The 57,671-nt window shown below is 51.4% G+C and carries 52 protein-coding genes and 10 tRNA genes (2 of these 62 cut by a window edge); 34 read left to right on the plus strand and 28 right to left on the minus strand.

What is annotated here, in order from left to right:
• The 6 genes from punR to K0J45_RS10300 form a co-directional block, all read left to right on the plus strand.
• Positions 1-247: the final stretch of a DNA-binding transcriptional activator PunR gene (gene punR, locus K0J45_RS10275; protein ID WP_011865811.1), read on the plus strand. 656 nt of this gene lie to the left of the window's left edge; the window shows 247 of its 903 coding nt (coding positions 657-903); the start codon falls outside the window, past its left edge; the stop codon is at positions 245-247.
• 239 nt (positions 248-486) lie between these two features.
• Positions 487-1,146 carry a Bax inhibitor-1/YccA family protein gene (locus tag K0J45_RS10280; protein WP_011865812.1) on the plus strand — a complete coding sequence of 220 codons (660 nt, stop codon included), beginning with the start codon at positions 487-489 and terminating at the stop codon, positions 1,144-1,146.
• Between the two features lie 184 nt (positions 1,147-1,330).
• Positions 1,331-1,720, plus strand: a complete 390-nt coding sequence (tusD, locus tag K0J45_RS10285) for a sulfurtransferase complex subunit TusD (RefSeq protein WP_220042496.1) — start codon at positions 1,331-1,333, stop codon at positions 1,718-1,720.
• Positions 1,721-1,756: 36 nt separating this feature from the next.
• Positions 1,757-2,113, plus strand: a complete 357-nt coding sequence (tusC, locus tag K0J45_RS10290; protein ID WP_220045274.1) for a sulfurtransferase complex subunit TusC — start codon at positions 1,757-1,759, stop codon at positions 2,111-2,113.
• Positions 2,113-2,394: a sulfurtransferase complex subunit TusB gene (gene tusB / locus K0J45_RS10295; protein ID WP_220042497.1), complete on the plus strand. Its 282-nt coding sequence runs from the start codon at positions 2,113-2,115 to the stop codon at positions 2,392-2,394. Before tusC ends, tusB begins: the two co-directional genes overlap by 1 nt.
• 8 nt (positions 2,395-2,402) lie before the next feature.
• Positions 2,403-2,726 carry a TusE/DsrC/DsvC family sulfur relay protein gene (locus tag K0J45_RS10300; RefSeq protein ID WP_434086964.1) on the plus strand — a complete coding sequence of 108 codons (324 nt, stop codon included), beginning with the start codon at positions 2,403-2,405 and terminating at the stop codon, positions 2,724-2,726.
• A 222-nt stretch (positions 2,727-2,948) separates the two neighbouring features.
• On the opposite strand, the gene serS is transcribed toward K0J45_RS10300, so the two are convergent.
• The 6 genes from serS to lrp form a co-directional block, all read right to left on the minus strand.
• Complete coding sequence (gene serS, locus K0J45_RS10305) at positions 2,949-4,235, minus strand: serine--tRNA ligase (protein ID WP_011865818.1); 1,287 nt, start codon at positions 4,233-4,235, stop codon at positions 2,949-2,951.
• Positions 4,236-4,254: 19 nt separating this feature from the next.
• Positions 4,255-4,629, minus strand: coding sequence for a fluoride efflux transporter CrcB (crcB, locus tag K0J45_RS10310; protein WP_011865819.1), 375 nt, complete (start codon positions 4,627-4,629; stop codon positions 4,255-4,257).
• Complete coding sequence (locus K0J45_RS10315) at positions 4,622-5,953, minus strand: replication-associated recombination protein A (protein WP_220042499.1); 1,332 nt, start codon at positions 5,951-5,953, stop codon at positions 4,622-4,624. Before K0J45_RS10315 ends, crcB begins: the two co-directional genes overlap by 8 nt.
• Positions 5,954-6,011: 58 nt before the next feature.
• Complete coding sequence (gene lolA / locus K0J45_RS10320; protein ID WP_220042500.1) at positions 6,012-6,638, minus strand: outer membrane lipoprotein periplasmic chaperone LolA; 627 nt, start codon at positions 6,636-6,638, stop codon at positions 6,012-6,014.
• A gap of 145 nt (positions 6,639-6,783) precedes the next feature.
• Positions 6,784-9,297: a DNA translocase FtsK gene (locus K0J45_RS10325; protein WP_220042501.1), complete on the minus strand. Its 2,514-nt coding sequence runs from the start codon at positions 9,295-9,297 to the stop codon at positions 6,784-6,786.
• 182 nt (positions 9,298-9,479) lie between these two features.
• Positions 9,480-9,983, minus strand: coding sequence for a leucine-responsive transcriptional regulator Lrp (lrp, locus tag K0J45_RS10330; protein WP_011865823.1), 504 nt, complete (start codon positions 9,981-9,983; stop codon positions 9,480-9,482).
• A gap of 179 nt (positions 9,984-10,162) precedes the next feature.
• Here lrp and ald point away from each other — a divergent pair, with 179 nt between their 5' ends.
• Together ald and trxB are read left to right on the plus strand one after the other, a co-directional pair.
• The gene (gene ald, locus K0J45_RS10335; RefSeq protein ID WP_011865824.1) at positions 10,163-11,278 is read left to right on the plus strand and encodes an alanine dehydrogenase; all 1,116 of its coding nucleotides are present in this window, start codon (positions 10,163-10,165) and stop codon (positions 11,276-11,278) included.
• A gap of 131 nt (positions 11,279-11,409) precedes the next feature.
• Positions 11,410-12,360, plus strand: a complete 951-nt coding sequence (gene trxB / locus K0J45_RS10340) for a thioredoxin-disulfide reductase (protein WP_011865826.1) — start codon at positions 11,410-11,412, stop codon at positions 12,358-12,360.
• A gap of 129 nt (positions 12,361-12,489) precedes the next feature.
• Here the strand turns inward: trxB and rplT are convergent, their stop codons facing one another.
• From rplT to thrS, 4 genes are all read right to left on the minus strand, one after another.
• A complete protein-coding gene (rplT, locus tag K0J45_RS10345; protein ID WP_011865827.1) occupies positions 12,490-12,849 on the minus strand; it encodes a 50S ribosomal protein L20 in 360 nt (119 codons plus the stop codon).
• Positions 12,850-12,867: 18 nt separating this feature from the next.
• Positions 12,868-13,062 (minus strand): 50S ribosomal protein L35, encoded by a 195-nt coding sequence (gene rpmI, locus K0J45_RS10350; protein ID WP_011865828.1) that lies wholly within the window; start codon positions 13,060-13,062, stop codon positions 12,868-12,870.
• A gap of 87 nt (positions 13,063-13,149) precedes the next feature.
• Positions 13,150-13,692: a translation initiation factor IF-3 gene (infC, locus tag K0J45_RS10355; protein WP_041511221.1), complete on the minus strand. Its 543-nt coding sequence runs from the start codon at positions 13,690-13,692 to the stop codon at positions 13,150-13,152.
• A gap of 3 nt (positions 13,693-13,695) precedes the next feature.
• A complete protein-coding gene (thrS, locus tag K0J45_RS10360; RefSeq protein WP_220042502.1) occupies positions 13,696-15,624 on the minus strand; it encodes a threonine--tRNA ligase in 1,929 nt (642 codons plus the stop codon).
• 314 nt (positions 15,625-15,938) lie between these two features.
• Between thrS and K0J45_RS10365 the strand changes: the two genes are divergently transcribed.
• The 3 genes from K0J45_RS10365 (at position 15,939) to K0J45_RS10375 (ending at position 17,309) form a co-directional block, all read left to right on the plus strand.
• The gene (locus K0J45_RS10365; RefSeq protein WP_041511219.1) at positions 15,939-16,214 is read left to right on the plus strand and encodes a hypothetical protein; all 276 of its coding nucleotides are present in this window, start codon (positions 15,939-15,941) and stop codon (positions 16,212-16,214) included.
• A gap of 151 nt (positions 16,215-16,365) precedes the next feature.
• Positions 16,366-17,112, plus strand: coding sequence for an SDR family oxidoreductase (locus tag K0J45_RS10370; RefSeq protein WP_220042503.1), 747 nt, complete (start codon positions 16,366-16,368; stop codon positions 17,110-17,112).
• Positions 17,109-17,309: a CPXCG motif-containing cysteine-rich protein gene (locus K0J45_RS10375; RefSeq protein ID WP_011865833.1), complete on the plus strand. Its 201-nt coding sequence runs from the start codon at positions 17,109-17,111 to the stop codon at positions 17,307-17,309. The genes K0J45_RS10370 and K0J45_RS10375 overlap by 4 nt, the downstream gene beginning before the upstream one ends.
• Before the next feature lie 191 nt (positions 17,310-17,500).
• On the opposite strand, the gene K0J45_RS10380 is transcribed toward K0J45_RS10375, so the two are convergent.
• On the minus strand, positions 17,501-18,112 hold the full coding sequence (locus tag K0J45_RS10380) for a riboflavin synthase subunit alpha (protein WP_220042504.1): 612 nt from the start codon (positions 18,110-18,112) through the stop codon (positions 17,501-17,503).
• A 28-nt stretch (positions 18,113-18,140) separates the two neighbouring features.
• On the opposite strand from K0J45_RS10380, the gene K0J45_RS10385 reads away from it, so the two are divergent.
• The 3 genes from K0J45_RS10385 (at position 18,141) to K0J45_RS10395 (ending at position 19,930) form a co-directional block, all read left to right on the plus strand.
• On the plus strand, positions 18,141-19,526 hold the full coding sequence (locus K0J45_RS10385) for an MATE family efflux transporter (RefSeq protein WP_220042505.1): 1,386 nt from the start codon (positions 18,141-18,143) through the stop codon (positions 19,524-19,526).
• Positions 19,527-19,756: 230 nt separating this feature from the next.
• Positions 19,757-19,833 (plus strand) — tRNA-Val (locus K0J45_RS10390).
• Positions 19,834-19,853: 20 nt separating this feature from the next.
• Positions 19,854-19,930: transfer RNA gene (locus K0J45_RS10395), tRNA-Val, on the plus strand.
• 61 nt (positions 19,931-19,991) lie between these two features.
• On the opposite strand, the gene K0J45_RS10400 is transcribed toward K0J45_RS10395, so the two are convergent.
• Positions 19,992-20,435 carry a DUF3718 domain-containing protein gene (locus K0J45_RS10400; RefSeq protein ID WP_220042506.1) on the minus strand — a complete coding sequence of 148 codons (444 nt, stop codon included), beginning with the start codon at positions 20,433-20,435 and terminating at the stop codon, positions 19,992-19,994.
• Between the two features lie 293 nt (positions 20,436-20,728).
• Here K0J45_RS10400 and K0J45_RS10405 point away from each other — a divergent pair, with 293 nt between their 5' ends.
• Entirely contained in the window at positions 20,729-23,431 is a 2,703-nt protein-coding gene (locus tag K0J45_RS10405; protein ID WP_220042507.1) for a bifunctional acetate--CoA ligase family protein/GNAT family N-acetyltransferase, read from the plus strand.
• 153 nt (positions 23,432-23,584) lie between these two features.
• On the opposite strand, the gene K0J45_RS10410 is transcribed toward K0J45_RS10405, so the two are convergent.
• The 4 genes from K0J45_RS10410 to K0J45_RS10425 all read right to left on the minus strand — a co-directional run bounded on the left by K0J45_RS10410 (position 23,585) and on the right by K0J45_RS10425 (position 28,479).
• The gene (locus tag K0J45_RS10410) at positions 23,585-24,613 is read right to left on the minus strand and encodes a GGDEF domain-containing protein (protein WP_220042508.1); all 1,029 of its coding nucleotides are present in this window, start codon (positions 24,611-24,613) and stop codon (positions 23,585-23,587) included.
• A gap of 149 nt (positions 24,614-24,762) precedes the next feature.
• Complete coding sequence (locus K0J45_RS10415) at positions 24,763-26,391, minus strand: phosphoethanolamine transferase (RefSeq protein ID WP_220042509.1); 1,629 nt, start codon at positions 26,389-26,391, stop codon at positions 24,763-24,765.
• A 525-nt stretch (positions 26,392-26,916) separates the two neighbouring features.
• On the minus strand, positions 26,917-27,330 hold the full coding sequence (locus tag K0J45_RS10420) for a MarR family winged helix-turn-helix transcriptional regulator (RefSeq protein WP_220042510.1): 414 nt from the start codon (positions 27,328-27,330) through the stop codon (positions 26,917-26,919).
• Between the two features lie 42 nt (positions 27,331-27,372).
• The gene (locus K0J45_RS10425; RefSeq protein ID WP_220042511.1) at positions 27,373-28,479 is read right to left on the minus strand and encodes a cation diffusion facilitator family transporter; all 1,107 of its coding nucleotides are present in this window, start codon (positions 28,477-28,479) and stop codon (positions 27,373-27,375) included.
• Between the two features lie 425 nt (positions 28,480-28,904).
• Between K0J45_RS10425 and eco the strand changes: the two genes are divergently transcribed.
• The gene (eco, locus tag K0J45_RS10430; RefSeq protein WP_220042512.1) at positions 28,905-29,462 is read left to right on the plus strand and encodes a serine protease inhibitor ecotin; all 558 of its coding nucleotides are present in this window, start codon (positions 28,905-28,907) and stop codon (positions 29,460-29,462) included.
• Positions 29,463-29,566: 104 nt separating this feature from the next.
• Here eco and K0J45_RS10435 read toward each other — a convergent pair whose 3' ends face one another.
• Genes K0J45_RS10435 through zwf form a run of 4 tightly spaced genes read right to left on the minus strand, consistent with a single transcriptional unit; the run spans position 29,567 to position 34,249 of the window.
• Positions 29,567-30,208 carry a bifunctional 4-hydroxy-2-oxoglutarate aldolase/2-dehydro-3-deoxy-phosphogluconate aldolase gene (locus K0J45_RS10435; RefSeq protein ID WP_220042513.1) on the minus strand — a complete coding sequence of 214 codons (642 nt, stop codon included), beginning with the start codon at positions 30,206-30,208 and terminating at the stop codon, positions 29,567-29,569.
• A 21-nt stretch (positions 30,209-30,229) separates the two neighbouring features.
• Positions 30,230-32,056: a phosphogluconate dehydratase gene (gene edd, locus K0J45_RS10440; protein WP_220042514.1), complete on the minus strand. Its 1,827-nt coding sequence runs from the start codon at positions 32,054-32,056 to the stop codon at positions 30,230-30,232.
• Between the two features lie 9 nt (positions 32,057-32,065).
• Positions 32,066-32,764 carry a 6-phosphogluconolactonase gene (pgl, locus tag K0J45_RS10445; protein WP_220042515.1) on the minus strand — a complete coding sequence of 233 codons (699 nt, stop codon included), beginning with the start codon at positions 32,762-32,764 and terminating at the stop codon, positions 32,066-32,068.
• A gap of 12 nt (positions 32,765-32,776) precedes the next feature.
• Positions 32,777-34,249, minus strand: a complete 1,473-nt coding sequence (gene zwf / locus K0J45_RS10450; protein WP_011865846.1) for a glucose-6-phosphate dehydrogenase — start codon at positions 34,247-34,249, stop codon at positions 32,777-32,779.
• A 308-nt stretch (positions 34,250-34,557) separates the two neighbouring features.
• On the opposite strand from zwf, the gene K0J45_RS10455 reads away from it, so the two are divergent.
• The gene (locus K0J45_RS10455; protein WP_011865847.1) at positions 34,558-35,412 is read left to right on the plus strand and encodes a MurR/RpiR family transcriptional regulator; all 855 of its coding nucleotides are present in this window, start codon (positions 34,558-34,560) and stop codon (positions 35,410-35,412) included.
• Positions 35,413-35,595: 183 nt separating this feature from the next.
• The gene (pyk, locus tag K0J45_RS10460; RefSeq protein ID WP_144204241.1) at positions 35,596-37,035 is read left to right on the plus strand and encodes a pyruvate kinase; all 1,440 of its coding nucleotides are present in this window, start codon (positions 35,596-35,598) and stop codon (positions 37,033-37,035) included.
• Positions 37,036-37,176: 141 nt separating this feature from the next.
• Here pyk and K0J45_RS10465 read toward each other — a convergent pair whose 3' ends face one another.
• Together K0J45_RS10465 and psrA are read right to left on the minus strand one after the other, a co-directional pair.
• Positions 37,177-39,453, minus strand: a complete 2,277-nt coding sequence (locus K0J45_RS10465) for an acyl-CoA dehydrogenase (RefSeq protein ID WP_220042516.1) — start codon at positions 39,451-39,453, stop codon at positions 37,177-37,179.
• Positions 39,454-39,461: 8 nt separating this feature from the next.
• Positions 39,462-40,100 (minus strand): TetR family transcriptional repressor PsrA, encoded by a 639-nt coding sequence (psrA, locus tag K0J45_RS10470; RefSeq protein WP_011865850.1) that lies wholly within the window; start codon positions 40,098-40,100, stop codon positions 39,462-39,464.
• Positions 40,101-40,319: 219 nt separating this feature from the next.
• Here psrA and K0J45_RS10475 point away from each other — a divergent pair, with 219 nt between their 5' ends.
• A complete protein-coding gene (locus tag K0J45_RS10475; protein WP_220042517.1) occupies positions 40,320-42,224 on the plus strand; it encodes a M2 family metallopeptidase in 1,905 nt (634 codons plus the stop codon).
• 154 nt (positions 42,225-42,378) lie between these two features.
• Here the strand turns inward: K0J45_RS10475 and smrA are convergent, their stop codons facing one another.
• A complete protein-coding gene (gene smrA / locus K0J45_RS10480) occupies positions 42,379-42,969 on the minus strand; it encodes a DNA endonuclease SmrA (protein ID WP_220042518.1) in 591 nt (196 codons plus the stop codon).
• A gap of 488 nt (positions 42,970-43,457) precedes the next feature.
• Here smrA and K0J45_RS10485 point away from each other — a divergent pair, with 488 nt between their 5' ends.
• Entirely contained in the window at positions 43,458-44,024 is a 567-nt protein-coding gene (locus K0J45_RS10485) for a YybH family protein (RefSeq protein ID WP_011865853.1), read from the plus strand.
• Complete coding sequence (locus K0J45_RS10490; RefSeq protein ID WP_220042519.1) at positions 44,017-44,496, plus strand: YchJ family protein; 480 nt, start codon at positions 44,017-44,019, stop codon at positions 44,494-44,496. The genes K0J45_RS10485 and K0J45_RS10490 overlap by 8 nt, the downstream gene beginning before the upstream one ends.
• Before the next feature lie 148 nt (positions 44,497-44,644).
• Here K0J45_RS10490 and K0J45_RS10495 read toward each other — a convergent pair whose 3' ends face one another.
• The 3 genes from K0J45_RS10495 to K0J45_RS10505 form a co-directional block, all read right to left on the minus strand.
• Positions 44,645-46,834: a putative bifunctional diguanylate cyclase/phosphodiesterase gene (locus tag K0J45_RS10495; RefSeq protein ID WP_220042520.1), complete on the minus strand. Its 2,190-nt coding sequence runs from the start codon at positions 46,832-46,834 to the stop codon at positions 44,645-44,647.
• Positions 46,835-46,993: 159 nt separating this feature from the next.
• Positions 46,994-47,281 (minus strand): DUF406 family protein, encoded by a 288-nt coding sequence (locus K0J45_RS10500; RefSeq protein ID WP_220042521.1) that lies wholly within the window; start codon positions 47,279-47,281, stop codon positions 46,994-46,996.
• 72 nt (positions 47,282-47,353) lie between these two features.
• Entirely contained in the window at positions 47,354-47,842 is a 489-nt protein-coding gene (locus tag K0J45_RS10505) for a VC2046/SO_2500 family protein (protein WP_220042522.1), read from the minus strand.
• Positions 47,843-47,967: 125 nt separating this feature from the next.
• Here K0J45_RS10505 and K0J45_RS10510 point away from each other — a divergent pair.
• The 4 genes from K0J45_RS10510 to K0J45_RS10525 all read left to right on the plus strand — a co-directional run bounded on the left by K0J45_RS10510 (position 47,968) and on the right by K0J45_RS10525 (position 49,638).
• Positions 47,968-48,052, plus strand: a tRNA-Tyr gene (locus K0J45_RS10510).
• Between the two features lie 31 nt (positions 48,053-48,083).
• Positions 48,084-48,168 (plus strand) — tRNA-Tyr (locus K0J45_RS10515).
• 40 nt (positions 48,169-48,208) lie between these two features.
• A tRNA-Tyr gene (locus tag K0J45_RS10520) sits at positions 48,209-48,293 on the plus strand.
• Positions 48,294-48,576: 283 nt separating this feature from the next.
• Entirely contained in the window at positions 48,577-49,638 is a 1,062-nt protein-coding gene (locus K0J45_RS10525; protein ID WP_220042523.1) for a PLP-dependent cysteine synthase family protein, read from the plus strand.
• Positions 49,639-49,779: 141 nt separating this feature from the next.
• Here the strand turns inward: K0J45_RS10525 and queE are convergent, their stop codons facing one another.
• Complete coding sequence (gene queE, locus K0J45_RS10530) at positions 49,780-50,448, minus strand: 7-carboxy-7-deazaguanine synthase QueE (protein WP_011865859.1); 669 nt, start codon at positions 50,446-50,448, stop codon at positions 49,780-49,782.
• A 184-nt stretch (positions 50,449-50,632) separates the two neighbouring features.
• Between queE and queC the strand changes: the two genes are divergently transcribed.
• Positions 50,633-51,316 (plus strand): 7-cyano-7-deazaguanine synthase QueC, encoded by a 684-nt coding sequence (queC, locus tag K0J45_RS10535; protein ID WP_220042524.1) that lies wholly within the window; start codon positions 50,633-50,635, stop codon positions 51,314-51,316.
• Entirely contained in the window at positions 51,310-51,894 is a 585-nt protein-coding gene (gene rrtA, locus K0J45_RS10540; RefSeq protein WP_220042525.1) for a rhombosortase, read from the plus strand. The genes queC and rrtA overlap by 7 nt, the downstream gene beginning before the upstream one ends.
• Positions 51,895-52,038: 144 nt before the next feature.
• Here the strand turns inward: rrtA and uvrB are convergent, their stop codons facing one another.
• The gene (gene uvrB, locus K0J45_RS10545; RefSeq protein ID WP_144204253.1) at positions 52,039-54,057 is read right to left on the minus strand and encodes an excinuclease ABC subunit UvrB; all 2,019 of its coding nucleotides are present in this window, start codon (positions 54,055-54,057) and stop codon (positions 52,039-52,041) included.
• A gap of 744 nt (positions 54,058-54,801) precedes the next feature.
• Here uvrB and K0J45_RS10550 point away from each other — a divergent pair.
• The 7 genes from K0J45_RS10550 to rsxA form a co-directional block, all read left to right on the plus strand.
• Positions 54,802-54,877, plus strand: a tRNA-Asn gene (locus K0J45_RS10550).
• Positions 54,878-54,917: 40 nt separating this feature from the next.
• A tRNA-Asn gene (locus tag K0J45_RS10555) sits at positions 54,918-54,993 on the plus strand.
• Between the two features lie 26 nt (positions 54,994-55,019).
• Positions 55,020-55,095: transfer RNA gene (locus K0J45_RS10560), tRNA-Asn, on the plus strand.
• Positions 55,096-55,119: 24 nt separating this feature from the next.
• Positions 55,120-55,195, plus strand: a tRNA-Asn gene (locus K0J45_RS10565).
• A gap of 24 nt (positions 55,196-55,219) precedes the next feature.
• A tRNA-Asn gene (locus K0J45_RS10570) sits at positions 55,220-55,295 on the plus strand.
• 116 nt (positions 55,296-55,411) lie between these two features.
• Complete coding sequence (locus K0J45_RS10575; RefSeq protein ID WP_220042526.1) at positions 55,412-57,340, plus strand: EAL domain-containing protein; 1,929 nt, start codon at positions 55,412-55,414, stop codon at positions 57,338-57,340.
• Between the two features lie 83 nt (positions 57,341-57,423).
• A protein-coding gene (gene rsxA, locus K0J45_RS10580; protein ID WP_011865864.1) for an electron transport complex subunit RsxA crosses the window boundary here: on the plus strand, positions 57,424-57,671 show its 5' end (the start). 331 nt of this gene lie beyond the right edge of the window; 248 of the gene's 579 nt are visible here — the first part of the coding sequence; its start codon is at positions 57,424-57,426; its stop codon lies beyond the right edge, outside the window.

Here is a 57,671-nt window from a genome sequence, read left to right on the forward strand (position 1 = left end):
AGTCGTACCAGACTGGATCCGCGCCATCAACTGTTTCCGCGAAGGCCTTGGCATAGGTTACATGCCTAAACACTTCGCCACTCCGTTTGTGCAAGCCGGCGCACTGATAGAGAAAGAGCTGGAACGCCCTAAGGCACCAAGCCCCTGTTGCCTGGCCTGGAACGACGCCAACATGTCCCCCGCCATGGCCTGGGTATTGGATTATCTCGGCGATAGCGAAAAACTGCAGCGAGACTGGTTTAACTAAATCTCTTTAAATCAGTCACGTTTAATGAGTTATGTTTAGTTACGCGCTCTTAACTGAACGCATTAAATTTACCTGGCTTAATTAACCGCTTATCGAGCAGATGGGCTTTCGCCCTCCCCTTGCCTCGGTTATGATAATAGCCTTGCAAAACAAGTTAAATCCGGTTCATGAAATGGAACTCTTGCAACCGATTTGACTCAAATAAACCATCAAGTTAGTGATAGTCACTGGAGATAAAGATGACGCAAGAAACACTATATGCAAGCCATGCTTCGACACAAGAAGTGAATAAGCTGCTTAAAAATACCTATCTGCTGCTCTCGATGACACTGGGCTTTTCTGCGCTCTGTGCGGGACTGGCCATGGTGTTGCAAATCAGTCCTCTCATGTCTATCGGTCTGTCGATCGGTGGTTTCATTTTGTTGTTTGTCACCCTGAGAAAAGCCGAGTCGGCTGCGGGTCTGTTCTGGGTATTCGCCTTTACTGGAATGGAAGGTGCCTCTTTAGGTTACATGCTTAACCATTATGCCGGCATGGCCAACGGTCCTCAGCTGATCATGCAGGCCTTAGGCCTGACTGCCGTGGTGTTCGTTACCCTGAGTGGCTATGCCATCACCACCAAGAAAGATTTCTCTTTCATGCGCGGCTTCCTGCTGGCTGGTTTGGTCATTGCCATCGTTGCCGGCATCGCCAACATCTTCATCGGTAGCGGCGCGGTGTTCATGGCCCTCAACGCGGGTATCGCCCTGTTGATGACAGGCTTTATCCTGTTCGACACCAGCCGCATCGTCAATGGCGGTGAGACCAACTACATACGCGCTACCGTGTCGCTGTACTTGGACTTCCTCAACCTGTTTATCTCTATTTTGCACCTGCTGGGTGCTGGTAGCGACGATTAAGCAAGCTAAGCTTAGAAAGCCCGCCCACATCGGCGGGCTTTTTTATGCCCTTTCTGTGACTAATTAGCCTTTTAATTGGGCAAAACTACCGCCGTATCCACCTGACATTTGGGATCGATTTAAAAAACAGATAGAATAGCGGCTCAAAGCCGAGCTCTTACGGCGCAATATTAAGTTAGGGTTAATGAGTAAGCTCATCATTCAAGTCAATCAGGCTGGTTACGGCCAGGGTAGCAGCTATCAGGCGCTGCAATTTACTAAGGCGGCTATCGACGCCGGCCATGAGGTGATTAAGGTCTTTTTCTATCAAGACGGCGTATTATCGACCAATCATCTGCAGTCCCCCGCCTCCGATGAATTTGCCCTCTATCAGGCCTGGCGAGAGCTTGGACAGACACATCAGGTACCCTTGGTCAATTGCGTATCGGCGGCGCTGCGCCGCGGCGTGTTATCTGCGGCCGAATCGGCAGAAAACCAGTTGCAACACTGGAACCTCGAGCCCCCCTTTCAGATGGGCGGCCTTGGCGAACTCGTGACCGGTATAGAGCAAGCCGATCGCGTGATCTGTTTTTAAACGCCAAATGTTAAGCATTCGCTTTTTGGAAAAATGATGAAAAAGATCGCCATTATTTTCAGACACGCGCCCCATGGCAGTGCCAAAGGTCGGGAAGGACTGGATTTTGCGCTGCTCAGCGCCAGTTTCGAGCAAGAGGTCAGCCTCATCTTCGTCGATGAAGGCGTACTTAATCTTTTGCCGCAACAGACGCCGGAAGCCATAGGGGCCAAAGATTTCCTGGCAGCCTTCAAGGCGCTCCCTTTGTATGATATCGAGTGCGTCTATGCCTGTCGGCAGAGTCTGGCAGACTATCAACTGGATGAATCGGCCCTGGCCATCCCGCTGGAGGTCAAAAACCCAGCCGATATAGGTGAGCTGCTGACCCAAGCCGATGAGGTCTTTGTCTACTGATGATACTACATATCGTTCAATACTCGGCGACTCAGGATAACGCCCTTGCCACCTGCCTTCGCTACATTCAGCCCCAAGACACCCTCTTGTTGCTCGGCGATGGCGTAAACGCTCTGCTGCTACAAAAATGGCAACAAGCCTTGGCTGACACCGAGATCTGCCTGCTTGAGCAAGATGTTGAAGCCAGAGGCCTGCAAGCAAGGTTAGGCCAATACCAGCAGCTAAGTCAGGCGGAATTTGTCCAATACTCGTTAACTCACGCTAAGGTGATCACTTGGTAAATTTTATTATGTATGGCGATAGTCAGGTTCCCACGGATCCACAGGGCTATTTGAAAAATGTCAGTGACTGGAATGAAGAACTTGCAGTACTTATCGCCACCGAAGAAGATATCACCCTAACGCCAGCGCACTGGGAAGTGGTGCATTTCGTACGCGATTTCTACATGGAATTTAAAACAAGCCCGGCCATTCGTGTATTGGTCAAGGCCATCGGCCAGAAACTCGGCGCCGAAAAGGGCAATTCCAAGTATCTCTATACCCTCTTCCCCCTCGGCCCGGCTAAACAGGCTACCAAGATTGCTGGCCTGCCAAAGCCTGCAAAATGCATCTAAGCGAGCGACTAAAAACCTGTCTCGTCGACTAGCCTTAAAGATAAAAAAACCTTCGCGATGGCGAAGGTTTTTTTGTGGTTAGAGATTTTTCACCACTAACATAATCGCTTTCCCAAATGTTGCTAACATTACTGCGACGAAGATACAGATAATGACGACATAGGTCAGCCACTGAAAATAGCGCCCACCGTTATCCATGTTTCACACTATCTCTTTATCGCGTTAGCCTATTTGAGTCAGGCCGCCCATGTATGGACGTAGCGCCTCAGGTACTGTGATTGAACCATCGGCATTCTGATAGTTTTCCAGCACTGCCACTAAGGTACGGCCGACTGCAAGACCTGAACCGTTCAGTGTGTGCAGCAATGCCGGCTTCTTGGCAGATTTGGCCTTGTAGCGCGCTTGCATGCGACGGGCCTGGAAATCCTGCATGTTGCTGCAAGATGAGATCTCGCGGTAGGTGTTCTGCGCCGGCAGCCAGACTTCTATATCGAAGGTCTTCGCCGCGCCAAAGCCCATATCACCAGTACAGAGCACTACGGTGCGATATGGCAGGCCTAGGCGTTGCAGCACAGTTTCGGCGTGCTGAGTCAGGCTTTCGAGCGCGGCCATAGAGTCTTCAGGCTTCACCAGCTGCACCAACTCTACCTTGTCGAACTGGTGCTGACGAATCAGACCACGAGTATCACGGCCGTATGAGCCGGCTTCGCTGCGGAAACAAGCCGTGTGAGCCGTCATCTTAATCGGCAACTCATCTTCATCGATAATGGTATCGCGAGCCAGGTTAGTCAGCGGCACCTCGGCGGTCGGGATTAGGCTTAGGCCCTGACCTTCTTCGGTAGCAGGCTTGGTGTGGAACAGATCTTCACCAAACTTAGGCAGCTGACCGGTACCAAGCAGGCTGTCTTCGTTAACCAGCAGCGGCACATAGGTTTCAGTGTAACCATGCTCGGTGGTGTGCAGATCCAGCATGAACTGAGTTAGCGCACGGTGCATGCGGGCGATCTGCCCCTTCATCACGATGAAACGAGAACCGGTGATCTTAACGGCACTCTTGAAATCAAGACCAGCGTGTTGCTCACCCAGATCCACATGATCTTTCACATCGAAATCAAACTGCTTAGGCTCACCCCAGCGGCGGATCTCGACGTTGTCGTTTTCGTCCGCACCAATAGGCGCCGACTCGTCCGGCAGGTTAGGCACGCTCATGGCGATAGCATTCAGTTCTTCAAGCAGCTGCTTTAACTCGGCTTCTTTACTGCTAAGCTCGGCGCCAAGATCGCCGACTTTGGCCATGATAGGTGCAACATCTTCGCCCTTTGCCTTAGCCTGACCGATAGACTTGGAGATCGCATTACGGGACGCTTGCAGCTCTTCTGTCGCCACCTGTAGTGACTTACGCTTTTCCTCTAACTTGCTGAGACGATCCACATCCAGGATAAAACCACGGGTGGCGAGACGCTCGGCGGTCGCTTCTAATTCAGTACGTAAAAATTTGGGATCTAACATGTTTTTAGTTTCTTAATAGTTAAATGCGAGAAAAAACCAACTGCTGTCCTAAGTAAACCATGAATAAACATAGACATAGGTTCAGAGCGATATTTGTAAATGCTTTCAACCAGGCGCCCTGCTGCATCAATAACAGGGTTTCGTTCGAAAAAGTTGAAAACGTAGTAAGTGCTCCTAATAACCCAACACCTACTAATGCTTTGATTTCAGGACTGACCTGACTCGCTTCACCTAGGGCATAGATCACGCCCATCAGGAAGGAGCCGATCACATTGACCATGAGTGTACCAAAAGGAAAAGAAGAGCCAAACACCTGAATCATGAATATTGAAATAAGATAACGAAATACCGCGCCGATGGAACCACCCAGGGCCACAAAAATGAGATTATTCATAGCGTTTCACCTCACTTGCCCTGTCCATTTCGGCCAAGGTGGCCAGCTTGGTCTTGATACGTTTCTCGAACCCATGCTCGCTAGGGTAGTAGAACTGCGTGCCTGCAAGCGGCTCGGGGAAATAGCACTCACCACTGGCGTAATGATTGGGCTCATCATGGGCGTAGCGATAACCTTCGCCAAGGCCGATATCGGCCATCAACTGAGTTGGGGCGTTGCGCAGATGATTAGGCACCGGCTGACCGCCAGTCTCCCGCGCCAGCTGGCGCGCCGCCTTGAAGGCGGTATAGACGGCGTTACTCTTGGGCGCGCAGGCGAGATAGACAACGGCCTGGGCGATAGCACGCTCCCCTTCGGCCGGTCCCACCCGATGGAAACATTCCCAGGCATTGACCGCCACCGACATGGCCACAGGATCGGCGTTACCTATATCTTCCGAGGCGATGGCCAGCAGGCGACGGGCAACGTACAGCGGATCGCAGCCCCCTTCGAGCATGCGGCAATACCAGTAAAGCGCCGCATCCGGCGCCGAGCCCCGAATCGACTTATGCACCGCAGAGATAAGGTCGTAATATTGATCGCCATTCTTATCGAATCCGGCCAGCTGTTGCCCGGCCACCTCGATAAGCATCTGAGCATTAAACTCGCCGCCATCGGGCAGCATGTCGCTCATCAACTCGATAAGGTTTAGGGCCTTACGGGCATCGCCATCACAGAGACTAGCCAACTTCTCAGCAACCTCATCTGGCATCGTCAACTGACGCTTACCCAGACCACGCTCCTCATCTTCAAGCGCCTGACGGACTATCTTGATGATCTCCTCATCTTGCAGCCGCTTGATCAGATAGACCCTGGCGCGGGATAACAGCGCGTTATTGATCTCAAACGAGGGGTTTTCCGTGGTTGCACCGATAAAAATCACAGTGCCATCTTCGATAAAAGGCAAGAAGGCATCTTGCTGGCTCTTGTTGAACCTGTGCACCTCATCGACAAACAGTAAGGTGCGCTGCCCGCGTGACTGGGCCACACTCTTGGCGTGCTCGATGGCGGCGCGGATCTCTTTCACCCCTGAGGTGACCGCAGAGATGCGCTCGACATGAGCATTGGCGTAATGGGCAACCAACTCGGCGAGTGTGGTCTTGCCGGTACCCGGCGGTCCCCAGAACATCATGGAGTGAGCCCTGCCGGCCTCGAGGGCCTGACGCAGCGGCTTACCCTCACCTAACAGGTGATCTTGCCCTATATATTGCGACAATTTTTCCGGCCGCATTCTTGCGGCAAGCGGGCGGAAATCTGGCGCGAAATCGAAACTTAAGCTAGACACAAATGGCCTTATCTAATGACTTATTCAAATGGCATATTCTAATAGCTAATTCAAAGGCTTAATCCAATGCCTTGAGGCGCTGATCGTCAATATCGACGCCTTCGGGGACGGTAAACTGAAACAGCTTAGCATCGGCGTCTTTCAAAGGCGCCTGGGCTGACAGATTGAAGACGCTGAGGTTACCTTGCTGATCTGTCAGCTTCATCACCTCGAGTTGCTCATCCTTAAAGCAGACCTCAACACTAGTCACGCTGGCATCGACGGCCTTAGGGGTGATCTGATAACAATCATCCTGACGCTTTACCTGATAGGCTTGCCAGGTCGCTTCGTCGCGATGTACCAAGAGCGCGATCGGCGAGGCATCGATGGCCTGATTGAAATCTAACACGGACACCTCTTCGGCGAAGGGATTGTAGATCCACACGTCGCGGCCATCGGCGACAATCAGGGATTCATCCGGCTGGGTCAGATGCCAATAAAACTGGTTAGGTACCGCCAGGGCGAAGGTGCCCGTGCCCTGCTGGATCACCTTGTTGTTAACGTCGGTTACCTGCTGGCTAAAATTGGCCTTGAGGTTATCCAGCTTGGCAAGCTTATCCTTTAGGGCTGCCGAATCATCGGCGTAACTCGATGCCGCCACGACTAGAGGCAAGGCACAGACTAATTGAGATAAGGGTTTTAGCATTTCAAATCCTTTCATATAAAAGCGCTCGCTATTCACTCGGGTTACTGTCCCTATAAACTCAGGAGTTTAAAGTCCTGACTTATAACTCTCTACCTTTTATCAGAGAGTGTCTCACGAGTTTGCCACGAGAAATATTAAAGAGAGCTTAATAATCTTTCGGCGGCGGAGGCGCCAGCACCTCACGGTTACCGTTATGACCTTGAGAGCTGACGACGCCCTGCATCTCCATCTGTTCTATGATGCGAGCGGCGCGGTTATAGCCAATCTTAAACTTACGCTGCACGCTGGAGATAGAACCACGACGGGTCTCGGTAACAAAGGCCACCGCCTCATCGTAGAGAGAGTCCATCTCTTCATCATTCTCCGCGGCTTCACCCGGCAGCAGCACCTGCTCCCCTTCAGCCGAGCCCTGCAAGATCTCATCAATATATTGCGGCTTGCCGCGACTGTGCCAGTCGGCCACCACAGCATGGACTTCATGGTCATCGATAAAGGCGCCGTGAACGCGGATAGGCACACTGGTCCCAGGCGGCAGATAGAGCATGTCACCCATCCCCAGCAGCGTTTCAGCACCTTGCTGATCTAAGATGGTGCGCGAATCGATACGAGACGATACCTGAAATGCCATACGGGTTGGGATGTTGGCCTTAATCAGACCCGTGATCACATCGACCGATGGACGCTGGGTCGCCAAAATAAGGTGGATACCGGCGGCGCGGGCCTTCTGGGCGATACGGGCGATCAACTCTTCCACCTTCTTACCGACGATCATCATCATGTCGGCAAATTCATCGACGATCACCACGATAGACGGCAGTTTATCCAGCTCAGGCGCCTGCTCTTCCATGCTATCTTGTGAGCGCCACAGGGGATCTGTGATCACCTCACCGCGCTCCTTGGCTTCCTTGATCTTGGCGTTATAGCCCTTGAGGTTACGCACCCCTAATGCAGACATTAGCTTATAACGACGCTCCATCTCGCCTACACACCAGCGCAGGGAGTTAGCCGCCTCTTTCATGTCGGTGACCACCTCACAGAGTAGATGTGGAATGCCTTCATACACAGAGAGTTCCAGCATCTTAGGGTCGATCATGATGAAGCGTACATCATCCGGCCCAGACTTATAGAGCAAGCTGGTGATCATCACGTTGACCCCCACAGACTTACCCGAACCTGTGGTACCGGCCACCAGAAGGTGTGGCATCTTACCAAGATCCACCACCACAGGCTCGCCCGAGATATCCTGCCCCAGCACCATGCTAAGATGAGACTTGCTATGCTCAAAGGCTTCGCTGCCCAGCACGTCACGCATAAACACGGTTTCGCGGAACTTATTAGGGATCTCCAGACCCACATAGGCCTTACCCGGGATCACCTCGACCACTCGAACGCTCTCGGCTAGCAGCGAGCGCGCGAGGTCTTTCGACAGGTTAGTGATCTTAGACGCTTTGACGCCTGGCGCGAGCTCAAGCTCGAAACGGGTCACCACAGGACCAGGGAAGACCCCGACCACCTTGGCCACAATGTTAAAGTCGGCAAGCTTGACCTCGACCAGACGCGCCACCTGATCCAGCTCTTCCTGACTGATTGGGTTTGTCTTACGGTTTGGCACATCGAGCAGTGAAATATCCGGCAGCGGCGTAACAGGCTTCTTCGGTTGAGCCTCTTCCCCACCAGGCAGGACGACTATGCCATCGACAATTTTCGCCTGCTCGACCTTCTGATTTTTAGGCAGCTTCTTGGGTAGCACGGCGCCGGTTGAATGCTTAGTATCGAAATCTATGGAGACTTCATCATCCTGAGCACTAAAGCTCAGAGCAGGGTCTTGCGCTTCTACCTCGGCAGCGGTTTTTGCCGTTGGCAGGCTAAAGCTTGGCTCCTTAACCCGGCCGCGAGAAGAAGCTTCTTGAGCCTCATCCTCGTCATATTCATCCTGTTCGTCCTCATAGGCGTCCTCTTCGGCCTTAGCCAAAGCTTTCTGACGACGAGACTCCTTAAACCGGTCAAATACCGACATGAACCCCTTGGTATCATCGGTTTCGGGCGCGCTGGAGAACTTCTCTGGAATATGTTTTAGCTGCCTAATGCACCAGATGGTGGCAAAACCGACCATTTCGACCACGGTTAACCAGCTGATGCCGGTCAGCAAGGTAAAGCCGGCGCCGACGAAACAGAGCAGCAGCAAGGTGGTGCCCAGCTGATTAAAATAAGGCAACATGGCATCGGCGATCACATCACCGGATACACCGCCTGCCGAGAACTCGTAGATGTCGTTGGCATTCATGCTGGCAAGGGACGCAAGGCTGAAGGTGATCAACAAGAAACCAATCAGCCTTAGCCCTACCGAAAAATAATCTATCTCCAACAGGCGATGAATACGTTTGAACAACAGCCAGCCGGTGACCGCCACTATGATAGGAATTAGGTAGGCGGTGTAACCGAAGAAATAGAAGAGCACATCGGCAAGCCATGCTCCCACGGCGCCGGTAACGTTTTTAATCTCACCTTCGAAATTAGACTGACTCCATCCAGGATCAGACGAATGAAAGCTGCTCAGTGCAAGCAGAATATAGGTGGCGACCATGCAGCAGAGGATGAGTCCGCCTTCAAGCAGACGCTGCAGACCGCTGAGTGTTTTGACACTATTTCCCTTAGACAAAAGACAACCCACAAAGCAAAAACGAAAAGGTGAGCCTAAGATATCAAAATAATTCGTGCTATGCAGCGTTTTACCTGCCTATACAGCACAATAGCAAGGCAAAAGGCCTTCATTGGTGAAAAACTATTCGAGGTGAAAAAAAAGGAGCCTTTACGGCTCCTTTTTTACGACATAAATCGTTTTTAAGACTCAAGCGTTACATTGATTGCAACTCTATTGGTCTGCTTGACTTCTTCCATCACAACGTAGGTACGAGTATCAGAAACAGCGGGCAACTTAAGTAGAGTTTCACCTAACAAGCGACGATAGGCAGACATGTCAGAAACACGGGTCTTCAATAAATAGTCGAAGTCGCCAGAAACCAGATGACATTCTTGAATATCATCGAGCAGCTGTACGGCACGATTAAACTTATCAAATACTTCTGCAGTATCGCGATTTAGCGTGATTTCTACGAACACAAGTAATGAGGCCCCAAGATAATGGGGATTTACTAGCGCAGTATATCCATTGATGTAACCTTGCTTTTCGAGTCTTTTAACTCTCTCTAAACAGGGAGTGGGGCTCAGCCCTACACGCTTTGACAACTCCACATTGGAAATGCGGCCGTCGATTTGCAACTCGTTAAGGATGTTACGATCGATCCGATCTAAGTCTTTTATAGGACTCTTTTTATTATTAACCATATTTTTAACCTTGCTTTATCACTAAAACAACATTTACTGCTACGTATGTCAAAAGTTCAGCAGCATTAACTGCCGAAGTGATACTATACTAGATTTCCCTGAAACAATCACGTTCAGGACCTATAAAATAACAATTCAACCCAGAATAAATGGGTTTTTATTCAATTTGAGGCTCGAAGATGATAATTGGTGTACCTAAAGAAATCAAAAACCACGAATATCGCGTTGGTATGGTGCCGTCAAGTGTCCGCGAATTGACCCTAAAAGGTCATGAAGTATTTGTAGAGAAGAATGCAGGTGTTGGGATCGGTTTTAGCGACCAAGACTATGTCGATGTAGGCGCGTCAATCTTAGACACTGCAGCTGAAGTTTTTGCGAAAGCAGAAATGATCGTTAAGGTAAAAGAACCTCAAGCGGTCGAGCGTGCCATGTTGCGTGAAGATCAGTTGCTGTTCACTTATCTTCATCTTGCTCCCGATCTGCCACAAACTGAAGATCTTATTAAGAGCGGTGCCGTCTGTATCGCCTATGAAACAGTAACCGATGCCCGTGGCGGCCTTCCGCTACTGGCGCCAATGTCTGAAGTTGCCGGTCGTATGTCTATCCAGGCTGGTGCCATGGCACTGGAAAAATCAATGGGTGGCCGCGGCATGCTACTTGGCGGCGTACCTGGTGTTGAGCCAGCTAAAGTCGTTATCATCGGCGGCGGTATGGTTGGTACCAACGCAGCGCAGATGGCCGTAGGTCTGGGCGCAGACGTGGTTATCCTAGATCGCAGCATCGATGCGCTGCGTCGTCTGAACGCTCAGTTCGACAACCGCGTTAAGGCGATCTACTCGACTGCCGACGCTATCGAAAAGCACGTACTGGAAGCCGACCTAGTGATCGGTGGCGTACTGGTTCCTGGTGCTGCAGCACCTAAGCTAGTAACCAAAGATCACATCAAGCGTATGAAGCCAGGCAGCGCTATCGTTGACGTCGCCATCGACCAAGGTGGTTGTGTTGAGACTTCTCATGCTACGACTCACCAAGACCCAACTTATATCGTTGATGAAGTAGTACATTACTGTGTGGCTAACATGCCAGGTGCAGTGGCTCGTACTTCTACCTTCGCGCTGAACAACGCGACCCTGCCTTACATCATCAAGTTGGCCGACATGGGTTACCGCGAAGCACTGCGACAAGACAAGCACCTGCTAAACGGCTTGAACGTAATGCATGGTAAGGTAACCTGTAAAGAAGTTGCCGAAGCCCTGAACTTCGAGTTTGTTGATCCAAGCGTACTACTCGCTTAATCAAGTAAAGAGTGTAAACAAAGGGAGCCAATGGCTCCCTTTTTCGATTAGAACAATCTAAAAGATTGCCTTTACCCCTTAGGGGAAATTCCCTACAATCGCTGCAATTCGCTAAAGGCACGGAGAAAAAGATGAGCCAAGCTAGACACTGTAACTTATTAATTTTGGGTTCGGGCCCTGCTGGGTACACCGCCGCTGTTTATGCTGCCAGAGCAAACCTAAAGCCTGTTTTGATCACAGGTATGCAGCAAGGTGGTCAGCTGACGACCACGACCGAAGTTGAAAACTGGCCAGGCGACGCCGACGATCTAACCGGTCCGGCATTGATGGAGCGTATGCAGAAGCATGCCGAGAAATTTGAGACTGAGATCATCTTCGACCACATCAACGAAGTTAACCTGCAAGAGCGCCCTTTCCAACTGAAAGGCGACAGCGGTGAGTACACTTGTGATGCCTTGATCATCTCAACCGGCGCCTCGGCCATGTACCTTGGCCTGGAATCGGAAGAAGCCTTCAAGGGTAAAGGTGTTTCGGCCTGTGCCACCTGTGATGGTTTCTTCTACCGTAACCAGAAGGTTGCGGTGATCGGTGGTGGTAACACGGCGGTTGAAGAAGCGCTTTATCTGAGCAACATCGCATCAGAAGTTCACCTGATCCATCGCCGTGACAGCTTCCGCTCTGAGAAGATCCTGACCAAGCGTCTGATGGACAAAGTTGCGAACGGTAACATAGTTCTGCATCTCGACAGCACACTAGACGAAGTCGTTGGCGACAACATGGGTGTGACCGGCGTGAAGATCAAGAGCACCAAAGATGAAAGCATTACAGAGTTTGATGTCATGGGCGTGTTCGTCGCCATCGGCCACAAGCCAAACACTCAGATGTTTGAAGGTCAGCTAGAGATGAACAATGGCTACATCAAGGTGCAGAGCGGTCTCGGCGGTAACGCTACCCAAACCAGCATTCCTGGTGTATTCGCCGCTGGTGACGTGATGGATCAACATTACCGTCAGGCGATCACCTCTGCGGGCACCGGCTGTATGGCTGCCCTGGATGCAGAGCGTTTCTTAGACGCACAGTAAGCATTACTCATATTGTAAAAGCAGGCCATGTGCCTGCTTTTTTTGTGTTGGAAATCAGCCAAATAAATTTGCGGTGATCGGGCACAAAAAAAGGGACCCTGGGGTCCCTTTCAAAGCAAAGCTCACTAATTACTTAGCTAGAGCTTCTTTTGCCTTTTCAACTAGAGTGGCGAAAACCACTTTGTCGAATACAGCGATGTCTGCCAAAATCTTACGATCGATTTCGATAGACGCCTTTTTCAGACCGTTGATGAAACGGCTGTAAGACAGACCATTTTGACGAGAAGCCGCATTGATACGTGCAATCCACAGTTGACGGAATTGACGTTTCTTCTGACGACGGTCACGGTAAGCATATTGGCCAGCTTTGGTTACTGCTTGCTTAGCAACACGGTAAGTACGTGAGCGAGCTCCGTAATAACCTTTAGCTAGTTTTAATACTTTCTTGTGACGAGCACGAGCGGTTACACCACGCTTAACTCTAGGCATTGTTCTTTACTCCTCTAATTAAGCGTATGGTAGTTGACGTGCAATTGCTGGCACATCAGACTTCGCAACTAAACATTTAGCACGTAAGTGACGTTTACGCTTAGTGCTCTTCTTGGTCAAAATATGACGTAAATGGGCTTGCTTGCGCTTAAAACCGTTAGCGGTTTTCTTAAAACGCTTTTGTACACCCTTGTCTGTTTTCATTTTAGGCATTGCTAAAACTCCGCATTGGGAAATTAATAAAACGCAAGGCGAGCAGAGGCCCTCAGAGAGGTCTCTGCTACTTTTAAATTTGCCTTACTATTTCTTTTTCGGCGCGAGCACCATCACAGCCTGGCGACCTTCCATTTTTGGAAAAGCCTCCACGATTGCTATCTCAGCCAGATCGTCTTTAATACGATTCAAAAGATTCATACCAAGACTCTGGTGAGCCATCTCGCGACCACGGAAACGCAGCGTAACTTTCGCCTTGTCGCCGTCTTCTAGAAAACGCTTCAGGTTGCGTAGTTTTACCTGATAGTCGTTTTCGTCAGTACCGGGACGGAATTTGATTTCCTTCACCTGTATCTGTTTCTGCTTCTTCTTTTGCTCTTTTTGGGCCTTAGCCTTGTCAAAAAGATACTTTCCGTAGTCCATTATGCGACATACAGGCGGCTCAGCGTTTGGGCTGATCTCTACCAGATCTACGCCCGCTTCATCTGCAAGTTCTTGCGCTTCACGAAGACTTACAATGCCGATAGTTTCACCGTCTAATCCATTGAGGCGTACTTCTGATACGCCAACAATGAGTTCGTTAATTCTATTCGCCGCTGCTTTACGCACGTCTGTTTTCTTGATCTTTATGACCTATTCCTCCAACAAATTTAGACTACGGAGCGAAATCTGTTCTTTAACCATGGCAGCAAATTGATCGATTTTGATCTTACCTAGGTCAACACCATCTCTGGTTCGCACCGCGACTTCCCTATTTTCCATCTCTTGATCGCCCACGACCAATAGATAGGGAACACGCCTTAGGGTGTGTTCGCGTATTTTAAAGCCAATCTTTTCATTCCTCAAGTCTTTCGAGGCACGAATCCCCTGATCTTTAAATAATTTGACCACTTCGTCAACATATTCAGACTGTTTGTCAGTAATATTCATCACAACAGCTTGAACCGGCGCCAACCAGGTTGGGAACTTACCTGCGTATTCCTCGATCAGGATCCCTAGGAAACGCTCCAGAGAGCCTAGAATCGCACGGTGGATCATCACAGGCGTTTGACGGCTGTTGTCTTCGGCAACATAAGTCGCGCCTAGACGTCCAGGCAAGGCGTAATCGAGCTGCACTGTACCGCACTGCCATGCCCTGTCTAAGCAGTCATGGAGCGTAAATTCGATCTTAGGACCATAGAAGGCACCTTCGCCCGGCAGGATCTCATACTCGATGTCATTGGCTTTCAGCGCATCCATCAATGCCTGCTCTGCCCTGTCCCACATGGCATCGTCACCGATACGCTTCTCTGGGCGAGTAGAGAGTTTAACCACGATATCGTGGAAACCAAAGGTTGCATAGGTGTCGTAGACCATCTTGATACAGCCACTTACCTCTTGCTGCACCTGCTCTTCGGTACAGAAGATATGGGCATCATCCTGGGTAAAGCCACGAACGCGCATCAAGCCGTGAAGAGAGCCCGACGGCTCGTTACGATGACAACAACCAAACTCGGCCATACGCAGTGGCAGATCGCGGTAAGACTTGAGGCCTTGGTTGAAGATCTGCACGTGACCTGGGCAGTTCATCGGCTTCACCGCGTACTCACGGTTTTCCGAATGCGTAGTGAACATGGCTTCGGAATACTTATCCCAGTGACCACTGCGCTCCCACAATACACGGTCCATCATCAAGGGGCCTTTCACCTCTTGATAGGTGTACTGACCCAGCTTCTGACGAATGAATCTTTCAAGCTCGAGGAACAGGCTCCAACCGTCGTTGTGCCAGAACACCATGCCAGGGGCTTCTTCCTGCATATGGTACAGGTCAAGCTGCTTACCTATCTTACGGTGGTCGCGCTTAGCCGCTTCTTCGAGGCGAGTCAGATGCGCCTTAAGGGCCTTCTTGTCTGCCCAAGCGGTACCATAGATACGCTGCAGCATCTTGTTGTCTGAGTTACCGCGCCAGTAGGCACCAGCAACACTCATCAACTTGAAGTGATGACAGAACTTCATGTTAGGCACATGGGGGCCACGACACATGTCGGTATATTCTTCGTGATGATAGAGCGCAGGCTGGTCATCTTTGCTGATGTTCTCATCCAAGATGGCCACCTTGTAGCTTTCGCCGCGTGACTCGAAGGTGTCACGGGCTTCTTGCCAGCTGACGACGCGCTTCACCACATCATAGTTTGTCTTAGCCAGTGCCAGCATACGCTTTTCTAGCTCGGCTACATCTTCCTCGGTCAGCTTATGGTCGAGATCCACGTCATAGTAGAAACCGTTATCGATCACCGGGCCGATGGCCATCTTGGTTTCAGGCCACATCTGCTTAATGGCGTGACCCAATAGGTGAGCACAAGAGTGACGTAAGATCTCTACCCCTTCATCGTCTTTTGCGGTGAGGATAGCGAGATCGGCATCGGTCTCAATCAAGTCACAAGCATCTTTCAGCTCGCCATTGACGCGACCTGCGATACAGGCTTTTGCGAGACCAGGACCTATGTCCGCGGCGACATCTAGGGTAGAAACGGCGTTAGCAAACTCGCGCTTGCTGCCATCGGGAAGTGTAATTACAGGCATGTATAATCCTTATCCAGTGGTGACCCCTACGTAGGGCCACTTGGTCATATTGAGAAAAATTTAAGCAACTGAAGCGCAAAACATTACCGGAGTTTTGATCTACTTCAACGCAGGCCTGACATTCTAGGGCGGCATCAGGCAAATCGCAAGGTTTAAGGCCGCCGCTTCGCCTTAAAATAGCCGCTAATCTAACTAGCCGGCTACAGGTCGTTAAATCTGTCACCAATTGTCCATCTGGATGTCATCGAAAAGTCATGGACCGCCCCTACTCTAGCCGCCATATCGTTATGGCTAATTCGCTAAGGAGCCCGACCATGATGAAGCTAATATTATTGACCGCACTCTTCTATCAGCCTTTGTATCCTAATGACGGCACTCGCGGCGCGTCTATGCTGGAAACTGCTACGCAGCAAACTCAAGTGCAGGCTTTCGAAGCCAAAGGGATCGAACTGCAAACATCGACTATTGGCCTGGATGTGAGCCAACTGGAAAGTGAGATAGCTATTGAACTCGACCAGCAGCTCAAGGCGCTACATGCCGAGTTGCCGCAGCAAGGAGGCGATCAGGAGCTGCTCGCCAGCCAAAACTGATAACGATTAAAACCAAACAGGTCAGTTGTCTTGGGCTTCAACTGCGCTATAGGCCTGCTATTGCCCGAGCACTTGCTACGCTATTGCCAAGCTATTGCTATAAAGGGGAAAGTCATCCAAGATTGGGCTCAACAGATAATGAGCAACTTAGATGACAATGAACAAGTGGGCACTGGTAACCGGCGGTGCCAAACGTATTGGTGAAGCGATCGTATTAGCCTTGCACGGTAAAGGCTTCAATATACTGCTGCACTATAATGGATCAGAAAGTGAAGCAAGGGCGCTCGCAGGCAAGCTTAACCTCAGCCGGGTAAACTCGTGCCAGACTGTTCAGGCCGACCTCGCCACCGAACAAGGGCCCCTTAGCCTTATCCAACACATTAATGACCATCAACTTCCGCTTGGCGCTCTTATCAATAACGCCTCGCTGTTTGTACCAGACAGCAATCTTGAAGACTGGCAGTCCAGCCAGCAGCTGTTAAACCTTAATCTGCTCACGCCCTATCTGTTAGCCACCAAGCTTAGTGAAAACCTCGCCAGCAATGACGGCTGCGTCATCAACCTGGTGGATATTCACGGCGACCGCCCCTTAAAACACCATGGGCTATACTCTATATCTAAGGCAGGATTAAACATGGCGACCCGAGCCTTGGCCCAAGAGTTAGCGCCTAAGATAAGGGTCAACGGTATATCGCCAGGCGCGATACTCTGGCCATCCCAGAGCGATCAAGCGGCTATCGCTAGCGTCACTCAGGCCATACCTCTAGCGAGGCCCGGCAGCCCCGAGGATATCGCCGATACCGTGTGTTTTATCCTGGAGAGCCCCTACCTTAATGGCCAGGTGATCGCTATCGATGGTGGTCGCAGCGCAACCGGATATACAGGAGCCGACGGATGAAAATTTTTGATAAAGTGATCTGTTGTCCCCACTGTGGGCACCATCAACATATTAACTTAGATATCAGTTGTGGCGATCAGGACTACTACGACGATTGTCGCGTCTGCTGTAACCCTATCCATTTTCGAACCCACATAGACGATTCCAGACAGAAAATAGAGGTCTATGTGGACTCGGACGATGAGCAGTACTATTAGGCCAAGGCTTTTAAACTTACAAGCAACTGTATCTTATCGCCCGCTTAATCTTATAGGTCTATAAGGACTTGCCATAAGTTAGCCTCGGCTTATTGTCTGCGTTGCTAAATTTAGCCAGATAAAGGTTCGCCGCATCAGGCAAAGCCCTATTCTGCGCCTCAACGCCAAGCCCTATCCGTTAACCAAAACGTTTAACCCAAACGCTTGGCCAATACCCGTTCAACCGTGTCCACGATAGCCTGAGTCTGACTGTCTATCTCGATATTAAGCATAGTGCCGACAGCGACCTCGTCTAAGTTGGTGATCTCCAGGGTTTCTGGAATGAGGTGCAGCATAAAGCCAGATTCACTCACCTCACCAACGGTCAGGCTACAACCATTCACGCCAACGAATCCTTTGTAGAGAATGTAGTTCATCCATTTAGGGTCGACTTCGAGACGGACATCAAAATGAGCAGGCGTATGACTCACCTCGACCACGGTTGCCTGAGTGTGCACATGACCCGATAACACATGGCCACCTATCTCGCTGCCATAGGTCAATGAGCGCTCGATATTAACCTGGCTTCCCACAGACAGACCGGCCAAATTAGTAAGCCTCAATGTCTCTTCCATTACATCGAAAAACACCCTATCATCTGCCATCTCGGTAACGGTCAGACAGACGCCGTTATTGGCGACACTTGCACCTCGCTGCAAGTTTTCCTTCAGGTGTGACGGCATCGCAATTTCGATTGTATTAAGACCATCTTTTTTATGAATAGCCACCACTTCACATGTGGCTTGAACAATACCTGTAAACATTTTTTACTCTCTGCATTAAGGCGTTTTCATGAATCAATTCGGCTTTCAAGCCAAAAAGCTCGTCCATCTCGCGTTGCCTGTGCTTATCGCCCAGGTCACCCAAACCATGATGGGTTTTATCGATACCGTCATGGCCGGACGTGTCAGCGCATTAGATATGGCCGCGGTGGCCATCGGCGGCAGTCTGTGGCTGCCGGCGCTACTGTTTGTACAGGGTTTGCTGGTCGCCTTTACCCCTGTGTTTGCCAGCCATCATGGCGCCGATAATCAAAATGCTATCAGGCCGATGGCTTTTCAGGCTGCCTATATTGCCATAATCGGCGCGGCCGTAGTGATAAGCTTTCTGCTTTTTGCGCCGCAGATCTTCAAATTAATGGATTTGTCCCCCGAGCTAGCAGAGCTGAGTGTCAGCTATCTCCATGGATTTGCCTGGGGCGTCCCCGCCTTCGTGCTCTATCAGGTCTTGCGAGGATGTAGCGAGGGGATCTCCTACACGCTACCGACTATGGTGATAGGGTTTGTTGGCCTGGCGGTAAACATCCCGGCCAACTATATCTTCATCTATGGCCATCTAGGTGCGCCCGCGCTGGGCGGTGCGGGCTGTGGTATCGCAACGGCCCTGGTGTTCTGGGCCATGTTTATCGCCATGACAATTTACATGCAGTGGCATAAGCGCTTCGCCGTTATCAAGCCGCTGGGTGCCTTCCACCTGCCGGATCTTAAGACCATGAAGAGAATGACCAAACACGGAATGCCTATCGCCATGGCCTTGTTTTTCGAGGTGAGCCTGTTTGCCATCATAGCGCTGCTGCTCGCCCCGCTCGGCGCAGACGTTGTAGCCGGCCATCAGATCGCGCTTAACTTTTCATCCATAGTGTTTATGCTGCCACTCTCTATCGGCATCGCCGTGTCGATACGGGTCGGATACTACCTCGGACAAGATAAGGCGGACGTGGCTAAGCTAGTGACTAAGGTCGGTCTGGCTATCGCCTTTAGCCTGGCAGCCTGCACGGCCGTCATCACAGTGGTGTTTCGCACTCAGATCGCGCTGCTTTATAATCAAAATCCCGAGGTGGTCGCCCTGGCGAGCAGCCTTATGTTCCTGGCCGCTCTATATCAGCTGTCTGACTCGGTGCAGGTAGTTACTGCAGGTGCCCTGCGTGGCTATCACGACACCCGCAGCGCCTTCTACATTACCCTTGTCTCCTATTGGGCTATCGGCATGGTGCTCGGCTATCTGCTGGCAGAAACCGACATACTGGTTCCTGCCATGGGCGCCCACGGTTTCTGGATTGGCTTGATCGCCGGTCTCACCAGCGCCGCACTGCTGTTTGCCTTAAGGCTTCAGTATATTCAAAAGCATCCAAAGCAACTGGCCTTGGTTGATCAGCCGATTAATCACGCCGACCTATAGCCAAGATCGACACAGGCAAGCTGATGTTTAGCTAAATAATCGTCATCTTGCCTGAATCTTTATGTAAACACTTTGCCGAATATAACGACGCTTTGGCGTTAAAAAGATCAAGTTGCGCAGCAAATCACCGCTTGATTGAAAAATTACGATTTTTTACTTGCAACTCACATCACATCCCTCGTAATATAGCGCTCGTTCGCTGGCCGAGAGGTCGTGAACGGTAAAGCAGTACAACCGTAGCTCAGTTGGTTAGAGCACCACCTTGACATGGTGGGGGTCGGTGGTTCGAATCCACTCGGTTGTACCAATTTTACAAGAGATAACAGTACAACCGTAGCTCAGTTGGTTAGAGCACCACCTTGACATGGTGGGGGTCGGTGGTTCGAATCCACTCGGTTGTACCATCTTGTAAAAATATCAGCCAGCGCAAGCTGGTTTTTTTATGCCTGTTACTCGCTATTCAGCCTACTTCGCACTCACCATCACCACAATCGGTTCACCACCGCCGGATCTATTGCTAGCAAGATCGGTAATGCTCACCTTGGTTTTCACTCGATTGGCGATCGAGGAGTGTCGCTCGAGAAACTGAAAGCTTTGTGATGCCTGATACTGGTGGGCAAACTGCGCCAGACTTACGCCATTGCAGGAGATGCTGTTGACCCCGAAGCGCATGTTATGGTCATAGTTAACCAGTTTACGCTTTAACGCCGAACTGTTATCGCTACCCGCCGCAATACAGATCTTGGTCTCGACGCTACTGTCCTGCGCAACAAATCTATAATTGGCATTGGTATTAGTGCTGGTCTTAGCGGTGGCTGCCGCCTCTTCACCCACTGCCAGCTGAGAACTCAAGCCTAAACCTAGAGCCGTAACTGCTACACCGATAGAAACAAACGCCCCTGTTTTCATCTTCAACTCCTTAAGCCGTATTGATAACGGCGCCGCGATACCTGTTTATTGCCGATCCGCAAAGGCACTTAGGTCTGCATCCAATTGCATTGCTAGTCGCCTCGGCACATCAGATCCCCTCAAGTAAAGCCCAAAAACCGCGTCAAGGTTGTTAACCCTTGATGTCAAAGTGTTGCAAGCTGTGTAGCCCGATTGATGGGCATGTTAGACGCTGCTTATCCTACTAAAATCCTAGAGAAAAAAAGTACAACTGAGGTACACTGTTTGCTGGCGAGTGACAACAGGAGCCGGGAATGAGCCAGCGTACATTACACACCCTATTTAAACCTAAGTCGGTGGCCATCATTGGAGCCTCTAACGGCGCCAAGCGCGCCGGCAATGTCGTAATGCGCAACCTGCTCTCCAGCGGGTTTTCCGGGCCTATCATGCCGGTCACCCCAAAATACGATGCCGTGATGGGCGTGCTGGCCTACCCCAATATCGAAGCCCTGCCGCTTAAGCCAGATCTGGCCATCATCTGCACCGCAGCCAGCCGCGTCCCCGCCATCGTCGAGCGTCTCGCCCAATTTGGCTGCAAGGTAGCGATTATCAACGCTTCCGGCATGGCCAACCAACTCGATGAGGAGGGACAGAATCTATTGACGCTGACCCGCGCCCACGCCAAACGCTACGGCATGCGTATCCTCGGCCCCAACAGCCTGGGAATGATGTTGCCCAATCTCGGCCTCAATGCCAGCCTGGCACACACCAGCGCCCTACCGGGTAAAATCGCCTTTGTGTCCCAGTCTGCCGCCATCTGCACCACGGTACTGGACTGGGCCAACAACAAGGGGATCGGCTTCTCCTCCTTTATATCCCTGGGCGATGCTACCGACATAGATTTCGACGAGCTGCTGGACTTTCTCGGGCGAGACTCGCGCACCACGGCGATCATGCTCTACATAGACTCGGTCAACGAGAAGCGCCATTTTCTCTCCGCAGCCCGCGCCGCCGCACGTAACAAGCCGATATTAGTGATCAAATCGGGTCGCAGCCTTGAGGGCACCACAGCAGCTAAGCTACACACAGGTGGGGAAGTGGGTAACGACGCCGTCTACGAGGCCGCCTTCAGACGCGCGGGTATGCTGAGGGTAAACGATCTGGTAGAGCTGTTTGCCGCGGTAGAAACCCTGGCCCACTCTGCTCCCTTGCAGGGCGAGCGTTTGGCGATTCTCAGTAATGGCGGCGGTCCCGCCGTACTAGGCCTAGATCAGCTAATTCTCGGCGGCGGTAAAGCCGCCACCTTAGACGACGACACCTTCGACAAACTCAATGCCTTGCTGCCCGATACCTGGTCCGGGCAAAATCCGGTGGACATCGGAGGCGACGCCGATGCCAAGCGATACACCCAGAGCCTGGATATTCTGATGAACGCCGATGTGGCCGATGCCATCTTGGTGTTGCACTCTCCTTCTGCTCTTGGAGATAGCATAGAGATCGCCGACAGCATCATAGAGCTTGTCTCAAAACATCCAAGGCGTCACAAGGTCAATGTGCTCACTAACTGGAGCGGCGAAGACTCGGCCTATCAGGCCCGTAAACACTTTAACCGCGCCGGGGTGCCCACCTATCGCACACCAGAGGGAGCCGTCGGTGCCTTCATGCACATGGTGGAATACAGACGCAACCAAAAGTTGCTGCAGGAAGTGCCGCAATCTATCCCGGATAATATTCCCACCGATGCCCAACTTGCGCGCTCCTTGCTGCAAAGAGCTATAACCGATAACAAGCAGGTGATCGAGACCCATGAGGCAAGTGCCATCCTAAAGGCCTATGGGCTTAACACCATAGAGACCCACTTTGCCGCCAGTGCCGAGCGCGCCGCCGAAATTGCCGAACAGGTAGGCTATCCCGTCGCCCTCAAGGTGCAGTCACCTGATATTCACCATAAATCCGATGTTCATGGCGTCATGCTCAACCTCACCTCCCATCAGGAGGTGTTACAGGCCGCAGATGCCATGGTCGGCCGGGTACATTCACTCAACCAGGACGCCGACATCCAGGGGCTCATAGTGCAGAAGATGGCGCTCACCGCTGGCACTCAGGAGATCCGCGTCGCGGTGACCCATGATCCCGTGTTTGGCCCGGCCATCCTGCTTGGCGAAGGCGGCTCCGAGTGGCAGCCCAGCACAGATGCGGTGGTTGCACTGCCGCCACTGAATATGACCCTGGCCCGCTACATGGTGATCCAGGCGCTGAAGACCCACAAGCTCAAAGACAGGCATCTGCCGCTGGGCTTAGACATGAACGCTCTGTGCGTCATGCTCACCCAGATCTCCCATCTCATCATAGATTGCCCCGAGATCGCGGGCTTAGATCTTAACCCTGTGCTGTGCGCCGGTGAGCAGATCACCCTGTTAGATGTGAATATTCAGCTCAATGCCAATGCCCAGGACAATACCAACCGCCTAGCTATCTGCCCCTACCCTAAGGAGCTTGAAGAGCATGCGGTATTGAAAAACGGTCTTGAGATCATGCTAAGGCCAATTTTACCGGAAGATGAGCCTAAGCATCTGGCCTTTGACAACTCCCTCTCCGACGAAGACAGGTATAAACGTTACTTCGGCGTGCGCTCTAAGATGACCCATGAAGAGATGGCGGTACTGACACAGATTGACTACGCCAGGGAGATGGCCTTTATCGCCACTACCAAGGGTGCCGATGGCGATGATATTACTTTAGGTGCCGTGAGGGCCTCCATCGACCCCGACAATACCGAGGCCGAGTTTGCCATGGCGGTGCGCAGCGACCATCAGGGGATAGGCATAGGTAAATTATTACTGGAAAAATTGATCGCCTATTACAAGGCCAATGACACCGAGCTGCTCACCGGCTTCACCATGTTTGAAAACCGCAACATGGCAAGCCTAGCGAAGAAGTTGGGCTTCAGTGTTACTTTTGACATGGAGGAGCATCTGATCAAGATGGACATGCCCCTCAAGCCGAAACAAGACTAGCTGGTGCGCCCAGCTTGTAAGCCGTGCTTATTTAGCGTGTTTGCTAAGCATTAACCATTTTACGCTTAGCTGCTAAAACTACTTTCACACCCGCTTACAGAAAGGCTAGCTCACAACAGAGCTAGCCTTTGAAACAGTAACTTATTGAGCCTATTAGCCCTTCACACAGTTGCGGCCCGCGGACTTGGCTCTATATAGGGCTTCATCGGCGCGCACCAGATAAGACTCTCTGTCATCATCATGGCGCAGTGTCGCCACCCCTATGGAGACAGTGATCGCCCCAAGTGAAAGCTTCTTGTCTTTGCCAATGCTTAGGTGGCGCTCGGCGATACGAGCCCTAAGCTGCTCGGCCACCACCATGGCGCCTGAATGCTCGGTATCGGGCAGCAGGATCACAAACTCTTCACCGCCGTAACGCGCGACAAAGTCATCCCCCTTCACCCCTTGCTTTAACGCTAGTGCGATATAGGCGAGTACCTTATCTCCCACCAGGTGACCATGGGTGTCATTAAACTGCTTAAAGTTGTCGATATCGACCAGCAGCAAGCTGCTAAGGCGCTGCTCTCTTCTGAACCTTTGAATATGACCCAGAACCTCCTCATCGAAGGCGCGGCGGTTACGAAGCGAGGTGAGCTGATCTGTCATCACGGCGATATTGAGATCTTCCATCTCGGCCTTCAGCGCGGCGACCTCCTGATTCATCGTCTTCAGATTCGCTTCCATCTGGCGATTGCTGATCACCACCTGAGACACCTCTTCGGCCAGGGTATCGACCAGGCGCTCGAGGGTCTTAGGGTCTGGGTCCTGGCTGATGTTCTGCTGAAAGGTGGCAAGGCTGAGGTTAAATTGCGCCGTACCTGCGGTGACCTCGGATAAACGGGTCATAAAATTATTGATCAAGATCTGCGTCTCAATCTGCACATTCTCGATCACTTCCGGTGACTGCTCGCGAATGAAGCTGTTATAGAGGCCGGCATTGACCTCGGCGGTAAACTGAGCGCGGCTGGCTACCAGAGTGTCGATGGCGCGCTTAAGATCCAGATTGACCCCACGGAAATACTCATACCACACGGCATAATTATCTGGGGTTACTGGGATATTGAGTTCTGACATGCGCGGAACGGCATGCCTAAGAATTTTAGCGGAAAGTTCGGTCTCGGTAAGTTGTTTAGCCAAATTCATAGAGATTTTCGCCATTTTATTATTAGAGAAACACTAGCGCACACTAGGCACCTTCATCCGCGTAATTTGATGAATGAAGGCGCAATCTCTACAATAACGAAAATTTTAAGCCTTACCAGCTATTTTTGTTGTTTTTATGTTACAAACCACTATTTTACCCGGCAAGTCGCAAACAGATCCTTTTCCTTGCGATACACCTCGGTCGATACGTTCATCAGACCAAGCAGGCTGGAGAAGAGGTTATCGTGTGAGAAGCCGCCCTTGGTGGCGTATTCACGCAGACACTGCTTGTCTAAACCATTGTCGGAGGCAAAATCCGCTGAGAGCCAGGCCAGCATAGGGATCTTGATCTGCTCATCCGGTGCTATCGCATAAGGCGCGCCGTGAAGGTACATGCCACTCTCCCCCAGCGACTCGCCGTGGTCGGACACATAGAGCAAGGCAGTGTCGGCCTTGTTCTGCTGCGCCTCGAGGCGTGAGATCACCTGAGCGATAATATAGTCGGAATACAAGATGGTGTTGTCATAGGTATTCATCAGCTCTTCATCACTGCAGTTTTGGATGTCGCTACGCTGACAATCGGGCACAAACTTGCGATGGGCTTCTGGATAGCGCAAATAGTACGTCGGGCCGTGTGAACCTATGATGTGCAGCACGATAAGGGTATCCTGGCTGACACCTTCGGCAAGGCGCTTATCGAGTTCATTCAACAGGACCTGATCGTAGCAATAATGACCGTCGCAGAGCTCTGGGTCGCTATTGAGATCTATGTTGATGTGTTTGACGCGGTCACACACGCCCTTGCAGCCACTGTCATTATCCAGCCAGTCCAGCGAGATACCGGCGTGATCCAGCACGTCCATGGCGGTGTCTTGGGCCTGTGCCTGGCGCGCGTCATAATCTTCTCTATCCATACTCGAGAACATACAAGGCAGGGACACGGCCGTTGCCGTGCCGCAAGACTCGGAGTCTTGGAAGGCGATCATGTCATAAGCCTTGGTATGGGCATTGGTTGGCTTATCATAGCCATAATACTCATAGTTATGGGCCCTGGCGGTCTCGCCGACCACGACCACCACCAAGTTAGGCTTGCCGTTATGATCTAGGGTCAGGTTTTTCGCATCTTTGCCCTGCACCTTATAGACCAGCGGCTCTTGGAAGTAGTTAACCTTGACATACTTGATCATAGACCCGATGGCATAGGTAGGGACTATGTAGCGCTTCATCTGATCATTGTTACGGCCAAAGGCGACATAGTTTTGATAATAGAAGAAGCCGATCACCGCGATACCGGCAAGCATGGCGAACATGAAGGCAAGCTTATGCAGCAGCTCTTTCACGAAAGGCTTGTAGACGATATCGGCCTTAAAGATCAGCAGCGCCGGCAGCAATCCGGTCAGGGTAAAGTTTAAGATTGAAGACCAGTTAAGATAGGTTAATGCCTCGGCGCTGTTGGTCTGCACTGTGTTTTCGATCATGCCGTAATCGAACACGACGCCATATTGCAGCGCGGCGAAAAACACACTGGAAGAGATCAGAGTCACGATGATGAAGAACGGCTTAAGCAGATACTTAACCGAAAAAAGCGAGAAGATGAAGCTTAACGCGAAGATTAGAAATAACGGAATGGTGGCGATGAAGAGGTAATTAACCTTGCCCTGCTTCTCTATACCCTGCTGAACAATCTGAAACAGCGGAATATTAAATACGCCTACATAAAATAACGCGGTGAGCAGTGTAAACTGATTCACCGAAAGGGTTTTAACGCGTGACAGCACTGAGTGTTCTCTCTGTAAATAAACCTAAAATGACGTTAAATAACTCGCCAAGCCGCCGGTTACAACGACCTGCCAATCAAATAACGCCAAGACTTCTTTTTCATCTTCTGCATCATCTTTCACATCAGGGCCAAACCTGGCCTGAGTCAGAAGCAATTCATGCTCAAAGCACTTAGCTAAAAGCACTTCTCAAATAGCACTTACCTATCAAAATTTTGCCATTAGTCAAAATTCAGATAACCTCGGAGCAAAAATGTTGCGGCAATATTACCAATCAACACACCGCGCCACAATTGTAATCGCTATCCGCCTACCAACACAGGCACAGAACACCTTTGTTAACAGCTATGACGTAAGGCCGATAGGTGAAAGGCTATTTGCTAACTGACACCTACTAGTTGCCAGTTGTTAATCGCATCAGACTATTGACGAGCAGGGCTTTAGCACTTTGAAGTAGCACTCGGGAGTTTACACACCCGAGGTGAAAAAAAAGTGTTTTTACAGACGCAGTGCATGAGTTGCGGGTTAAAACTCGCTGTTCATGCGCTGGAAAAAACTCAACAAGAGCTCACGTTCGCTGTCGGAGAACTTAGCGGTAAGTTGATCTGACAAGCCATGGTGCAGTTGGTCATGCTCCCGGTAGACAGCCTGACCCTGCTGGGTTAATCCAACCAAAATCGAGCGCCTGTCTTGCTGGTGGGCCTTACGCGCTACCAGGCCCGCCTGCTCCATCTTATCGATCTGTACCGTAAGTGTCCCTGTGGTGATCCCCATCTTCTCCGCCAGCTCTTTCATCCGCATGTCACCATTGCCGCCCAAAATCTCTACGGCATGGATCTGAGGCAAGGAGTGGCCGGCATCCTTGACTACGGCCATCTCCCAAGACGAGAGCTTTTCATAAAATTCGACTATGGTGTGGCTCAATAGGTCATTATTCATCGTTAACGCACAATTCCTTTTTAAAGAGTTCGAAACTTAAGCTTATTCTGCCCCTTGGCAAGCTACTTGACGGCAAGTGATGAGTTCGACCGTCAAATGGTCAATACGTTCAAATTTGGCCAGCTTCTGCTTGAAATAATCCAGCTCCTTCGGCGCATGGCTGACGATAGAGACCATGGCGGCATAATGATCGGCGCTAACACGCCAGACGTGAATGTCGCTCACTTGATGATCTTGCTCGGCCTCGATCAACTCGACCATCTGCTTAACGTATTGTTTCTCTATGCTGGCATCGAGCAGAATCGGCCCAGTTTGCTTCATCAAGCCCCACGCCCAGCTGGTGATAATCACAGCGCCAACCACGCCCATCACGGGATCTAACCAGGTCAGTCCCAGATACTTACCGAACAGTAAGGCGCCAATGGCGAGCAGAGAGGTCAAAGCGTCGGCCATCACATGAAAATAAGCGGCACGCAGGTTGTGATCATGATGCCCCTTATCACCGTGTGCATGCGCTTTTTCATGTTTATGCTCATGAACATGGTGATGAGCGTCATGCTCGTGGCTATGATCATGGTGATGACTGTCGTGGTGAAGGTCATGGCTATTATCGTGCTCATGGCTGTGATCATGATGGTGGTCATGGCTGTGATCGTGATGATGTCCATGATGATGGTGGTGATGTCCGTGGTGGTCTTTTAGCAAAAAGACAGAAATTACATTGACCGTCAGGCCGATCACCGCCACAAAGATGGCTTCATTAAAGTGGATCTGCTCCGGGTTAAACAGCCGGCTCACCGACTCAACCACCATAAGCAGCGCTACCAGTCCGAGTGCGACGGCACTGGTAAAGCCCCCTAATACGCTAACCTTACCTGTACCAAAGGCAAAATCAGGGCTGTTGGCATGTTTCTTCGCATAGTGATAGGCAAACAGGGTAATGAGAAACGCTGCGGCATGGGTACCCATATGCCAACCGTCGGCCAATAAGGCCATCGAACCGTATACGGTACCAGCAACAATCTCGGCAATCATGGTAAATAGGGTTAGCAGTAAGACATAACGGGTGTTGCGCTCGCCATCACTGTTTAAATTAGCGAACTGGTGGCTGTGCTGCCAGGGGGCTAGATGATCCTTTACGTTGGACATGAATGTTTCTCTATTCGTTTTTATTGGTTAGCTTTTGCTGTTTACTTTAGTTAATTAACTTTGGCTAGTTAACTTGGGTTGTTTAGCTTTTAACGGTTAACTTCTACTGGTTCGTACATAGGTCCGTACATAGCTTTGTGCATAGTCTCGTATATTGATTCGAAGCTAGCAGTTTGTGTTTATCAGTACCCGATATGCTCAGCCCAAATACTTTGAAAATCAAACAGTCAGCATATTAACTAGTTTGACTTTCAAAGTAAACAAATATGAGGTGCTCGAATAGAAAACTGCCATTCTCGTCACAAGCCATATTAAAAATTAACTAAAAACAATAAATTAAAAATTATTTCTTTGCTTTTAACCCTTTTCCTCTATGCTAGCGTTTATACCTGGTATAACCGTTCAATTTAACGCTAGGAGCTTTCATGAAATTACCATTGAACCAATATACATCTTCCCTATTAATCGGCCTGGGTCTCTCCCTTAGCACCTTCTGTGCCCAGGCGACCAGTCCGGCTAAGCCACAGCAGTTAACCATGCCGGTCGCAATAAGCTACTCTGCAAGCGACTATCAAGCCGAGGATGCAACTAAGATGTTTCCCGCACCAACTGACGGCCTGGTGCAACATATTCTTACCCTGCCAAAGCTTGCCAATGAGGACGACTACCGACTGGAGATAGCCATCGGCCGTAGCGAAGAGGTAGATTGCAACAAACATGGCCTGTCGGGGGAGATAACTCAGCATACGGTAAAAGGCTGGGGCTATAGCTATTATCAGGTGGATGCCATACATCAAGGTCCTAGCACCATGATGGCCTGTTTCGATAAAGCAAAGAAGACAGCATTCCTCACCCTGCCTGAGAAGCTTACCTTAGCCTACGACAGTCGCTTACCTAAGGTGTTTTACTTGCCTGCAGGTGCTCAGCTTAGATACCGCATCTGGCAGGCCAGCAGCGACTATCAGTACAGCGAAGCCAAGTAGTTCTGTTCAGGCTGACGGCCTGTAGCTCATATTAATCAGATACAAAAAAACCTCTGCCTAGGCAGAGGTTTTTTTATAGCGCTATCTGTAATTACAAAGCGTAATTACAGGCCGTTGATGGCGTCTTTACACAACTGAGTGATACGCGCCCAGTCGCCCTGCTCCATCGCATCGGTTGGGGCAATCCAGCTGCCGCCGATACAATCGACATTCTTAAGCGCCAAATAATCTCTGTAGCTGCTCGGGGTAATGCCGCCGGTTGGGCAGAAACGTATGTCGGCTAGCGGACCTGAGAAGGCCTTCAGCGCATTCACGCCACCAGATGCCTCCGCCGGGAAGAACTTAAAGTTGGTGTAACCCAAGGCCATACCCGCCATCACCTCAGAGATGCTAGCAACGCCAGGGATTAACGGCACGCTGCCTTTCATCGCCGCCTTTAGCAGCTCAGGCGTGGCACCCGGGGTGATCACAAACTGAGCGCCGGCATCAATAGCCTGCTGCAACTGCGCTTCGTTGAGCACAGTACCCGCTCCGACCAGGGCTTCGGGAACCTCTTTGGCGATCTTGGTGATCGCTTCCAGCGCACAAGGGGTACGCAGCGTCACTTCCAATACGCTGATGCCACCCTCAACCAGGGCTCTGGCAAGTGGAACCGCATCCTCAATCTTATTAATCACCATGACGGGAACGATCGGGCTACGTTTAAAAATATCTTGGGGTTGAATTGACCAGTTATTCTCAGCCATTGCTAAAAGCTTCCTCAATGATTAATAATTTTCGTCTATGCTCGTGGTGCAACGTGCACCCGTCTCTGGACTACTTAAATTGGAACGCAGCGCCGCAAACAGTTCGCGGCCCATGCCGAAACTGGTACTGCGTAGATCGACTTTTTCCGCTTCACGACTCGCCAATACAGCCTCATCGACCAGAAGGCTCACCTCACCTGTATTGGCATCGACACGAATCAGGTCACCATTTTCAACTTTAGCGATCAGACCACCGTCTAATGCCTCTGGCGTCAGATGGATCGCCGCAGGCACCTTACCGGATGCACCAGACATACGGCCATCGGTCAGCAGCGCAACTTTAAAGCCTTTATCCTGTAGCGAGCCCAGGATAGGCGTTAACTTATGCAGCTCTGGCATACCGATCGCCTTAGGTCCCTGACCTTTAACCACGACGACGCAGTTTCTGTCGAGCTCTCCGGCCTTGAACAAGCCTTCGAGCTTGTTCTGATCGTCGATCACCACGGCTGGCGCCTCGACGAATCGGTGCGACTCGGCAACCGCTGAAACCTTGATCACCGCGCGGCCCAGGTTACCCTTAAGCAGTTTCAATCCGCCATTGGCCTGGAATGGCGACGCCACGGCCGTCAGTACCTCTTTATCCAAAGATTCGCTTGGGCCTTCGACCCAAACCAATTCATTGTCGATGAGGCGTGGCTCCTGGGTGTAACGACGCAGACCAGGACCGGCCACCGTCAGCACATCCTCATGCAGCAGTCCGGCATCGAGCAGTTCCTTGATCAGGAAGGCCATGCCGCCAGCGGCGTGGAAGTGGTTGATGTCGGCGTGACCGTTAGGATAGACGCGGGCGAGTAACGGCACGGCATCTGACAGCTCAGAGAAATCATCCCAGTTAACGATAATCCCGGCAGCACGGGCAGCGGCAACGATATGCATGGTCAGGTTGGTCGAGCCACCCGTTGCCAGCAAGGCAACTATGCCGTTGACCACAGATTTCTCGTTAACCACCTCACCGATTGGCGTGTATTGGGTACCCATCTCGGTGAGACGACACACCTGCTTAGCCGCCATCTTATTGAGGGCTTCACGCAGCGGATCGTCAGGATTCACAAACGAGGAACCTGGCAGTTGCAGACCCATTACCTCCAGCATCAGCTGGTTGCTGTTTGCCGTACCGTAGAAGGTACAGGTTCCCGCACTGTGATAAGACTTAGACTCTGCTTCCAACAGCGCGGCGCGATCCACCTGCCCCTGGGCAAACTTTTGACGAACTCGCGCCTTCTCCTTGTTAGGAATACCGGATTTCATCGGGCCTGCTGGCACAAACAACATAGGCAGATGACCGAAACTCAGGGCGCCGATCAACAGGCCTGGAACTATCTTGTCACAGATCCCCAGTAGCAAGGCGCCATCAAACATGTTGTGAGACAGACCCACAGCCGTTGACATGGCAATCACCTCGCGGCTCAGCAGGCTGAGCTCCATGCCCGGTTGCCCTTGGGTCACACCGTCACACATGGCGGGCACGCCTGCGGCCACCTGGGCAACGCTGCCAACCTCGTGACAGGCGTCTTTCAATAGCTGAGGGTAATGCTCGTAGGGCTGATGGGCCGACAACATGTCGTTGAAGGCGGTAACAATACCTATGTTGGCCTTGTTAAATGCCTTGATGGCATTCTTATCTGCCGGGCTACAGGCGGCAAAACCGTGGGCTAGGTTGCCACAGCTTAGGCTACTGCGATGAACGCCATTGGCTTTTGCTTCGCCCAACGCCGCAAGATACTTTGCACGAGTCGCTTGGCTTCTGGCAATGATCCTGTCTGTAACTGACTGTACTACTGAATGCATAATCGCTCCTTAAGCGCTCCAATAAACATCGACGGGTGTCTTATGCTGGGCAAGTACCGCACGTATCGGCATCGCCTTGGCATCGTCATTCTCGAGCGCTTGTCGGTAAACGGCGAGCTTCTGTTCACCGACTATGTGTAAATAGATTTGGCGTGACGCTAAGATCCCCTGCTTGGAGATGGTCATACGACCATGGGGCGCCTCGCCCGGATTCACCGCCAGGCACAACGCCTGGGTGCTCAGCGCCTGTTCAATCTCCTTAGCGCACGGGAACCATGAACAGGTATGGCCATCGTTGCCCATGCCGAGCACCACCACATCGAAGGGCCTCGGGAAGTTGGCGAGTTGCTCAATGGCCATGTCGACGCCAGCCTCTGGGGTGGCAAACATGTTCTTCAGGCCGCGAAACTTGGCGCCCGCGGCGCGGTTTTGCAGCAGGTGTTGTCTCACCAAACGCTCATTGGAATCGCTGTGCTCGCTATCGACCCAGCGCTCATCGGCCAGGGTGATATAGACATCGTTCCATTCAATTGCCTTCTGACTCAGCAGCTTAAACAGGGCCAGCGGTGTCGAGCCGCCAGACACTACCAGGCTAGCCTTACCGCGGGCGTCGATAGCCGCCTGAAGCTGCTCGGCGATGCGATCGGCAAGCTGCGCCTCCAGGCTGGTTTTGCTATCAAAAGATTTGAATACGGATTCTTTAATCATCTTAAAATCCCCTTATTCATCCCAAGAGCGGCCGTCTTTAGCGATCAAAGCAACTGATGCCACAGGGCCCCAGCTACCGGCTGGGTATGGCTTAGGCTTCTCATTACTCTCTTCCCACGCCTGGATGATGCCGTCGACCCAGGTCCATGCCTGCTCAACTTCATCGCGGCGCACGAATAGTGCCTGATTACCCAGCATGGCTTCGAGCAACAGACGCTCATAGGCATCGGCGATACGATCGTTCTTGAAGGTATCGGAGAAACTCAAATCCAGCTTAGTGGTTTGTAGTCTTTGTTTCTGCTCAAGACCCGGCACCTTGTTCATCATCTGGATCTCAACGCCTTCGTGAGGCTGCAGACGAATCGTCAGCTTGTTTGGCGGCAGGTTACGGTAGCTTGAACGATACAGGTTGTGTGGTGGGTTCTTGAAATAGACGACAATTTCAGAACTCTTGGTCGGCATACGCTTGCCGCTACGCAGATAGAAAGGCACACCGGCCCAGCGCCAGTTGTCGATATCGACGCGCAGGGCGACGAAGGTTTCGGCGTGAGATTGAGTATTAGCGCCCTCTTCCTCAAGGTAGCCAGGCACTGGCGCGCCTTTGAGGAACCCGGCCGAGTACTGACCGCGCACTGTGTTTTCATAGATGTTATCCGCATCTATCTTACGCAGTGACTTAAGCACTTTTACCTTCTCATCGCGAATGCTGTCTGCATCCAGGTTTACCGGGGGATCCATGGCGACCAAGGTAAGTACCTGTAGCAGGTGGTTTTGGATCATGTCGCGCATCTGACCGGCTTTATCGAAATAGCCCCAACGCCCTTCGATACCCACCTCTTCAGCGACGGTGATCTGCACATGATCGATCGTGCGGTTATCCCACTTAGAGGCAAATAAGGAGTTGGCGAATCGCAGCGCGATCAGGTTCTGTACCGTCTCTTTACCCAGGTAGTGGTCGATACGATAGACCTGATTTTCATTAAAGTAGGCGCTGACTTGATCGTTAATGACTTTAGAAGAAGCGAGATCTGAGCCAATGGGCTTTTCGAGGACGACACGGGTATCGGGATAGATAAGGTTTTGTTCATGCAAGCAGCGACAGATATCGCCGAAGATGGCCGGCGGCGTCGCGAAGTAGTTCACCATGACGCGCTTCTTGGGCTCGAGGATCTCATGGAAGGCACTGTAACCTTCTGCCTCGGTGAAGTTAGTCCCAATATAGACACAGCGCTTTAGGAATCGCTCGAGGGTTTCATCACACAGGGCTTCTTTAACGAAGCTCTTTAGTGCCGTGACAACCAGCTCCTGATACTCATCATGGCTAAAGGCGTCTTTGGCTACCCCAACTATCTTAGTCTCCTCATTGAGTAGACCTGCCTTATCCAGTTGATAAAGAGAAGGGAGTAACTTACGTCTGGCGAGATCGCCTTTGGTGCCGAACAATACAAAATCACAAGCTTTGGCTTCTGGTGATGTCATGCCCATAGCTTAAAAATCTCCTATGTACTGTGTCCCATCGTTTCGATGAGAAGCTCACATGTTTGTTGTAATATAACAACAGAATTTGTTAATTGCATCTAAATTTTGCAAAAAATGACCTATTAGTAAACTAGCAACGAGACACCAAAATCTGATATGCTTTTTGTGATTAAATTACTATATATAGTAGAAAGTTTGCTCTGTAGTTAGATCATAATTCGTCATATAAACCAAACTGTAGCACTTTTTGTTTGGTTCTATCATGACATAAAAGAATAAATATAATTACATTACAATCCAGTGGATGTACGCATATGAATACCCTAGAAAAGGTTCAGAAAAACCTAACACATTTCAGTAAGTCGGAACGTAAAGTGGCTGAGGTGATCCTGGCGTCACCACAAACCGCGATTCACTCCAGCATCGCCACCCTGGCCAAGATGGCCGACGTGAGCGAACCTACTGTGAACCGCTTCTGCCGCCGTCTCGACACTAAAGGCTTCCCCGATTTTAAGCTGCACTTAGCACAGAGCCTGGCCAACGGTACGCCTTATGTCAGCCGCCACGTCGAAGAAGACGACAGCCCAGACTCCTACACCACTAAGATCTTCGAGTCTTCCATGGCGGCACTGGATACCGCCAGACAGAGCATGGACACGGCAGCCATCAATAAGGCGGTCGACATTCTTACGCAGGCAAAGAAGATCTCCTTCTTTGGCCTTGGCGCCTCGGCCTCTGTTGCCCATGACGCACAGAACAAATTTTTCCGCTTCAACGTGCCTGTGATCTGCTTCGACGATGTCTTGATGCAACGTATGAGCTGTATCAACAGCAGCGAAGGCGATGTGGTGGTATTGATCAGCCACACAGGCCGTACCAAGTCACTGATTGATATCGCCCGCCTGGCCCGTGAGAACGGTGCCGCAGTGATTGCCATCACCTCACGCAACTCACCGCTCAGCGCCGAATGTACCCTACCAGTGACCATGGAGGTCCCCGAAGATACCGACATGTATCTGCCCATGGCTTCACGCCTGGCTCAACTGGTCATTGTCGACGTATTGGCAACTGGTTTTACCCTGCGCCGCGGCCCACGTTTCAGAGAAAGTTTGAAGCGGGTAAAAGAGGTGTTGAAAGAGTCTCGCATAGACAAAGAAGCGACACTATAGTCCAGTTTTGTAAGGATATTAGGCGGCCCTTGTATAAGGGGCCGCCTTTTTTTTCACTTTTAATCGCAGCAGTTCACAAAATTAATAATTTGAGATAGATCATTTTGTTTGTAATTTTCCTACAAAACTCCATTTTGTCTGTTAATATAGAGTAAGATTATTTAAAACTTAACGGAGTATCTCATGTTCCGCAGAACCAAAATTGTAACGACTCTGGGTCCAGCAACCGATCGTGACGACAATCTACGTCGTATCATCAAAGCTGGTGCAAACGTTGTTCGCCTAAACTTCTCTCATGGTTCACCTGAAGATCACCTGAAACGTGCCACCGACGTGCGAAATATCGCCAAAGAACTCGGTGTTCACGTTGCCATACTGGGTGATCTACAAGGCCCTAAAATCCGTGTATCAACCTTCAAAGACAACAAGAAGGTGCAACTGGATATCGGTCAGGCATTTATCTTAGATGCCGATCTCGAAAAAGGCCAAGGTGATGAACACCAAGTGGGTATCGACTATAAAGAGCTACCGCAAGATGTCACCATCGGCGATATCCTCATGCTCGACGATGGTCGTGTTCAGCTTAAAGTAGAAAAAGTTGAAGGTAATAAGGTTCACACCACAGTGACGGTTGCCGGTCCCCTGTCTAACAACAAGGGCATCAACAAGAAAGGTGGTGGTTTGTCTGCCGCGGCGTTGACCGAGAAAGACAAGCAAGACATCATCACAGCAGCGGCTATCAAGGTCGACTACCTGGCGGTTTCTTTCCCACGCAGCGGCGCCGATCTGAACTACGCCCGTGAACTGGCCCAGAAGGCTGGTAGTAATGCCCTGATCGTCTCTAAAGTTGAGCGCGCCGAAGCCGTTGCCTCTGACGAAGCTATGGACGATGTGATCCTGGCCTCTGACGCCGTGATGGTTGCCCGTGGTGACCTTGGTGTTGAAATTGGTGATGCTGCTCTGGTGGCTGTGCAGAAGAAACTGATCAGCCGCTCTCGCCAGCTGAACAAGAGCGTGATCACCGCGACTCAGATGATGGAGTCTATGATCACCAGCCCAATGCCAACCCGCGCCGAAGTAATGGACGTGGCTAACGCCGTGCTTGATGGCACTGACGCCGTCATGCTTTCAGCCGAAACCGCTGCCGGTGACTTCCCAGAAGAAACCGTTAAGGCGATGGCTAACGTTTGTCTTGGCGCCGAGGCTCACCCAAGCGTTCAGGTGTCTAAGCACCGTATGGACGAGCGTTTCACCTCGGTTGAAGAAACCATCGCTCTGTCGACCATGTATGCGGCTAACCACCTGGAAGGCGTTAAGGCTATCGTTGCCCTAACAGAATCTGGTGCGACACCTCAGCTTATGTCTCGTATCAGCTCTGCCCTGCCTATCCTTGCCCTATCACGTCACGACGTAACTCTGGCTAAGATGGCACTGTACCGCGGCGTACAACCTGTCTACTTCGACTCAACGGCCTACGGCGCAGACGAGCTAGCGAAGAAGGCACTCGAAGCCCTGACCGAAGCGGGTTACCTCACCTCAGGTGATATGGTACTGATGACCAAGGGTGACGCGATGGAAACTATCGGTGGCACTAACACCTGTAAGGTTCTGATCGTCGCCTAAGACTTTCGCAACAATCAAGCGGTTCGCTTAGTTAGATGGACCGCCTTAAAAGGAAAAGGTACGCAATGCGTACCTTTTTTTTATGCCAGTCTAAATGTCAGCACCTGTATATTAAAACTGAAAGCTTAACGTCACCGACCGTTAGAGGCTTTCAAACTCATCTACAGCAATCGCTATCTTACGTAGCCTGTCGGCCTCGAGTAGCGTGTCGCGATCTGCCTCAGTGATGATCTTAAGCTCATAGGCTTGGGCATACAGGGCATCGTTTGCTTGTTTACGCTCAAGCTTGCCTTCCTTCTGAGCCTTGCGCAGCGTCTTAAACAGGTGCTTTGCCTTGTACTGAGCGATAAACGCATCTTCCACCTCGGCGATCCCGCCATTATCCCCTTCGAAATCAGGGCAAAGATGGGTCAACCTATCGCGAGCCGGACCGGGTCTGAGCATGCTCTGACACACGGCAATGGTGAGCTTGTCGTCTGGGCCATTGAAATGGTTACCCAGAGGGAACACCAGCGCACGCATCGCATAGGCCAGTGGGCGATTAGGGAAGTTACGCAGCGCGCCGTAAAGCGCCTTAGCCGCCCTTTGCAACCTAAGTTGCATCACATAGTGCACGGTCGGCAGGTCATCCTGCTGACGGCCATTGTCTTCGAATAGCTTGAGGGTAGCCGAGCCAAGATAGAGTTCACTGAGCACATCACCTAAACGTGCCGACAACATCTCCTTGCGCTTGAGATCGCCGCCCATCACCAGCATGGAGAGATCTGTGACGAAGGCGAGTGCCGCCGACAGACGAGTCATGTCCTTATAGTACTGCTTGGTTTCGCCAGATACGGGCGCAGAGTTGAATCGGCTGCCGGTTAAGGCGCCCCATAGTGAGCTCAGGGCGTTACGAGCCGCATAGCCCATGTGACCCAGCAGCAGATTATCGAAGCGCTCTAACGCCTCGCCGGTATCTTCCATGGCCGCGGCTTCCATCTCGGCCAGCACATAAGGATGACAACGTGTCGCCCCCTGACCGAAGATCATCAGGCTGCGGGTAAGAATGTTCGCCCCTTCTACCGTGATCGATATCGGCGTGGCCATATAACCATGACCTAGATAGTTCTTAGGCCCAAGCTGGATCCCCTTGCCCGATTGAATATCCATGGCATCGTTAAGCACATCACGGCCCATCTCTGTCATATGATACTTGGCAATGGCGGTAACCACAGAAGGCTTGACCTTAAGATCTATACCCGTTGTGGTCAGACGGCGCGCCGCCTCTAGCTGATAGGTGTTGGCGATAATACGCGCCAGGGCCTCTTGCACCCCTTCAAACTGGCCGATCGACAAGCCAAATTGATGGCGTACATAACTGTAAGCAGTCGTGGTCTTAGTGGTGACATGACCAGATGCCGTCGCCAAGGCGGGCAACGAGATGCCGCGACCGGCCGAGAGACACTCGACCAGCATGCGCCAGCCACGTCCCGCGTATTGCGGCCCACCTATGATCCAATCCAGCGGAATAAAGACATCCTCGCCGCGAGTGGTACCATTCATGAAGCCCATGTTAAGCGGGTTGTGACGATTACCTATCTCAACGCCGGGATGATCCGTTGGAATAAGGGCGCAGGTGATCCCTATCTCTTCTCTGTCTCCCAGCAGGCCTTCAGGGTCACGCATCTGGAAAGCCAGGCCCAATACGGTAGATACCGGGGCCAGGGTGATATAACGCTTGTCCCAGTTAAGCTTGAGGCCTAACACCTCTTCGCCCTGGAACTCACCGCGGCACACTATGCCGGTATCGGGAATGGCGCCTGCATCTGAACCCGCCTCGGGGCCTGTCAGGGCAAAACAGGGCACGGCTTCACCGCTGGCCAGTTTCGGCAACCAGTGATCGCGCTGCTCCTTGGTGCCATAGTGAGTCAGCAGTTCGCCAGGGCCTAAGGAGTTTGGCACCATGACACTTACCGCCGCGCTGACGCTGCGACTGGCAAGCTTGCTGACGATGGTTGAATTGGCATAGGCAGAGAAGGCCTTACCGCCATACTCTTTGGGGATGATCAGGGCGAAGAAGCCCTCTTTCTTGAAGTAGTCCCACAGCTCGGGCGGCAGATCTTTACGCTCCTGCACTATGTTGAAATCATCAATCATAGTCAGGGCCGTCATGACCTGCTCATCGATAAAGGCTTTCTCCTCTTCAGTCAGCCTTGGACGACCGTAGCTGTGCAGCGTGTCCCAGTTGGGCTTGCCTCGAAATAGCTCGGCTTCCCACCACACATCACCGGCTTCCATCGCCTCTTTCTCGGTATCTGAGAGCGGCGGTAACACCTTCTTAAAGAAGGCGAATACGGGCCGCGTGATGCACTGCATACGGATATTTTTCACGCCAAAAAGCACTATGATGACCAATAGTGCCAAGATAAAGAGTGTCATGTTGCCCCCTACTGCGTTGTCACAGGCACTGCCACACCGGCAGCCAGATATGGTATGACCTTGCGGATCACGGCTTCGATATCATTGTGCTCATTGAAATCTGCCTCGGCAATTTCGGTCAAGGCATCGGCTGATGCCATGGTGAAGACCACAGTGCCTAAGGTAAAGTGTAATCGCCAAAACATCTCTGCGGGGGGAATATGTGGCGCGCTTTCGGCAACCGCCTTCACAAACTCGCTCAGATGCTCACCATAATGCGTGGTGATAAACCATCTCAGGTGCCCCTGACTCTCGATATAGCCACGGCCCAACAGTTGCAAAAAGGTGCGGGTGCCATCGGCCTTAAACTTGTTAAGCTCGAGGAGCGGTTTTACCAATGACGAGAAGATCTCATTCAGGCTAGGTTCGCTAGCCTGTTTTAATTGCACCACGGCATCTGAGGCTTCTGGCATGAAACGGTCCAGATAGCGCGCGAGTACGGCGCGGATCAGCTCTTTCTTAGAGCCAAAATGATAGTTTACCGAGGCGAGGTTAACCTCTGCCTTGCTGGTGATCAGCCGCAAGGAGGTTTCTGAAAAGCCGCGCTCGGCGAATAGCTTTTCTGCCGCATCCAGTATTCTTGTTTTCGTGTCGGATCGATTTGCCATTCCGTGACCTACAACTCTGATTTAAACGTGTGTTTAAATTAAACACTGGTTCACCTATTGTCAAATGGAAATCGACAAGCTTTACGCTGCCTTGCACAAGTATTGGGACCATTAATGGCTATGGCAGATAAGGAAAAGCGCGATCAACTGTAAAATTTAATGAAATTGAGTAAACTATGCCCCACAAAAAGCCACACAAAAATAACAAAGGAAGCACTCATGAAACCAATTTGTGCCAAGTTGACCCCGGTTGCCGTGGTCATCGCACTCTCTCTAGGGATCGGCGGCTGTAACGACGATAACAATGTCAATACACAAAGCAAGGCCACTACAGGAAGCAAAGCCCTGCAGGCGGCAGGGCAAGATGGTCTAAAACGAACAACCTCTGAGCAAGATAATCTGGCCGAGGCCAAGCAATTTATCAACCAGGCCGAGAACCAACTCGCCGATCTGTCTATCGAACAAAACCGCGCAGAGTGGATCTACAGCAACTTCATCACCGAAGACACGGCCGCCCTCGCCGCCTCTGTCGGCGAACGCCAAACCGCCCTATCGGTACAGCTAGCCACCCAGGCCGCCAACTATAGCCAGCTACCACTGGGTGAGGTCAACGCCCGTAAACTCAACATCTTACGTAGCGCATTGGTGCTGCCGGCCCCTCTGGATCCTAAGAAGAATGCCGAACTTGCCAATATCAGCGCCGAGCTAAATGGCCTCTATGGTAAAGGCAAATACTGTCTGGCCGATGGACGCTGTCTCACTCAGCCAGAGCTTTCGGGCATCATGGCCAGCTCACGCGATCCTAAAGAGCTTGAGGAGATCTGGAAAGGCTGGCGCGAGATCTCCAAGCCGATGCGTCCGCTGTTTGAGCGCGAAGTGGAGTTAGCCAACGAAGGAGCTAAAGATCTGGGTTATGCCAACCTGTCAGAACTCTGGCGTAGCCAGTACGACATGCAGCCAGATGCTTTCTCTGCAGAGCTCGACAGACTCTGGGGCCAGGTAGAGCCTCTGTATGAATCGCTGCACTGTTATGTCAGGGGCGAGCTGAACGAAAAATATGGCGACGAAGTCGCACCTAACAAAGGCCCTATTCCAGCGCATCTGCTTGGCAACATGTGGGCCCAGCAATGGGGTAACGTCTATGACATGGTGGCGCCGCAAGATGCTGATCCTGGCTATGATGTGACCGAGCTGCTGGCAAAACAGGGCTACGATGAGCATCAGATGGTTAAACAGGCCGAGAGCTTCTTCACCTCGCTCGGTTTCGACCCACTACCTGAAACCTTCTGGAGCCGTTCGCTCTTCCTGCAGCCCAAGGATCGCGATGTGGTCTGTCACGCCTCGGCCTGGGATCTGGATAACCTAGATGATATTCGTATCAAGATGTGTATCCAGAGGACGGCGGAAGATTTCACCGTTATTCACCATGAACTGGGCCATAATTTCTATCAACGCGCCTATAAAGAGCAGCCCTTCATCTTTAAGAACAGCGCCAACGACGGCTTCCATGAGGCGATTGGTGACACGGTTGCCCTGTCGATCACGCCTAACTACCTAAAGCAGATAGGCCTACTGCAAGAGGTGCCAGATGCCTCTAAAGATATCGGTCTCTTGCTAAGACAGGCACTGGATAAGGTGGCCTTCCTGCCCTTCGGCCTCATGATAGATCAATGGCGCTGGAAGGTATTTAGCGGCGAGATCACCCCGGCGCAATACAACCAAGCATGGTGGGAACTGCGTGAAAAGTATCAGGGCGTCAAGGCGCCAATCGCCCGTAGCGAAGCCGACTTCGACCCGGGTGCCAAGTACCATGTACCCGGCAACGTACCTTACACCCGCTACTTCCTGGCGCATATTCTCCAGTTCCAGTTCCATAAGGCGCTGTGTGATATCGCAGGCGATAAGGGCCCGGTTCACCGTTGCAGCATCTATGGCAACAAGGATGCAGGCGCTAAGCTAAACGCCATGTTAGAGATGGGTCAGAGTAAGCCTTGGCCAGAAGCCCTTGAAGTGGTGACAGGCTCACAAAACATGGATGCCTCTGCGGTACTCGATTACTTTGCGCCGCTAAAAGTCTGGCTGGATGAGCAGAACAAGCAGGCTAACCGTCAGTGTGGCTGGTAAGCGACAATCTCATCAAACAGGCGTACTTAGACCAATACATAGCCTGATTTGAGAGAGTAGAAACAAAAAATCACCTCCTCGGAGGTGATTTTTTTTAAACTAAACACTATTAAGGCAGCAACAAACGCTCTCACAAATTAAGAGCCTTGCTAGGTTAAGCCCAGCGGTGCGTTCCCTTAGCATGTTGCTCTGCGGTGTCTAACTTATCTTGCTCCGATTTCGTTAGCATCACCATCATGGCACCTGGACCGCCCCAGGCAGCTGGCGCACTATGAAAGGCCTGCACCACCTCTATCTCGGCAAGCCAGGCAGCAACGTAAGATTTGAGCTTGGCGGGAATAGGCTGACTATTCACCCCTGTGCCGTGGATCACGATAAGGTTTCTTAGCCCTGACGCCTGACTGTTTATCACAAAATCGAAAAGCAGCTCTCTGGCCCTGGCTAGACTCAGGCCGGTTACATCCAGATCCGCCTGCACATCATATTTTCCCTGGCGAAACAGCTTAAACACCTGTCCCTGCACGCCCTGTTTCTTAACGCTCACCACGGCAAGTGGATCCAGCGGCGTAATATCATTTAGTTCGAGGGACAGTTTCTCAAGCGCTAAGCGCCGCTGCGCATCATGATGACGCTGCTGCCCCTCAGCGCTCAAACCACTCAGAATTGGCGTGACCGCATTACTTGCCTTTAACGGCTTAACACCTTGCATAGAAGCGAGAAATAAAGCGCTTTCATCTTCACTCATGCCTATCTCCTTCACTTCTGTCTTTCACTAACACGCCGGGGCCCGCTATGGTGTTATTGTTACGAGCGACACAGCCTAAAAGCTCACTATTTAGTATTAATAGCAAATCGGCAAGTCACTTGCGGAGTCAAACACTCAGCCAATCATGAAACCAATCACGACATCCAATTACTGCATACAGGCACCCGGTCAGCTAAAAGTATCCGTTTAGGCTCAGCAAAACTCAAGTGCGCTATAGGGTAGGCCCATTCAAGCGACTCAAAAATCACCAATCCATGGTCAGCAACCTGGTAGGTTTTGCATTTCATGTCTTATGAGGCACAGAAGCCTTGATGCTTGTAAACATCGAGAAAAGAGGTGATTAGCGGTAAAGTTGCAGAAAAAAGCAACGCCCAGTGCTAGAGACACAATTTGTTAAGAACTAAATCTTTCGCATCAAAAGGCCATGGATTATAGTGACCCTAGTATTAGCAGCAGCGTATAGCTAAATGAAACTCTTCAAATTTGTCCTTGTCTTGGGGCTCTGTGCTCTCAATTTCCAAGCCTTTGCCCAAAAGAATGACAATGATGCCTTAAATCAGTTCTATAAGCAGTTCAGCGTCGCGTTTGAACAGCTAGACGCGGCCGTGATTCAAGATATCTACGCGGAGAATGCCTGCTACATTCCCGAGCAACAGAACAAAGAGATCACCATGGGGCGCGATAACATTATCGAGCTCTACAAACGCTTCTTTGGCAAGATTAAACATAAGAATGCTCAGATAGAGGTGGATTTTCGCGTGGTCGAGCGCCAGCTAGACAAACAACAGGCGACCGATGTGGGCTACTATCTTATCCGCTTCTATCCGCCTAAAGAAACCGAAGAACCCGTGAGTGAGTTCGCTGGTAAGTTTGTCACCGTCTCCAAGAAGAAAGCCGATGGCAAATGGTACCTCACGGTAGATACCAACAATCGCTCGGAACCGTCGTTTTACTATAGTGCCAAGCCGTTACCTAACCTCTATTATGGCCGTCAGTTTTCGACCCTAAACGAGTCAAGCAGCAATCATGATTAACCCCTCCCTCCCATGCCCCTGTGGCAGGTCGGTGAAAGATAAACCCCTAAGCTACAACCAGTGTTGTGAACCTTTTCATCTCGGTGTCATTGCACCGGATCCCGAATCTTTGATGCGTAGCCGTTATTCGGCTTTCGTGCTCAAACGCCATCAGTATCTTATCGATACCCATCATCCCGACTATCTTAACGGCCTAAGTGTCGAGATCCTCGATGAAGAGAATCATACGAGTTGGCTGGGGCTGAGCGTCAATCGAAGCAGCAGCGCTCAAGATGCGGGAATGGTGGAGTTTCACGCTTGGTACCAGGGCAGCAACGGACTAGATGCCATTCATGAAGTCTCAGACTTTGTAAAGCAAGATGGTCGCTGGTGGTACACCCAGGGCGAGCAACTTGTACCCAAATACCCCAAACGCAACGATCCCTGCGTCTGCCAGAGCGGCAAGAAATTTAAGCAGTGCTGTCTTAAATAGTTAGATTGGATTTTATTGGCCGGTAGTACTAATAGATAGGCTACCAAACTGGCTGTGACAGCTTATACACCACAGGCTGAGCGCCCACGCAAACTTTCACGTCTAAACCACTACCGCGGCGGATTAGTTCGGCATAACTATAGTTGTGTCAGTGTAGCGGCGTCTCGGCATTGGCTCGCAGGAACTGGCTGAATTCGGCCTCCCTAAGGGCTGGGCTGTAGAGGAAACCTTGGGCCTGATGACAACTTAATGCCGATAGGAAAGACTCCTGCTCGGCGGTCTCGACCCCTTCGGCCGTCAACGACAGATTAAGCGCCTTAGCCATGGCGATGATGGCGCTGACGATCTCGCGGCTCTCCCGACTGACACTCAGATCTGATATGAAGGATCTGTCTATCTTAAGCTTTGAGATGGGGAACTGCTTGAGATAACGCATCGAGCTGTAACCCGTGCCGAAATCGTCGATCGCCAGCCCCACCCCTAACTCGGCCAACTCTTTACAAAGGTTAGTCGCATAGACCACATCTTCCATCAGCTCGGTCTCGGTGATCTCTAAGATCAAGGTATTTGGGCGAATACGATAACGGGTAACCAGTTGCCATACCTGATCATAGAGCTGAGTACTGAAAAACTGCCGCGCCGATACATTCACATGCATGGAGATGTTGATGTTATGGTGCTGCCACAGATTGAGCTGACGGCAGGCGGCCTCTAACACCCATTCGCCGATGGCGGCGATCATGCCGGTTTGCTCGGCGATATCGATAAAGGCGCCTGGATAGAGCACGCCCTTCTTGGGGTGATGCCAACGGATCAAGGCCTCGGCACCGATATAGGCCTGACGGCCGAGATCTTTAAGCGGCTGATAATAGAGCTCAAACTCCCGATTCTTCAGCGCCGCCTGCAGATCTCGCTCGATCTGCGCATCTTCTTTGAAGGTGTTTAACAGGGCATGGTTGAAGATCTGTATCGCGCTGCCCTGCTTCTTCTTGGCATATTGCACAGCGATATCGGCGCAGGTAAGCGCAGAAAACCCTGCCTCCAGGGCATCTATCTCGACCACAGAGAGCGCAGGTTTAGCCTCAAATGATTCTGTGCCCACCTGCACAGGCAGGCTCAGCTGATGATAGAGGCGCTTGATGGCATAATCCAGGTTCTGCTCATCCTCTACCCCTTGTAGCACCAAGGCAAACTCATCGCTGCCCACACGGGCCATCAGCTCCGCTTTTTTGACGCTGGCAAAATGTTTGATACGACGCGCTACCTCGATCAACAGGCTATCGCCCTTCTCATGACCATAGGTATCGTTGAAGCGCTTAAAGCCCCTGAGATCGATCAACATTAGATGGCCGCTGCGCAGTTTTTCCAAGGCGCGATTGAAATAGCTGCGGTTATAGAGGCCAGTCAGCGAACAGCGCCAGGCTAGACGCTCGAGTTCATTCTGCTGCACCAACTCTTCCGAGCAATCTTCGGCGGTCACCAGGGCGTAATGGTTGCCTCTAGGCGTGGTGAAGGGACGCACTCGATAGCGCAGCCAGTAGCTTTCGCCGTCACGGCGGGTCAACTGGGTGTTTCCCTTGGTGATCTTGCCTTGCTTGACCTGAGCGAGTACCGCATCGGCCTGCACTGGCGATTGCTTAAAGAAATCCAGACAGGCGAGCGATTTGCCTAAGATCTGCTGCTTAGGCACCCCAGAGATGGCGTGATGGGCGCCGTTGACGTATTCAATCTTATCCGTGGCCAGATTGACCACCATGCTGATCTGTTCAGACTGCTCTATCGCCTTCAGGAACAGGCTCAGGCGCTCGTCTGTGTCGTAGGCTCTCTGAGTCGCCAGGGTCAACGCCAGCTGATCGGCGACTTGAGAGACGATATGGATTTCACTTTCCGGCCAATCATGGGGCTGGAAAGATTCGAGATAGAGCACACCTTCTAGATGGCCATTGATACGAATTGCCACATCAAGATGTGACACCACGGCGTTAGCCGTTAGATGCTCACGAATCTCGGCGACGCGGCAGTCCTGCTCAACGTCGAGCACGTCTATGATACGACCGCGTTTGAGTTGTTCAAAATAGTTAGGACAGAGACCCTGTGCGGGACGCGACGCATGATTCTGAGCAGAGTGATTAAATGAAGCTTGGCTTTGAGAACCCGTATGAGCTACGAGGTCACTGGTCTCACAACCGGAAAACAGGCAAACACCTATGTTATCGACCTTCAGGGATTGACTGAGCAGATCACAGGCAAGCTCGGCCGTCTCTTTAAACTGGCCTTCTTGTTTTTGCGTCGAATTGACTATCGTTTCAAGCAGATGTTGAAATTGTCGCTTGGTCATAAAATCCTACTGCCGATAACCTTTGCCAATAAAAAGGTTATCAAGGTAAAAACCGCCAAAGACGGTACAACATAGATGTTATTGTTATTATTTAACGTTCAATTTGTGCACATTACACGAATAACTAGCTAATTAGCAAGCAAATATGGCTGGCCCCTATTAGAGGCCATGCTCGAGTTGAAAAATCATCTTCTCGGCACTGTAACCAAAGGTCAGACGTAGCTCCAGCCCGGCTTCTACCGCCTTAATGTCACTCTTCACACCCTCGAAACGCTGTTTGGCCGCCTCTGCCAAGGCTTGCAACTCACTCTGAGCCTTGTCACCCTCACGAACCAGAGTCAGTACTGTGTCAAACTCATCGATCACCGCACCTATGTCGGCATAGCTGCCACAATCGTTACAGGTATCGTTGACTAACTCGGATTGACCTTCTTGAATCTTCTTCATTTTGACGCTTAACCTTTTTACTGAAAATGCTCTTAGCTATATATAGCAAAACCCGAGCGTTCGCACTTAAAACTAAGCCAAAATGTCTCCTAACGCACGTTGCCTGACGATCTGCTCGGTAAAATGGGGCAGCTCCATCACAGGTGCATCGGCGTCGAGTTCATTATGAAAACGCGCCAGGGTAACGGGATCGCAGTTAGCCAACACCTCTTGCATCGCCAGTGGATCTCGCCCTCTATGCACCAAAGGCTCGGGGTTTAAATATTGCTGTAGATGAAAACCACAGAGACCCGATTGATGAAACTGCTCACTATTATCTCTGTCTTCACCCAGATGCAGTGCGCTGGTCAGGGGCTGAGCGTCCGGTAACTCAAACTGACGCTTGAGTTTCGTTTCAAGATCACTGGGGGTTTGCTCCAGGTTAAACTGCGCCATATCGCGGGCGTCGTTTGACAACATGGCCAGCAGCAGACCAAATTCCCCCCGGCGATGATCGACTATCGCCTGGTTGAGTCGGGTTCCCAATTGATTTTCGTTGATGATCAACTGACTAGTTCGCATAAAAAAACATCAATAAAACAGCTCGTTGCTATTTAATCGACCGCTTGCGCCATAACTTTAGTAATTATTTTAAATTGGGGCTTTACAGCGCCAACGATTCTGACTACTATGGCCGCCGCAATTGAGGAGGGGTTCCCGAGTGGCCAAAGGGATCAGACTGTAAATCTGACGGCTCAGCCTTCGAAGGTTCGAATCCTTCTCCCTCCACCATTTGCCTACAATGTAATAAAGAGATACTCGTGGAGGGGTTCCCGAGTGGCCAAAGGGATCAGACTGTAAATCTGACGGCTCAGCCTTCGAAGGTTCGAATCCTTCTCCCTCCACCATCTTTATCTTGTTATTACCTTGTGCTGCTGTAAAAAATATGGAGGGGTTCCCGAGTGGCCAAAGGGATCAGACTGTAAATCTGACGGCTCAGCCTTCGAAGGTTCGAATCCTTCTCCCTCCACCATTTTTTCTCCCGCGTTATTTCATCTCTCAGCTTTATCTTAAAACTTAACTTCCCCGTTTATTTTATCTATTGCCTTAAAGCGCATCTGTTTTTAAGCAAAACTAATTTCGTCCCGTTTGCTACCCACTGCAGCCTAGGGCTTAAGTAATTTTCCAGTCGCTCCTTCAATTATCGCAACAAGCGCCCTCAACGCTCGGTCGCATTTCTTTTCGATTTTCCTTTTCGTTATAAATTATTTCGTTAAGCTATAAGGTCTATCCGCTCAATAACCTCAGGAGCCACAATGGATCAATCTTGGGTCAACCAGGCCATCGCAAAGATCGAGGCTGATTATCAACGCAGTGCAGACACTCATCTGATCAAGCTGGAACTGCCCATGCTGCCCGGCATCGATATCTACCTAAAAGATGAAAGCACCCATCCCACAGGCAGCCTCAAGCATCGCCTGGCGCGCTCTCTATTTCTCTACGCCCTTTGTAACGGCTGGATCACCCAAGATACGCCCATTATCGAATCCTCCTCCGGTAGCACCGCAGTGTCCGAGGCCTACTTCGCGCGCCTACTGGGGCTGCCATTTATCGCCGTGATGCCCGCCTCTACCGCCAAGAAGAAGATCCAACAGATCGAGTTTTATGGTGGACGCTGCCATTTCGTCGAGCATTCGAGTCAGATCTACGCCGAGTCACAGCGCCTGGCCGACGAGCTATCGGGCCACTATATGGATCAGTTTACCTACGCAGAGCGGGCCACCGACTGGCGCGGTAACAACAATATCGCCAACTCCATCTTCGAGCAGATGCAAAAAGAGCCGCATCCCGTCCCCAGCTGGATCGTGATGAGCCCTGGCACCGGCGGCACCTCGGCCACCATAGGCCGCTATATTCGTTACCAGTGTGCCAAGACCAAGCTTTGTGTGGTGGACCCAGAAAATTCGGTATTCTACGACTATTACCATAGTGGCGATGCCAGTATCAGCTGCGCCGGCGCCAGCCGTATCGAAGGGATAGGCCGGCCACGGGCCGAGCCCTCTTTTATCCCAGGCGTTGTCGACCATATGGTCAAGATTGACGACGGCGCATCGATTGCCACCATCTATTGGTTAGAGACGCTGATAGGTCGCAAGGCAGGTCCTTCTACAGGCACCAACCTCTATGGCGCCCTGCAACTAGCGAGCGAGATGCATGCCAACGGTCAAACCGGTTCTATCGTTACCCTACTATGCGACTCGGGAGATCGTTATCTCGATACTTACTACGACAAGCAATGGGTCGATGAGCATATTGGCGACATCACTGAGTATCAGACCAAGCTAGCGACCTTTAACGAGTCGGGGCATTTGGAATAGCCAGTTCAATCTTTTCGTCTCTGGATCAAGGACTTTAGAGAAGATAAGCAAGCTTAATGAGTCATCAACAAAAACGGCGCCTTTAACTGGTTACTCCCGGTTGGCGCCGTTTTTTTATGTGAATATAAGTATCCCTGATACTTAATCGATATTCAGATATTTATGTGTCTGAATAGAGAGGCGCCAATTACGCTCGATGCAGACCTTCATCGCCAGCTCGGTGGCGCGGGGCTTCTGGCTAATCGGCTGAAGGCAGATGGTCTTTCCAAGGGTGTCTATACCTTTGAGCAGCTCGTCAAGTTCCTCGATGTGGGAGGCCTTGGCGACCGGGTGTTTGATCTCATCGGCGCGTTCCAGCGCCTGCTCTAACACCTTATATCCGCCCTTCATGTTGATCTTAGGCGACACAGTCACCCAAGCACGAGGGTCCACCAACACATCGAAGGTCCCGCTGGTCTCAATTTGACACTGCATGCCGGCATCGGCAAAGGCCTGAGTTAAGGCGATAAGATCATAGATACAAGGCTCGCCGCCGGTGATCACCACATGTTTGGCGCTAAAGCCCTGCACCTTGAAGTGCATCAGCAGCTCACGGGCATCCAGCTCGGCCCAGCGGCCGATGGCGCCGTCCACCTGGATCACTTGCTCCGAAGAGACGCGATTCTCGGCTAAGGTTTCCCAGGTATGTTTGGTATCGCACCATGAACACCCCACAGGGCAGCCCTGCAGACGGACGAAGATCGCCGGCACGCCCGTGTAAACCCCTTCACCTTGGATGGTTTCAAAAACTTCATTAACCGGATACTTCATCTTAAACCTCGTCACTTGCGGGCGGCTTTTATAGAAGATTTTGCCCCTACAAGCAAGTATAACCCCATTAATTCCCCAAGGTTTCACCAATTTGTCGATGGCATAGGCGGATCGCCACAAGAAAATTTGCAAGGCCTTCATGGTCAGTTAAACTATCGACAAATTTTCTATCCGGACAGATCAGATGTCTAAAGCTGTTGTCGTGTTTAGTGGCGGACAAGACTCCACCACCTGTTTAATTCAAGCCCTGAATCAATATGATGAAGTGCATGCGGTTACCTTCGATTATGGCCAACGCCACAGCGAAGAGATCGCCACCGCCGCCAAGTTGGCCAAGGACCTCAAAGTCGCCAGTCATAAGATATTGGATGTGACCGTATTGAACGAGCTGGCTATCTCAGCCCTCACCCGTGATGCCATCCCTGTGTCGAATGAATTAATGGAAAACGGCCTGCCCAACACCTTCGTGCCCGGCCGCAACATACTGTTTCTCACCTTGGCCGGGATCTATGCCTATCAGCTGGGCGCCGAGAGTGTGATCACCGGCGTGTGTGAAACCGACTTCTCCGGCTATCCAGATTGTCGCGACTCGTTTATCAAGGCAATGCAATCGGCGCTCGAGCAGGGAATGGATCGTGAACTTAAGCTTGTCACTCCCTTAATGTGGCTTAACAAGGCCCAGACCTGGGCACTGGCAGACAAATATCACAGCCTGGAGCTGGTCAGAGACCAGACCCTCACCTGCTACAACGGTATCGTCGGCAGTGGCTGCGGCACCTGCCCCGCCTGCCTGCTGAGAGCCAAGGGACTGAATGACTATCTGGAAGACAAAGCAGGCATCATGGCCGAACTGGACGCAAAATGTTAGGTCGGCTCACGTCGCGCGCTACGCCCTATAGCGTGGTGCTGGGGATCAGCATACTCTGCACTCTGCTCTACTTTCTCCACCTAGACGGCACGCTCGCCTTTCGCCGCAGTGCCATTGCGCACGGAGAGTGGTGGCGCCTGGTTAGCGGCAATCTGCTGCACACCAATCATTGGCACCTGCTGATGAACCTAGCAGGTCTGTGGGTGATCAGTTTTCTGCACGAGAACCACTACCGCGCCGGTAATTTCACCTTACTGTTGGCCCTGCTCTGCCTACTTCAGGGGCTAGGCCTCTACTGGTTTTTCCCCACCTTAGGCGGTTATGTAGGCCTCAGCGGCATGCTGCATGGTTTGTTTGCCTACGGCGCGCTAAAAGATATTCAGATGAAGATCCGCTCCGGCTACCTGCTATTTGCCGGCGTCTGCTTCAAGGTGGCTTATGAGCAGTATTACGGTGCCACGGATCAGATCACTAAGCTGATCGATGCCAGGGTCGCCACAGAGGCGCATTTGGTAGGTGTGATCAGCGGCGTGCTGGTATTTTTGCTCTATCGTCTCATCAGGCGACTGGCGCGCTAATGACTAGGCACTAATGACAAAGCGCTAATGACCTAACGCTAATAACCGAGTTAACGGCATTGCTTATAACATTGGCTCTGAAAAGATAAAAAAGGCTCACCTAGGTGAGCCTTTTCTTTTATGAATCGCTGCAGCGTGATCAGACTAAGCCTTAATAAGCGCCTCACGCAGGGCCAGCACCTCGTCACGCAGCGCTGCTGCCTGTTCAAACTCCAGGTCTCTTGCATGCTGGTGCATACGCTTCTCCAACTCATCGATCTGATGGCTGAGGCTGGACGCATCTTGCTTGGCATAGGTAGTTCTGGACTCGGCGACCTTCTGGTATTTCGGCAACACCTTGGCGGTATGCTCGTTATAGTCACCCAGATCCATCACATCGGCAATCTTCTTCGACACCCCTTTCGGTGTGATGCCGTTGGCCAGGTTGAACTCATGCTGTTTCTCCCTGCGACGCTCTGTCTCGCCGATCGCCTTGGCCATCGACTTAGTCATATTGTCGGCGTAGAGGATCACCTTACCGTTCACATTACGGGCGGCGCGACCTATGGTCTGAATGAGGGAGCGCTCTGAGCGAAGGAAGCCTTCCTTATCGGCATCTAAGATGCACACCAGGGAGACCTCCGGCATATCCAGGCCCTCCCTGAGCAAGTTGATGCCGACCAGCACATCAAATACACCCAGGCGTAGGTCGCGGATGATCTCCACCCGCTCTACCGTATCTATGTCTGAGTGCAGATAACGTACCTTGACACCATGCTCATCGAGATACTCGGTGAGATCCTCCGCCATACGTTTGGTTAGCGTGGTCACCAGCACCCGCTCGTTCACCGCGACGCGCTTGTTGGCTTCAGACAAGAGGTCGTCCACTTGAATTGCCACCGGGCGCACCTCTATCTCGGGATCCAACAGACCAGTCGGCCGCACCACCTGCTCGGCGATCTCCCCGTCACTCTTATCCAGCTCATATTGCGCCGGGGTCGCCGACACGAAGATGGTCTGTGGCATTAAAGACTCAAACTCTTCGAACTTGAGCGGACGGTTGTCCAGCGCCGAGGGCAGACGGAAACCATACTCCACCAGATTCATCTTGCGCGAACGGTCCCCCTTATACATGGCGCCGATCTGTGGCACAGTCACGTGAGACTCGTCGAGGATCAACAGGCCGTCGGCGGGCAGATAGTCCAATAGGGTCGGCGGCCCCTCACCCGGACGTCTGCCAGAGAGATAGCGGGAGTAGTTTTCGATGCCGGAGCAGTATCCCAGCTCTGTCATCATCTCAATATCGTATTGCACCCGCTCAGAGATCCGCTGCGCCTCGATAAGCTTATTATTGTCCAGCAGATACTGCTTGCGCTCTCTGAGCTCCTGCTTGATCTCCTCTGTGGCCGCCAGGATCTTCTCTCTGGGCGTCACATAGTGGGTCTTAGGATAGACAGTGGTGCGCGCGATGCGCTGCAGAATATGGCCGGTCAAGGGATCAAACAGGCTGAGGCGGTCAATTTCATCGTCGAACAGTTCGACGCGGATCGCTTGCTTGTCAGATTCGGCGGGGAAGATATCGATCACCTCACCGCGCACCCTGAAGGTACCGCGATCCAGCTCGATATCGTTGCGGGTATATTGCAGCTCGCTCAGGCGCTGCAGGATCTCCCTCTGGCCCATAAAATCGCCCTGACGCAGATGCAGCAACATCTTCATGTAGGACTCAGGGTCGCCCAGACCATAAATGGCCGACACAGAGGCGATCAGCACCACATCGCGCCGCTCAAGCAACGCCTTGGTGGCCGAGAGTCGCATCTGCTCGATATGGGCGTTGACCGAGGCATCCTTCTCGATGAAGGTATTGGTCGACGGCACATAGGCTTCGGGCTGATAATAGTCGTAGTAGGAGACGAAATACTCGACGGCATTATTAGGAAAGAACTCCTTCATCTCACCATAGAGCTGGGCCGCCAGGGTCTTGTTGGGCGCCATGATGATAGTTGGGCGCTGCATCTGCTTGATAACATTGGCAATGGTAAAGGTTTTTCCGGATCCCGTTACCCCAAGCAGTGTCTGGCTTGCCAGCCCGGCATCCAGGCCGTCGACAAGTTGCTTGATCGCGCCGGGCTGATCGCCAGCCGGCGCGTATTGCGAAACGAGATCAAATGCTGATTCACTCAATGGTGCACTCCTTTATAGCTGTGCACCTATCTTAAAGTACCCACAGCTATTAGCCAATGAGACGGTTCATTTTCTTATTAGGCAGAATTCACCAAAACACCCCATAAATGTCATCGGTTTGTCATGTAAGTTTTGTACAAGCGGCAAATTTGTACTCGACGGTCAAAAAACAGGCTAAAACTCACGCCTGTAGCCAATTTAATACACAAGTGAAGGGCCAAAACTCATTACATATCTGTAACGTCATGCAGATAAATGCATTAAGGGGCTTGATTTTCATAAGTTGTTGATAATTGGTGCCAATATTAAGATGCGCTAATTCTTGTCATTTTAAGTACAACCCGCAGAGCCACTGCGTTTGCCCGGCGATTTAGTGCCTAACCCACAGGCTTATCCACAGATTTAGTGGATAACTCCCGCAACCTCAGGATAATCGCGGCTTTAGCCCCTTTTACACATCGCCGCCCTTTTCGCTATAAGGATGTAATTTTACTACATTTGAAAACCCAGCCTATCAGAGGAGCGTCGTCGGCTGTCATATAGCGTCAGCATAAAATGCCAATAGCCGATAAATTTCAGCCAGATATGGCCGTTAAAGCAGCAAAATGCGCACTTAGCGATCACTGTGCGCATTAGATGAGCACTTAACAGCATAATTACACTTTTTTTGCCAAGTCGAGTTGACTCATGTGTAAGAGCGATTTAATATGCGCTCCGTCTTCAACGACGAGTCGCTTACACGATTCCCCAGTAGTTCAGTCGGTAGAACGGCGGACTGTTAATCCGTATGTCACTGGTTCAAGTCCAGTCTGGGGAGCCAAAGCGTCAAATTGAAGAAGATGAGTTAGCTATATAGATGTTCCCCTGTAGTTCAGTCGGTAGAACGGCGGACTGTTAATCCGTATGTCACTGGTTCGAGTCCAGTCAGGGGAGCCAATTTAGTTAACCATATAAGTATCAATTCCCCAGTAGTTCAGTCGGTAGAACGGCGGACTGTTAATCCGTATGTCACTGGTTCAAGTCCAGTCTGGGGAGCCACTTATACCATAGAGAAGTATCTACTCCCCTGTAGTTCAGTCGGTAGAACGGCGGACTGTTAATCCGTATGTCACTGGTTCAAGTCCAGTCTGGGGAGCCACTTCACTATCATATCTCTCTCGATTCCCCAGTAGTTCAGTCGGTAGAACGGCGGACTGTTAATCCGTATGTCACTGGTTCAAGTCCAGTCTGGGGAGCCACCTTCTTAAGTTTTACCCTCTGCGTTAACCTAAAAAACTCATCGGCCATAAAGCGTTAGACTAACTGTTTCAAATTTAGCTAGAATGAGCAGTCGATCAATTTAGGTTACTTTCTTATGGGCGTTGGAAAATCTATACATCTATTGCTGATAACGGCTTGTCTTGCCTTGACGGCGCTGGCCTATCTCAATCAGCGACAAGAGATCGCCGCAATAGCTGACTTCCAACTCAAGGAATATCAGGCCGATCCCATCTGGCAACAGCCCCTGCCCGAGCAAGGCCAGGCACTCTATACCCTGCTGACTAAGCAATACGAATTTCAGTTCTTCCAATATGTGCACCAATTAGACGGCAACCTCAACTACACCCATGGCGAACTTATCGCCTCAGACACAGATCTGGCAACGGCGCTCTTTAATCAGCCAAGGGAAAACACCCAGGCACTGCCCCAAGGCCGCCTGCAGGTGAAACTCTCCAGCCGCGCCATAGCCAAGGATGCACTGACTCATTTTACCCAAACTCTTATCTGGATAGTCGGTGGCTATCTGGCCCTGGCGGTACTCTTTACCCTCTTGATGGCCAGACAGAAGCGGACCATAGGCTATGCGGTCAATGCCCTGGACGGTTTCGCCGAGCTTAAATTTGATGCCATCGCCCATTCACGTTTTCACGGCGAACTCAAACCCTTAGGCCAGGCGCTGGAGCATTGCCGCGTCGCCCTGCATGACAAGTTCGATCAGCTGCAGCAACAGACAGAGCAGCTTAATCGTGAGGCCTATCAAGATCCTGTCACCCTATTTGGCACCCGCCCCAAGTTTACCGAGAAGCTCGACGCCCTCGCCAAGCCCGGCAAGTCGCGTATCGGACTGATGGCAATGATCAAGGCCACCGAACTTGGTCATGTTAACCAGAGCCAGGGCCGCGCGGCGGGCGATGACTACCTGGCAGGCGTCGCCACCTGCATCCGCAAGGCCCTACAAGGGATGCCAAATATCGAGGCGTTTCGGATCAGCAGCGCCGATTTTGCCGTCTTCATACCGGATCTGGTACTAAAGGATGCCCAGCAGCCGCTGGAGAAATTAAAAGCCCAGTTCGATGAGTACCAGCAAGGCAGCGATCTCGAATCGGTCGCCTATATTGGCATGGTGCCTTACGAGCAAGGCGGCGACGCCCTGTCTCTGGTCTATATTGCCGACGCCGCCGTCAGCATCGCCCAGACACTCGGCCCCAACAGCTATCATGTGCAGGAGAAGCTCAGCGACGAGGAACTGGTTGGCGATTCCCATTGGAAACTGGCCATCGAAGATATTATCAAGCGCCGCGCCATCAAGTTTCACGCCCAGGACATTCAACCCTGTCGCGGCGCCGACAACGTCTATCGCGAGCTGCTGTCGCGCTTCTATAGCAGCGAGGGCAAATTTCTGCCCACTGGCACAGTGATCGCCATGGCCGAGCGTCATGGGCTCAGCGTAGAGCTGGATAAGATCATCATACTCAGCACCCTGCGCCTGCTGCTCGACACCCCAACCTTCACCGGCGCCTTGGGCATCAACATCAGTACTGCCTCGGTCAACCAGCCCGCCTTTACCGCCTGGCTGAAAGATATCTTCGTGCGTCAGCGCCAGATCGCCTCGCGCCTGGTATTGGAGGTGAATGAGGCGGGAATGCAGGCCAATATCCGTCAGGCCCATAAGTTTGTGCGCGACATGCACAGTGTCGGCGCACGGGTGGCGGTCGAGCACTTTGGCATGGGGTTCACCTCCTTCAAGTTCTTTAAAGAGGTCAGGCCCGACTTTATTAAGCTCGACGGCAGCTATTCTCAGGGAATAGACACAGACAGCAACAATCGCTTCTTCGTGAAGATGATAGTCGATGTGGCCCGTAAGCAGTCGGTTAAGGTGATCGCCTCCAGTATAGAGCGTCAGGAAGAGAAGTTTGCCCTGGAGCAGCTTTTGGTGGACGGCCTGCAAGGCTTTTACATCGCTAAGCCTAAACCATTCACCGTAAAGGATGAACAATCTGCGCGCAGTCAGACGGCGGGATAAATAATCCCTTCATTCTTTGTGTTGTTTATCCCGGCCGAAAGGCCGATAATAGCCCGTAAATTAGATATAGATAACCCATTGAGATGAGCGAATATCTCCTCCTATTGGTCGGCACAGTGCTGGTCAACAACTTTGTATTAGTTAAATTTCTCGGCCTCTGCCCCTTCATGGGGGTCTCGAGTAAGTTGGAATCGGCTATCGGCATGTCGATGGCGACCACCTTCGTGCTCACCCTTGCCTCTATCTTAAGCTATCTGGTCGACACCTATCTGTTGACCCCTTTCGATCTCAGCTATCTGCGCACCATGGCCTTTATCCTGGTTATCGCCGT

This window comes from Shewanella alkalitolerans (assembly GCF_019457575.1).
Lineage (GTDB): Bacteria > Pseudomonadota > Gammaproteobacteria > Enterobacterales > Shewanellaceae > Shewanella > Shewanella loihica.

Bases quoted from the DNA above. Each gene is read 5' to 3' on its own strand.
- tusB (WP_220042497.1), top strand. From the start codon at position 2,113: ATGATACTACATATCGTTCAATACTCGGCGACTCAGGATAACGCCCTT.
- rplT (WP_011865827.1), bottom strand. From the start codon at position 12,849: ATGCCTAGAGTTAAGCGTGGTGTAACCGCTCGTGCTCGTCACAAGAAA.
- crcB (WP_011865819.1), bottom strand. From the start codon at position 4,629: ATGAATAATCTCATTTTTGTGGCCCTGGGTGGTTCCATCGGCGCGGTA.
- K0J45_RS10420 (WP_220042510.1), bottom strand. From the start codon at position 27,330: ATGAATAATGACCTATTGAGCCACACCATAGTCGAATTTTATGAAAAG.
- lolA (WP_220042500.1), bottom strand. From the start codon at position 6,638: ATGCTAAAACCCTTATCTCAATTAGTCTGTGCCTTGCCTCTAGTCGTG.
- psrA (WP_011865850.1), bottom strand. From the start codon at position 40,100: ATGGCAAATCGATCCGACACGAAAACAAGAATACTGGATGCGGCAGAA.
- eco (WP_220042512.1), top strand. From the start codon at position 28,905: ATGAAATTACCATTGAACCAATATACATCTTCCCTATTAATCGGCCTG.
- queE (WP_011865859.1), bottom strand. From the start codon at position 50,448: ATGAAGTATCCGGTTAATGAAGTTTTTGAAACCATCCAAGGTGAAGGG.
- rpmI (WP_011865828.1), bottom strand. From the start codon at position 13,062: ATGCCTAAAATGAAAACAGACAAGGGTGTACAAAAGCGTTTTAAGAAA.
- K0J45_RS10410 (WP_220042508.1), bottom strand. From the start codon at position 24,613: ATGAATTTGGCTAAACAACTTACCGAGACCGAACTTTCCGCTAAAATT.
- zwf (WP_011865846.1), bottom strand. From the start codon at position 34,249: ATGGGCATGACATCACCAGAAGCCAAAGCTTGTGATTTTGTATTGTTC.
- edd (WP_220042514.1), bottom strand. From the start codon at position 32,056: ATGCATTCAGTAGTACAGTCAGTTACAGACAGGATCATTGCCAGAAGC.
- pgl (WP_220042515.1), bottom strand. From the start codon at position 32,764: ATGATTAAAGAATCCGTATTCAAATCTTTTGATAGCAAAACCAGCCTG.
- K0J45_RS10375 (WP_011865833.1), top strand. From the start codon at position 17,109: ATGAAAATTTTTGATAAAGTGATCTGTTGTCCCCACTGTGGGCACCAT.
- K0J45_RS10380 (WP_220042504.1), bottom strand. From the start codon at position 18,112: ATGTTTACAGGTATTGTTCAAGCCACATGTGAAGTGGTGGCTATTCAT.
- K0J45_RS10455 (WP_011865847.1), top strand. From the start codon at position 34,558: ATGAATACCCTAGAAAAGGTTCAGAAAAACCTAACACATTTCAGTAAG.
- K0J45_RS10485 (WP_011865853.1), top strand. From the start codon at position 43,458: ATGAAACTCTTCAAATTTGTCCTTGTCTTGGGGCTCTGTGCTCTCAAT.
- tusD (WP_220042496.1), top strand. From the start codon at position 1,331: ATGAGTAAGCTCATCATTCAAGTCAATCAGGCTGGTTACGGCCAGGGT.
- queC (WP_220042524.1), top strand. From the start codon at position 50,633: ATGTCTAAAGCTGTTGTCGTGTTTAGTGGCGGACAAGACTCCACCACC.
- K0J45_RS10475 (WP_220042517.1), top strand. From the start codon at position 40,320: ATGAAACCAATTTGTGCCAAGTTGACCCCGGTTGCCGTGGTCATCGCA.
- lrp (WP_011865823.1), bottom strand. From the start codon at position 9,983: ATGGTTAATAATAAAAAGAGTCCTATAAAAGACTTAGATCGGATCGAT.
- K0J45_RS10405 (WP_220042507.1), top strand. From the start codon at position 20,729: ATGAGCCAGCGTACATTACACACCCTATTTAAACCTAAGTCGGTGGCC.
- K0J45_RS10505 (WP_220042522.1), bottom strand. From the start codon at position 47,842: ATGCGAACTAGTCAGTTGATCATCAACGAAAATCAATTGGGAACCCGA.
- pyk (WP_144204241.1), top strand. From the start codon at position 35,596: ATGTTCCGCAGAACCAAAATTGTAACGACTCTGGGTCCAGCAACCGAT.
- K0J45_RS10500 (WP_220042521.1), bottom strand. From the start codon at position 47,281: ATGAAGAAGATTCAAGAAGGTCAATCCGAGTTAGTCAACGATACCTGT.
- serS (WP_011865818.1), bottom strand. From the start codon at position 4,235: ATGTTAGATCCCAAATTTTTACGTACTGAATTAGAAGCGACCGCCGAG.
- ald (WP_011865824.1), top strand. From the start codon at position 10,163: ATGATAATTGGTGTACCTAAAGAAATCAAAAACCACGAATATCGCGTT.
- thrS (WP_220042502.1), bottom strand. From the start codon at position 15,624: ATGCCTGTAATTACACTTCCCGATGGCAGCAAGCGCGAGTTTGCTAAC.
- K0J45_RS10365 (WP_041511219.1), top strand. From the start codon at position 15,939: ATGATGAAGCTAATATTATTGACCGCACTCTTCTATCAGCCTTTGTAT.
- K0J45_RS10280 (WP_011865812.1), top strand. From the start codon at position 487: ATGACGCAAGAAACACTATATGCAAGCCATGCTTCGACACAAGAAGTG.
- K0J45_RS10300 (WP_434086964.1), top strand. From the start codon at position 2,403: ATGTATGGCGATAGTCAGGTTCCCACGGATCCACAGGGCTATTTGAAA.
- K0J45_RS10435 (WP_220042513.1), bottom strand. From the start codon at position 30,208: ATGGCTGAGAATAACTGGTCAATTCAACCCCAAGATATTTTTAAACGT.
- K0J45_RS10575 (WP_220042526.1), top strand. From the start codon at position 55,412: ATGGGCGTTGGAAAATCTATACATCTATTGCTGATAACGGCTTGTCTT.
- K0J45_RS10370 (WP_220042503.1), top strand. From the start codon at position 16,366: ATGACAATGAACAAGTGGGCACTGGTAACCGGCGGTGCCAAACGTATT.
- K0J45_RS10385 (WP_220042505.1), top strand. From the start codon at position 18,141: ATGAATCAATTCGGCTTTCAAGCCAAAAAGCTCGTCCATCTCGCGTTG.
- tusC (WP_220045274.1), top strand. From the start codon at position 1,757: ATGAAAAAGATCGCCATTATTTTCAGACACGCGCCCCATGGCAGTGCC.
- smrA (WP_220042518.1), bottom strand. From the start codon at position 42,969: ATGAGTGAAGATGAAAGCGCTTTATTTCTCGCTTCTATGCAAGGTGTT.
- K0J45_RS10525 (WP_220042523.1), top strand. From the start codon at position 48,577: ATGGATCAATCTTGGGTCAACCAGGCCATCGCAAAGATCGAGGCTGAT.
- K0J45_RS10490 (WP_220042519.1), top strand. From the start codon at position 44,017: ATGATTAACCCCTCCCTCCCATGCCCCTGTGGCAGGTCGGTGAAAGAT.
- K0J45_RS10495 (WP_220042520.1), bottom strand. From the start codon at position 46,834: ATGACCAAGCGACAATTTCAACATCTGCTTGAAACGATAGTCAATTCG.
- K0J45_RS10465 (WP_220042516.1), bottom strand. From the start codon at position 39,453: ATGACACTCTTTATCTTGGCACTATTGGTCATCATAGTGCTTTTTGGC.
- trxB (WP_011865826.1), top strand. From the start codon at position 11,410: ATGAGCCAAGCTAGACACTGTAACTTATTAATTTTGGGTTCGGGCCCT.
- K0J45_RS10400 (WP_220042506.1), bottom strand. From the start codon at position 20,435: ATGAAAACAGGGGCGTTTGTTTCTATCGGTGTAGCAGTTACGGCTCTA.
- K0J45_RS10425 (WP_220042511.1), bottom strand. From the start codon at position 28,479: ATGTCCAACGTAAAGGATCATCTAGCCCCCTGGCAGCACAGCCACCAG.
- rrtA (WP_220042525.1), top strand. From the start codon at position 51,310: ATGTTAGGTCGGCTCACGTCGCGCGCTACGCCCTATAGCGTGGTGCTG.